Origin of the sequence: Rahnella ecdela (assembly GCF_019049625.1) — a bacterium.
Lineage (GTDB): Bacteria > Pseudomonadota > Gammaproteobacteria > Enterobacterales > Enterobacteriaceae > Rahnella > Rahnella ecdela.
The window spans coordinates 115,343-172,418 of record NZ_JAFMOY010000131.1 but is presented as its reverse complement, the minus strand read 5'-3'; the positions used below and the strand labels follow the sequence as shown (position 1 = coordinate 172,418).

At 50.4% G+C, this 57,076-nt stretch carries 62 protein-coding genes (2 of these 62 cut by a window edge); 16 read left to right on the top strand and 46 right to left on the bottom strand.

Going from position 1 to position 57,076, the window contains the following annotated elements:
* Positions 1 to 602: the 5' portion of a 3-phosphoserine/phosphohydroxythreonine transaminase gene (serC, locus tag J1784_RS19455; protein ID WP_217150557.1), read on the bottom strand. 484 nt of this gene lie to the left of the window's left edge; 602 of the gene's 1,086 nt are visible here — the first part of the coding sequence; the start codon lies at positions 600 to 602; its stop codon lies off the left edge, out of view.
* 172 nt (positions 603 to 774) lie between these two features.
* Positions 775 to 1,464: a DUF421 domain-containing protein gene (locus tag J1784_RS19450; RefSeq protein WP_217150556.1), complete on the bottom strand. Its 690-nt coding sequence runs from the start codon at positions 1,462 to 1,464 to the stop codon at positions 775 to 777.
* Between the two features lie 160 nt (positions 1,465 to 1,624).
* On the opposite strand from J1784_RS19450, the gene ycaO reads away from it, so the two are divergent.
* The 3 genes from ycaO (at position 1,625) to pflB (ending at position 7,114) form a co-directional block, all read left to right on the top strand.
* Complete coding sequence (ycaO, locus tag J1784_RS19445; protein WP_217150555.1) at positions 1,625 to 3,388, top strand: 30S ribosomal protein S12 methylthiotransferase accessory factor YcaO; 1,764 nt, start codon at positions 1,625 to 1,627, stop codon at positions 3,386 to 3,388.
* Positions 3,389 to 3,898: 510 nt separating this feature from the next.
* On the top strand, positions 3,899 to 4,756 hold the full coding sequence (gene focA, locus J1784_RS19440) for a formate transporter FocA (protein ID WP_217150554.1): 858 nt from the start codon (positions 3,899 to 3,901) through the stop codon (positions 4,754 to 4,756).
* Between the two features lie 75 nt (positions 4,757 to 4,831).
* A complete protein-coding gene (pflB, locus tag J1784_RS19435; protein ID WP_120506934.1) occupies positions 4,832 to 7,114 on the top strand; it encodes a formate C-acetyltransferase in 2,283 nt (760 codons plus the stop codon).
* Between the two features lie 417 nt (positions 7,115 to 7,531).
* Here the strand turns inward: pflB and J1784_RS19430 are convergent, their stop codons facing one another.
* The 15 genes from J1784_RS19430 to J1784_RS19355 form a co-directional block, all read right to left on the bottom strand.
* Positions 7,532 to 7,750, bottom strand: coding sequence for a DNA-binding transcriptional regulator (locus tag J1784_RS19430; protein WP_217150553.1), 219 nt, complete (start codon positions 7,748 to 7,750; stop codon positions 7,532 to 7,534).
* An 85-nt stretch (positions 7,751 to 7,835) separates the two neighbouring features.
* Positions 7,836 to 8,999 carry a phage late control D family protein gene (locus J1784_RS19425; protein ID WP_217150753.1) on the bottom strand — a complete coding sequence of 388 codons (1,164 nt, stop codon included), beginning with the start codon at positions 8,997 to 8,999 and terminating at the stop codon, positions 7,836 to 7,838.
* On the bottom strand, positions 8,996 to 9,460 hold the full coding sequence (locus tag J1784_RS19420) for a phage tail protein (protein ID WP_217150552.1): 465 nt from the start codon (positions 9,458 to 9,460) through the stop codon (positions 8,996 to 8,998). Before J1784_RS19420 ends, J1784_RS19425 begins: the two co-directional genes overlap by 4 nt.
* 12 nt (positions 9,461 to 9,472) lie before the next feature.
* Positions 9,473 to 11,938: a phage tail tape measure protein gene (locus J1784_RS19415; protein WP_217150551.1), complete on the bottom strand. Its 2,466-nt coding sequence runs from the start codon at positions 11,936 to 11,938 to the stop codon at positions 9,473 to 9,475.
* Positions 11,931 to 12,050: a GpE family phage tail protein gene (locus tag J1784_RS19410; protein ID WP_198659659.1), complete on the bottom strand. Its 120-nt coding sequence runs from the start codon at positions 12,048 to 12,050 to the stop codon at positions 11,931 to 11,933. The genes J1784_RS19415 and J1784_RS19410 overlap by 8 nt, the downstream gene beginning before the upstream one ends.
* 32 nt (positions 12,051 to 12,082) lie before the next feature.
* Positions 12,083 to 12,385: a phage tail assembly protein gene (locus J1784_RS19405; protein ID WP_217150550.1), complete on the bottom strand. Its 303-nt coding sequence runs from the start codon at positions 12,383 to 12,385 to the stop codon at positions 12,083 to 12,085.
* A gap of 57 nt (positions 12,386 to 12,442) precedes the next feature.
* The gene (locus J1784_RS19400) at positions 12,443 to 12,961 is read right to left on the bottom strand and encodes a phage major tail tube protein (protein ID WP_217150549.1); all 519 of its coding nucleotides are present in this window, start codon (positions 12,959 to 12,961) and stop codon (positions 12,443 to 12,445) included.
* Positions 12,962 to 12,972: 11 nt separating this feature from the next.
* Positions 12,973 to 14,160, bottom strand: a complete 1,188-nt coding sequence (locus J1784_RS19395; RefSeq protein WP_217150548.1) for a phage tail sheath protein — start codon at positions 14,158 to 14,160, stop codon at positions 12,973 to 12,975.
* 146 nt (positions 14,161 to 14,306) lie between these two features.
* Positions 14,307 to 14,450 carry a hypothetical protein gene (locus tag J1784_RS19390; RefSeq protein WP_217150547.1) on the bottom strand — a complete coding sequence of 48 codons (144 nt, stop codon included), beginning with the start codon at positions 14,448 to 14,450 and terminating at the stop codon, positions 14,307 to 14,309.
* Between the two features lie 120 nt (positions 14,451 to 14,570).
* The gene (locus J1784_RS19385; protein WP_217150546.1) at positions 14,571 to 15,119 is read right to left on the bottom strand and encodes a tail fiber assembly protein; all 549 of its coding nucleotides are present in this window, start codon (positions 15,117 to 15,119) and stop codon (positions 14,571 to 14,573) included.
* A gap of 1 nt (position 15,120) precedes the next feature.
* On the bottom strand, positions 15,121 to 17,268 hold the full coding sequence (locus J1784_RS26550) for a phage tail protein (protein ID WP_238485617.1): 2,148 nt from the start codon (positions 17,266 to 17,268) through the stop codon (positions 15,121 to 15,123).
* A gap of 14 nt (positions 17,269 to 17,282) precedes the next feature.
* Positions 17,283 to 17,813 (bottom strand): phage tail protein I, encoded by a 531-nt coding sequence (locus J1784_RS19370; protein ID WP_112287333.1) that lies wholly within the window; start codon positions 17,811 to 17,813, stop codon positions 17,283 to 17,285.
* Positions 17,806 to 18,714, bottom strand: a complete 909-nt coding sequence (locus tag J1784_RS19365; RefSeq protein ID WP_217150545.1) for a baseplate assembly protein — start codon at positions 18,712 to 18,714, stop codon at positions 17,806 to 17,808. The genes J1784_RS19370 and J1784_RS19365 overlap by 8 nt, the downstream gene beginning before the upstream one ends.
* A gap of 4 nt (positions 18,715 to 18,718) precedes the next feature.
* Entirely contained in the window at positions 18,719 to 19,069 is a 351-nt protein-coding gene (locus J1784_RS19360; RefSeq protein ID WP_217150544.1) for a GPW/gp25 family protein, read from the bottom strand.
* Positions 19,070 to 19,086: 17 nt separating this feature from the next.
* Positions 19,087 to 19,728 carry a phage baseplate assembly protein V gene (locus J1784_RS19355; protein ID WP_217150543.1) on the bottom strand — a complete coding sequence of 214 codons (642 nt, stop codon included), beginning with the start codon at positions 19,726 to 19,728 and terminating at the stop codon, positions 19,087 to 19,089.
* A 228-nt stretch (positions 19,729 to 19,956) separates the two neighbouring features.
* Between J1784_RS19355 and J1784_RS19350 the strand changes: the two genes are divergently transcribed.
* Positions 19,957 to 20,724: a hypothetical protein gene (locus tag J1784_RS19350; RefSeq protein ID WP_217150542.1), complete on the top strand. Its 768-nt coding sequence runs from the start codon at positions 19,957 to 19,959 to the stop codon at positions 20,722 to 20,724.
* Positions 20,725 to 20,752: 28 nt separating this feature from the next.
* Here J1784_RS19350 and J1784_RS19345 read toward each other — a convergent pair whose 3' ends face one another.
* From J1784_RS19345 to J1784_RS19300, 11 genes are all read right to left on the bottom strand, one after another.
* On the bottom strand, positions 20,753 to 21,199 hold the full coding sequence (locus J1784_RS19345; protein ID WP_217150541.1) for a phage virion morphogenesis protein: 447 nt from the start codon (positions 21,197 to 21,199) through the stop codon (positions 20,753 to 20,755).
* Entirely contained in the window at positions 21,192 to 21,659 is a 468-nt protein-coding gene (locus J1784_RS19340) for a phage tail protein (protein ID WP_217150540.1), read from the bottom strand. The genes J1784_RS19345 and J1784_RS19340 overlap by 8 nt, the downstream gene beginning before the upstream one ends.
* Positions 21,622 to 21,867 (bottom strand): Rz1-like lysis system protein LysC, encoded by a 246-nt coding sequence (gene lysC / locus J1784_RS19335; protein WP_238485616.1) that lies wholly within the window; start codon positions 21,865 to 21,867, stop codon positions 21,622 to 21,624. The genes J1784_RS19340 and lysC overlap by 38 nt, the downstream gene beginning before the upstream one ends.
* On the bottom strand, positions 21,749 to 22,171 hold the full coding sequence (gene lysB, locus J1784_RS26545) for an Rz-like lysis system protein LysB (RefSeq protein WP_238485615.1): 423 nt from the start codon (positions 22,169 to 22,171) through the stop codon (positions 21,749 to 21,751). Before lysB ends, lysC begins: the two co-directional genes overlap by 119 nt.
* A complete protein-coding gene (locus J1784_RS19330; protein ID WP_217150538.1) occupies positions 22,168 to 22,677 on the bottom strand; it encodes a lysozyme in 510 nt (169 codons plus the stop codon). Before J1784_RS19330 ends, lysB begins: the two co-directional genes overlap by 4 nt.
* Entirely contained in the window at positions 22,661 to 22,870 is a 210-nt protein-coding gene (locus tag J1784_RS19325) for an HP1 family phage holin (protein ID WP_015696635.1), read from the bottom strand. Before J1784_RS19325 ends, J1784_RS19330 begins: the two co-directional genes overlap by 17 nt.
* A gap of 2 nt (positions 22,871 to 22,872) precedes the next feature.
* The gene (locus tag J1784_RS19320) at positions 22,873 to 23,076 is read right to left on the bottom strand and encodes a tail protein X (RefSeq protein ID WP_015689595.1); all 204 of its coding nucleotides are present in this window, start codon (positions 23,074 to 23,076) and stop codon (positions 22,873 to 22,875) included.
* Positions 23,076 to 23,570, bottom strand: coding sequence for a head completion/stabilization protein (locus J1784_RS19315; protein WP_112151133.1), 495 nt, complete (start codon positions 23,568 to 23,570; stop codon positions 23,076 to 23,078). Before J1784_RS19315 ends, J1784_RS19320 begins: the two co-directional genes overlap by 1 nt.
* A gap of 95 nt (positions 23,571 to 23,665) precedes the next feature.
* Positions 23,666 to 24,415, bottom strand: coding sequence for a phage terminase small subunit (gpM, locus tag J1784_RS19310; RefSeq protein WP_217150537.1), 750 nt, complete (start codon positions 24,413 to 24,415; stop codon positions 23,666 to 23,668).
* Positions 24,416 to 24,418: 3 nt separating this feature from the next.
* Complete coding sequence (locus tag J1784_RS19305; protein ID WP_217150536.1) at positions 24,419 to 25,519, bottom strand: phage major capsid protein, P2 family; 1,101 nt, start codon at positions 25,517 to 25,519, stop codon at positions 24,419 to 24,421.
* A 43-nt stretch (positions 25,520 to 25,562) separates the two neighbouring features.
* The gene (locus J1784_RS19300) at positions 25,563 to 26,408 is read right to left on the bottom strand and encodes a GPO family capsid scaffolding protein (protein ID WP_217150535.1); all 846 of its coding nucleotides are present in this window, start codon (positions 26,406 to 26,408) and stop codon (positions 25,563 to 25,565) included.
* 164 nt (positions 26,409 to 26,572) lie between these two features.
* Here J1784_RS19300 and J1784_RS19295 point away from each other — a divergent pair, with 164 nt between their 5' ends.
* The 9 genes from J1784_RS19295 to J1784_RS19255 all read left to right on the top strand — a co-directional run bounded on the left by J1784_RS19295 (position 26,573) and on the right by J1784_RS19255 (position 34,078).
* Entirely contained in the window at positions 26,573 to 28,342 is a 1,770-nt protein-coding gene (locus J1784_RS19295; RefSeq protein ID WP_217150534.1) for a terminase ATPase subunit family protein, read from the top strand.
* A gap of 1 nt (position 28,343) precedes the next feature.
* Positions 28,344 to 29,357: a phage portal protein gene (locus tag J1784_RS19290; protein ID WP_217150533.1), complete on the top strand. Its 1,014-nt coding sequence runs from the start codon at positions 28,344 to 28,346 to the stop codon at positions 29,355 to 29,357.
* A gap of 171 nt (positions 29,358 to 29,528) precedes the next feature.
* Positions 29,529 to 30,596: a DUF8093 domain-containing protein gene (locus J1784_RS19285; protein WP_217150532.1), complete on the top strand. Its 1,068-nt coding sequence runs from the start codon at positions 29,529 to 29,531 to the stop codon at positions 30,594 to 30,596.
* Complete coding sequence (locus J1784_RS19280; RefSeq protein ID WP_120509533.1) at positions 30,593 to 30,814, top strand: hypothetical protein; 222 nt, start codon at positions 30,593 to 30,595, stop codon at positions 30,812 to 30,814. Before J1784_RS19285 ends, J1784_RS19280 begins: the two co-directional genes overlap by 4 nt.
* A 19-nt stretch (positions 30,815 to 30,833) precedes the next feature.
* Entirely contained in the window at positions 30,834 to 31,067 is a 234-nt protein-coding gene (locus tag J1784_RS19275) for a hypothetical protein (protein WP_238485614.1), read from the top strand.
* A complete protein-coding gene (locus tag J1784_RS19270) occupies positions 31,064 to 31,261 on the top strand; it encodes a DUF4926 domain-containing protein (protein ID WP_217150531.1) in 198 nt (65 codons plus the stop codon). The genes J1784_RS19275 and J1784_RS19270 overlap by 4 nt, the downstream gene beginning before the upstream one ends.
* A 514-nt stretch (positions 31,262 to 31,775) precedes the next feature.
* A complete protein-coding gene (locus J1784_RS19265; protein WP_217150530.1) occupies positions 31,776 to 32,840 on the top strand; it encodes a hypothetical protein in 1,065 nt (354 codons plus the stop codon).
* Between the two features lie 43 nt (positions 32,841 to 32,883).
* Positions 32,884 to 33,276: a hypothetical protein gene (locus J1784_RS19260; RefSeq protein ID WP_217150529.1), complete on the top strand. Its 393-nt coding sequence runs from the start codon at positions 32,884 to 32,886 to the stop codon at positions 33,274 to 33,276.
* Positions 33,266 to 34,078, top strand: a complete 813-nt coding sequence (locus J1784_RS19255) for a hypothetical protein (protein ID WP_217150528.1) — start codon at positions 33,266 to 33,268, stop codon at positions 34,076 to 34,078. The genes J1784_RS19260 and J1784_RS19255 overlap by 11 nt, the downstream gene beginning before the upstream one ends.
* 127 nt (positions 34,079 to 34,205) lie before the next feature.
* On the opposite strand, the gene J1784_RS19250 is transcribed toward J1784_RS19255, so the two are convergent.
* The 7 genes from J1784_RS19250 to J1784_RS19220 form a co-directional block, all read right to left on the bottom strand.
* Positions 34,206 to 34,979 carry an FRG domain-containing protein gene (locus J1784_RS19250; RefSeq protein WP_217150527.1) on the bottom strand — a complete coding sequence of 258 codons (774 nt, stop codon included), beginning with the start codon at positions 34,977 to 34,979 and terminating at the stop codon, positions 34,206 to 34,208.
* A gap of 407 nt (positions 34,980 to 35,386) precedes the next feature.
* The gene (locus J1784_RS19245) at positions 35,387 to 37,411 is read right to left on the bottom strand and encodes a replication endonuclease (protein ID WP_420803984.1); all 2,025 of its coding nucleotides are present in this window, start codon (positions 37,409 to 37,411) and stop codon (positions 35,387 to 35,389) included.
* Positions 37,412 to 37,418: 7 nt separating this feature from the next.
* Positions 37,419 to 37,697 (bottom strand): DUF5405 family protein, encoded by a 279-nt coding sequence (locus J1784_RS19240; protein ID WP_217150526.1) that lies wholly within the window; start codon positions 37,695 to 37,697, stop codon positions 37,419 to 37,421.
* Positions 37,698 to 37,699: 2 nt separating this feature from the next.
* A complete protein-coding gene (locus tag J1784_RS19235) occupies positions 37,700 to 37,918 on the bottom strand; it encodes a TraR/DksA family transcriptional regulator (RefSeq protein WP_217150525.1) in 219 nt (72 codons plus the stop codon).
* Complete coding sequence (locus J1784_RS19230) at positions 37,918 to 38,160, bottom strand: DUF2732 domain-containing protein (protein WP_037036054.1); 243 nt, start codon at positions 38,158 to 38,160, stop codon at positions 37,918 to 37,920. The genes J1784_RS19235 and J1784_RS19230 overlap by 1 nt, the downstream gene beginning before the upstream one ends.
* Before the next feature lie 59 nt (positions 38,161 to 38,219).
* On the bottom strand, positions 38,220 to 38,720 hold the full coding sequence (locus J1784_RS19225; RefSeq protein WP_217150524.1) for a replication protein B: 501 nt from the start codon (positions 38,718 to 38,720) through the stop codon (positions 38,220 to 38,222).
* 178 nt (positions 38,721 to 38,898) lie between these two features.
* The gene (locus J1784_RS19220; RefSeq protein ID WP_129991223.1) at positions 38,899 to 39,273 is read right to left on the bottom strand and encodes a Cox family DNA-binding protein; all 375 of its coding nucleotides are present in this window, start codon (positions 39,271 to 39,273) and stop codon (positions 38,899 to 38,901) included.
* A gap of 106 nt (positions 39,274 to 39,379) precedes the next feature.
* Here J1784_RS19220 and J1784_RS19215 point away from each other — a divergent pair, with 106 nt between their 5' ends.
* The 3 genes from J1784_RS19215 to pflA all read left to right on the top strand — a co-directional run bounded on the left by J1784_RS19215 (position 39,380) and on the right by pflA (position 41,606).
* Positions 39,380 to 39,679: a helix-turn-helix domain-containing protein gene (locus J1784_RS19215; protein WP_013574789.1), complete on the top strand. Its 300-nt coding sequence runs from the start codon at positions 39,380 to 39,382 to the stop codon at positions 39,677 to 39,679.
* Between the two features lie 102 nt (positions 39,680 to 39,781).
* On the top strand, positions 39,782 to 40,768 hold the full coding sequence (locus J1784_RS19210) for a phage integrase (RefSeq protein ID WP_015689581.1): 987 nt from the start codon (positions 39,782 to 39,784) through the stop codon (positions 40,766 to 40,768).
* Between the two features lie 97 nt (positions 40,769 to 40,865).
* A complete protein-coding gene (gene pflA, locus J1784_RS19205; RefSeq protein ID WP_120131445.1) occupies positions 40,866 to 41,606 on the top strand; it encodes a pyruvate formate lyase 1-activating protein in 741 nt (246 codons plus the stop codon).
* A 73-nt stretch (positions 41,607 to 41,679) separates the two neighbouring features.
* On the opposite strand, the gene J1784_RS19200 is transcribed toward pflA, so the two are convergent.
* The 11 genes from J1784_RS19200 to J1784_RS19150 all read right to left on the bottom strand — a co-directional run.
* Positions 41,680 to 42,825 (bottom strand): MFS transporter, encoded by a 1,146-nt coding sequence (locus J1784_RS19200; protein WP_217150523.1) that lies wholly within the window; start codon positions 42,823 to 42,825, stop codon positions 41,680 to 41,682.
* Between the two features lie 133 nt (positions 42,826 to 42,958).
* A complete protein-coding gene (locus J1784_RS19195; protein WP_217150522.1) occupies positions 42,959 to 43,531 on the bottom strand; it encodes a ferredoxin-type protein NapF in 573 nt (190 codons plus the stop codon).
* Positions 43,531 to 44,139, bottom strand: coding sequence for a Tat proofreading chaperone DmsD (gene dmsD, locus J1784_RS19190; protein ID WP_217150521.1), 609 nt, complete (start codon positions 44,137 to 44,139; stop codon positions 43,531 to 43,533). The genes J1784_RS19195 and dmsD overlap by 1 nt, the downstream gene beginning before the upstream one ends.
* Positions 44,140 to 44,209: 70 nt before the next feature.
* Positions 44,210 to 45,067 (bottom strand): dimethyl sulfoxide reductase anchor subunit family protein, encoded by an 858-nt coding sequence (locus tag J1784_RS19185; protein WP_217150520.1) that lies wholly within the window; start codon positions 45,065 to 45,067, stop codon positions 44,210 to 44,212.
* Position 45,068: 1 nt separating this feature from the next.
* Complete coding sequence (locus J1784_RS19180; RefSeq protein WP_217150519.1) at positions 45,069 to 45,686, bottom strand: DMSO/selenate family reductase complex B subunit; 618 nt, start codon at positions 45,684 to 45,686, stop codon at positions 45,069 to 45,071.
* 11 nt (positions 45,687 to 45,697) lie between these two features.
* A complete protein-coding gene (dmsA, locus tag J1784_RS19175; protein ID WP_217150518.1) occupies positions 45,698 to 48,145 on the bottom strand; it encodes a dimethylsulfoxide reductase subunit A in 2,448 nt (815 codons plus the stop codon).
* 82 nt (positions 48,146 to 48,227) lie between these two features.
* Complete coding sequence (gene ynfE / locus J1784_RS19170) at positions 48,228 to 50,684, bottom strand: selenate/tellurate reductase subunit YnfE (protein WP_217150517.1); 2,457 nt, start codon at positions 50,682 to 50,684, stop codon at positions 48,228 to 48,230.
* A 201-nt stretch (positions 50,685 to 50,885) separates the two neighbouring features.
* The gene (gene serS, locus J1784_RS19165) at positions 50,886 to 52,178 is read right to left on the bottom strand and encodes a serine--tRNA ligase (protein WP_217150516.1); all 1,293 of its coding nucleotides are present in this window, start codon (positions 52,176 to 52,178) and stop codon (positions 50,886 to 50,888) included.
* A gap of 107 nt (positions 52,179 to 52,285) precedes the next feature.
* On the bottom strand, positions 52,286 to 53,629 hold the full coding sequence (locus J1784_RS19160; protein ID WP_217150515.1) for a replication-associated recombination protein A: 1,344 nt from the start codon (positions 53,627 to 53,629) through the stop codon (positions 52,286 to 52,288).
* A gap of 7 nt (positions 53,630 to 53,636) precedes the next feature.
* Entirely contained in the window at positions 53,637 to 54,248 is a 612-nt protein-coding gene (gene lolA, locus J1784_RS19155; protein WP_217150514.1) for an outer membrane lipoprotein periplasmic chaperone LolA, read from the bottom strand.
* 196 nt (positions 54,249 to 54,444) lie between these two features.
* Positions 54,445 to 57,076: the 3' portion of a DNA translocase FtsK 4TM domain-containing protein gene (locus tag J1784_RS19150; RefSeq protein ID WP_217150513.1), read on the bottom strand. It continues 887 nt past the right edge of the window; only the last 2,632 of its 3,519 coding nucleotides appear in the window; its start codon lies beyond the right edge, outside the window; its stop codon occupies positions 54,445 to 54,447.

Here is a 57,076-nt window from a genome sequence, read left to right as displayed (position 1 = left end):
GGACCGATGTTTTTCTGCGCGCCCGCATAAATTACACCAAAGCGGCTGACATCAATCGGACGGGAAAGAATGCAGGATGAATAATCAGCCACGACGATTTTGTCACCAAAATCAGGCATTTCATCAATTGCGATACCATCGATAGTTTCATTCGGGCAGTAATGAACGTACGCGGAATCTGCATTCAGCTTCCATTCATTCATTGGCAGAATACCACGCTTACCATCGATGGTAGTTGTGACATCAATGACATTCGGTGTGCAATATTTCTTCGCTTCGGTGACTGCGCTGTGAGCCCAGTAACCGCCATCGATGTAATCAGCAGATGACTTATCACCCAGCAGGTTCATGGGCACCGCAGCAAATTGCGCGCGTGCGCCGCCGTGGCAAAAGAGCACTTTATAGTTCGAGGGAATGTTCAGCAGATCACGGATATCCTTTTCGGACTCTTCAGCAACCTGGATAAATTCCTTACTGCGGTGACTGATTTCCATCACCGAGGTACCCAGTCCGTGCCAGTTACAAAGTTCCTGTTCCGCACGACGCAACACTTCAGCCGGGATCATTGCCGGACCTGCACTAAAATTATAAACCTGAGTCATTTCCCCTCACCACTTCTCTGAGACAGCCACATAGTTGCCTTTAATTTACCGGTTTTATCATTCGAAACAAGCCATCTGCAACGGTTATTCCTTACGACCTGATAAAGCGCGTTGAGATCTGCATCACAAGGTTCATTCCTCCCTGGAAAGCTGATTTAACAGGATTATCTGTTCACACCCGCAGCGTACTCAATGCCCGTACCCAGGTGATATTCTGGCATCGCGGGCAGGTCGCTTTTTCACCGACTTTGAAGGACTTAATCAGGCTACATCGATGGCAGGCATAGAGCCCGCTGGTCATCATCAGGGTTTCGATATCAATATAATCTTCGGGTAAAACCGGAAGTCCGGGCTCCATATCTTCGTCCTGCCGGAAATAAACGCTCAGTCCGCCATTGGCTTCGAGGAATGCGAGCCGGACCTGCCCGAGATGTTCGACACCTTTTTGCCGCAGCTCCATATAAAACTCACCTTTGGTGATATTTTCCCTCGCCATGGTTTCCCATTCGAACATACCGTCGCGAATGATGATCAGCGGTTTCCCTTCCATCCAGTTCTGAAAATGACGGCTTTTATCCATCAGCCAGGTGGACAGACGGTAAAACAAAAGGATGGAGAAGAAGACCGCGAACACAGGCAGCAGAGGCACATCATCGTAAAAAGTTACGTCACCGGCCGCAGATCCCAGCGTCAGAATAATCACCACTTCAAATAAAGAAAGCTGATTGACCCCACGCCGCCCGGTGAGTTTCAGAAATATAAACACCACCACAAAGATGAAAAAACAACGGAATGTCACCTCTCCCAGATACTCCAGAGGGAACTTATCCAGTGTCATACGTTTGATATCAAAAGCCTGCATAGATGCCTCACGGGAAGTGAAAACAGCGGCTTACGAACCGCGGATTTACAGACAAGCTTAGCGCGTTACAACGCGATTACATTCTTAACACGAATACATGGAGCTAATACGCAAAACCCCGTATCATTGCGCGTTTTTAGCACGCTCAAAAGTGAACTCAATGACGCAAACTTTTATTCCTGGTAAAGACGCGGCGCTGGAAGACTCCATTTCCCGCTTCCAACAAAAACTCACCGATCTCGGCTTTAATATCGAAGAAGCTTCGTGGCTGAATCCGGTTCCCCACGTCTGGTCAGTGCATATTCGCGACCGCGACTGCCCGCTGTGCTTCACCAACGGTAAAGGCGCCAGCAAAAAAGCCGCTCTGGCTTCTGCTCTGGGTGAATATTTTGAGCGTCTGTCCACCAACTATTTCTTCGCCGATTTCTATCTGGGCAAAGACATCGCCAACAGTGACTTCGTCCATTACCCGAATGAGAAGTGGTTCCCGCTTCCGGAAGATGACAGCCTGCCAGCTGGCATTCTGGATGAACGCCTGCACGCTTTTTATGATGCCGATAAGGAACTGGTGGCCGGTGATCTGATCGACCTGCAATCCGGCAATCCTGATCGCGGTATCTGCGCCCTGCCGTTTACCCGCCAATCCGATCTGCAAACCGTTTACATCCCGATGAATATCATCGGTAACCTGTACGTTTCCAACGGAATGTCCGCCGGTAACACCGCGAATGAAGCGCGCGTTCAGGGGCTGTCAGAAGTCTTCGAGCGTTACGTCAAAAACCGCATCATTGCAGAATCCATCAGCCTGCCTGAAATTCCTGCTGAGGTTCTGGCACGCTATCCGGGCGTGGTTGAAGCTATCGCCAAACTGGAAGAAGAAGGTTTCCCGATCCTTTCTTATGACGCCTCTCTGGGCGGCAACTATCCGGTCATTTGCGTAGTGTTGTTCAACCCGGCTAACGGTACCTGTTTCGCTTCCTTCGGCGCACATCCTGATTTTGGCGTGGCACTGGAACGTACCGTCACTGAGCTGCTGCAAGGCCGCAGCCTGAAAGATCTGGATGTCTTTACTGCACCAACTTTCGACGACGAAGAAGTGGCCGAACACGCTAACCTCGAAACCCACTTCATCGATTCCAGCGGTCTTATATCCTGGGACATGTTCAAGCAGGACGCAGACTATTCGTTTGCAGACTGGAGCTTCAGCGGCACCACCGAAGAAGAGTTTGCGACTCTGATGGCTATCTTCGATAAAGAAGATGCAGAAGTGTATATCGCCGATTACGAACATCTGGACGTGTATGCCTGCCGTATCATCGTTCCTGGCATGTCCGACATCTATCCTGCGGAAGATTTACTGCTGGCAAACAACAGCATGGGCGCGCATCTGCGTGATCAACTGCTGGCGTTGCCAGATAGTGACCTGCCGAAAGAAACCTATCTTGAGATGATCACTCAGCTCGATGATGAAGGTCTGGATGATTTTACGCGCGTCCGTGAACTGCTGGGCATTGCCAGCGGCAAAGATAACGGCTGGTACACGCTTCGTGTCGGTGAACTGAAATCGATGCTGGCACTGGCCGGTGGTGATTTGGATCAAGCGCTGACCTGGGCTGAATGGGCGCACGAGTTCAACTCGTCAGTCTACACCGATGAGCGCAACAACTATTACCGTTGTCTGCAAACACTGCTGCAATTGTCTCTGGAAGAAGATCGCGAGCCTGCGCAGTACTACAACGCGTTCGTGAAAATGTACGGTCAGAAAGCGGTTGAGGATGCTTCTGCGGCTATCAGCGGTGAAGTTCGTTTCCACAGCCTGTTTGCCGTCGACCCGGAAATGAAAGCATTGCCAGCCCATCAGGCGCTGCTTGGCGCATACGAAAAACTGCAAGTTGCCAAACGTCGTTACTGGTCGAAAGCATAATCGCCCAGACGTGATGAATTGGATGAATTGATTGAAGCCAGCGGGTTTTCCTGCTGGCTTTTTTGCTTATACATACAGAAGAAGTTCTGCGCTTACGCTGCTCCTTTTATTCGCTAAGGTTTGACTCAGCCATTAAAATGACGTGTAATTCCGCGCTAAATAATGTCCGCATGTCGTTTTTAAGACCAAAATATGACACTTATTTTTATACGTTTTTTTATGCGTTAAACCAAAGTTAAATTTACAAACTAAAATTGATGATATTAATTAACATTGAAGCCTTATTATTTACCCGTAGGTGAAAATAGTTTCGCTAGCCCTCAACTTTATTTGTAAAAATTAAAATGTTTTTATGGGAGCAATTTCAAAGAGTTAGCCTCAAAACCACCCCTTCAGTAGTAGTTTAAAAACCACCAAAAACCGCCTCATATGATCCACGTCAATTTTTACGTTATACTGCTTTGCTAGTATCTCGTTGCGCAGTGCATAGCCCTGAATAAGAGAGTTAATGTGAAAGCTGACAACCCCTTCGATCTCATTTTACCCGCCGCTACAGCAAAAGTTGCTGAAGATGCTGGCGTTTATAAAGCCACCAAACAACCGTTAAAAACATTCTTTTTAGCCATTACTGCTGGCGTCTTTATTTCTATCGCCTTTGCTTTTTATATCACTGCTACTACAGGCACAGGAACCGTGCCTTATGGCCTGGCTAAACTCGTCGGGGGCATCTGCTTCTCACTAGGTTTAATGCTTGTCGTCGTGTGCGGCGCAGACCTGTTTACTTCCACTGTGCTTATCGTTATCGCGAAAGCCAGCGGGCGTATTACCTGGGGGCAATTGGCACGCAACTGGCTCAATGTCTATATTGGTAACCTGTTCGGATGCCTGTTCTTTGTGGCGCTGATTTGGTTCTCAGGTGAATACATGGCCGATAATGGCTTGTGGGGGCTTAATGTCCTGCAAACCGCTGACCATAAAATGCATCACACCTTTGTTGAAGCCGTATGTCTGGGGATCCTCGCGAACCTGATGGTTTGCCTGGCGGTCTGGATGAGTTATTCCGGACGCAGCCTGATGGACAAAATGTTCGCCATGGTATTACCGGTCGCGATGTTTGTTGCCAGCGGTTTCGAGCACAGCATAGCCAACATGTTCATGATCCCTTTAGGCATCGTAGTGAAGAATTTTGCGACGCCAGACTTCTGGCAGGCAGTCGGCACAACTCCGGCACAATTCGCAGAACTCAACGTCTCTAACTTTATCATCGACAATCTCATCCCTGTGACCCTAGGTAACATCATCGGGGGCGGTTTGCTGGTAGGGTTAACTTATTGGGTCATATATCTTCGCGATGAGAAGCACCACTGATACAACGTGGCACTCTTGTTACGACAGTTTTACACGTGATTTTTAAAGAAATCCAAATTAGAAGGTAGGTGCAAAATGTCCAAGCTCAATGAAAAATTGACCAACGCATGGCAAGGTTTTAGTGCTGGTGAATGGCAGAATGGCGTAAACGTCCGTGACTTCATTCAGAAGAACTACACACCGTATGAAGGTGATGAGTCCTTCCTGGCTGGCGCTACCCAAGCGACAACCACCCTGTGGGATAAAGTAATGGATGGTATCAAACTGGAGAACCGCACTAAGGCTCCTGTTGATTTCGATACTGACGTTGCCTCTACCATCACTTCTCACGACGCTGGTTATATCAATAAACCGCTGGAAACTATCGTTGGTCTGCAGACTGACGCGCCATTGAAACGTGCTCTGATCCCATTCGGCGGCATCAAAATGGTCGAAGGTTCATGTAAAGTTTATGGTCGTGAACTGGATCCAGCGCTGAAAAAAGTTTTCACTGATTATCGCAAAACGCACAACCAGGGCGTATTTGATGTTTACACCAAAGACATCCTGAACTGCCGTAAATCCGGTGTTCTGACCGGTCTGCCGGATGCATATGGTCGTGGTCGTATCATCGGTGACTACCGTCGCGTTGCGCTGTACGGTATCGACTTCCTGATGGCCGACAAATTCGCACAATTCCAGTCTCTGCAAGACGATCTGGAAAATGGCGTAAACCTGGAAATGACCATCCAGCTGCGTGAAGAAATCTCTGAACAACACCGTGCTCTGGGCCAAATTAAAGAAATGGCTGCTAAATACGGTTGCGACATTTCTGGTCCTGCGACCAACGCGCAAGAAGCTGTTCAGTGGACTTACTTCGGCTACCTGGCTGCGGTTAAATCTCAGAACGGCGCTGCAATGTCATTCGGCCGCGTATCTACTTTCCTTGACGTATTCATCGAACGTGATATCAAAGCAGGCAAACTTAACGAAGAACAAGCTCAGGAACTGATTGACCACCTGGTTATGAAACTGCGTATGGTTCGTTTCCTGCGTACTCCTGAATATGATGAACTGTTCTCCGGTGACCCAATCTGGGCAACTGAATCTCTGGCAGGTATGGGCGTTGATGGCCGTACTCTGGTGACCAAAAGCAGCTTCCGCTTCCTGAATACCCTGTACACCATGGGGCCTTCACCAGAGCCGAACATGACCATTCTGTGGTCTGAAAAACTGCCAATGAACTTCAAAAAGTACGCAGCGAAAGTGTCAATCGATACCTCATCTGTACAGTATGAGAACGATGACCTGATGCGTCCTGACTTCAACAACGATGACTATGCTATCGCTTGTTGTGTGAGCCCGATGGTTGTGGGTAAACAAATGCAGTTCTTCGGCGCTCGTGCAAACCTGGCGAAAACCATGTTGTACGCAATCAACGGCGGCGTTGATGAAAAAATGAAAATCCAGGTGGGTCCTAAAGAAGCGCCAATGATGGATGAAGTCCTGACCTTCGATAAAGTCATGGACCGCATGGATCACTTCATGGACTGGTTGGCTAAACAGTACGTGACTGCGCTGAACATCATTCACTACATGCATGACAAATACAGCTACGAAGCATCGCTGATGGCTCTGCATGACCGTGACGTTTATCGCACAATGGCGTGTGGTATCGCAGGTCTGTCAGTTGCTGCTGACTCACTGTCTGCTATCAAATATGCAAAAGTTAGCACCATCCGTGACGAAGACGGCCTGGCTGTAGACTTCAAAATTGAAGGCGAATATCCACAGTTCGGTAACAACGATTCTCGCGTAGATGACATCGCTTGTGATCTGGTAGAACGTTTCATGAAGAAAATTCAGAAACTACGTACCTACCGTGGCGCTGTAGCGACTCAGTCTGTTCTGACCATCACCTCTAACGTGGTATATGGTAAGAAAACAGGTAACACTCCAGACGGTCGTCGCGCTGGCGCTCCATTTGGTCCAGGTGCTAACCCAATGCACGGTCGTGACCAGAAAGGTGCGGTTGCCTCTCTGACTTCTGTTGCTAAACTGCCGTTTGCTTACGCGAAAGATGGTATTTCTTATACCTTCTCTATCGTTCCAAATGCGCTGGGTAAAGACGATGATGTGCGTAAAGCCAACCTCGCTGGCCTGATGGATGGTTACTTCCACCACGAAGCGTCCATCGAAGGTGGTCAACACCTGAACGTGAACGTAATGAACCGCGAAATGCTGTTAGATGCGATGGAACATCCTGAAAACTATCCTCAGCTGACCATCCGTGTTTCTGGTTACGCAGTGCGTTTCAACTCACTGACTAAAGAACAGCAACAAGACGTTATTACCCGTACTTTCACCAAGTCCCTGTAATAGTTCAGCCTTGTAATCTGGTCTGATAAAAAGGCTCCACACCGTGGAGCCTTTGTTTCATCTTTCCCTGCCCTGCACTGTCTGTAAGACAGTCTGTTTTGCCAGAGCGCTATACGTTGTGGACCTCTGGCAAAGCAGTACCGCCATTGCTGACAATCAACCTTATTGATTGTCTGGTATCATAAACCTGTAGTTTCCAGTTTATCTCTGCCAGGCCAGCACCCGCACATGTAGACTGCTATTCATTGGTCAATATGGAGAATAACCCGCAATGTCAGTTCAAGGTGACATGATTTAGGGTTTATTTAATTGAAATATAAGGATTTATTTCAAACCACGTCCACATATTGACCATTTCGAGATTTAACTACAAAAAAGCCCCGCATTTTAATTTGCGGGGCTTTTCTGTTTCTGCGATTACATCAGGAAGGTTTGCTGACCGTGCGAGGTTGGGTGAGGCATCACTGCGTTGATATGTCCCGGCTTCATAATTGAGCCGTCAAATGATTCCATCGTCTTAAACGTGTGGCCACAATTTATGTTCTGGCACTGGTTATATCGTTCTTTAGTGTTCTCACTCAGGTAACGGCTGGAACGGGTATGTGCAGCGTGTTTGCAGATTGGACAATGGAACATGATCACCACCTCAATGAATCACTTTAAGATGCGTTGATTTTAACCATTTAATTCTATTAAAACAAATAGTTAACCAATTAATTCATCATTCTTCCTGCGTATCAAACTCCACATCCGAAAGCCTTACCTCAAGGTCTAGGGACGTCGTGTAGCCACCATTGCTGAGTGAGTGAACCACCTTAGTGATAATCCATGACTGGTCGTCTATGACGCGCTTAAACCCTTTAACCTGCACCGGCGTTTCGGGGTATAAATCCGCGCGCCCCATAGCCAGATTAATGGAGAATTCCGCCACCCCGCGTTGCAACTTATCCCACTTTGCCGCTGCTGCGCGCATGGCCTGCGCTTTACTGGCATAGATGGTGGTCAGTGCAAACACGTTATCCGCTTCACCGGCCATGTATTCACCTTCTTTGGCTTCAGGTGTTTTGACTGCGGATGCCTTGGTTTTAATCGGTTTCGCTTTGGGGTGTTGCAGTGCGCGCAATTGTTTGAACTTTGGCTTTCGCTGGATTTTGACCTTTTGCTTTTTCGGCTTAGGGTCTTTGGTGTGTAACCATTTGGCCGTTACGCCGGTATATGCGCCCCGGTCAGCAATGGCAAACTGATGCCGGTCTCCGTCGGCGCGCTCAATCGTCATAATCGGTATGGGCTTGCCGCTGGCGGTCGTCCCGCTTCCCGCTTTCAAAAAAAGTAACTTACCGGCTTTCACCGAAACATCTGCCCCGTTGCGCGTGGCCAGACGGGTTAAAAACTTGGCGTCAGACTCCTGAGACTGATCGATGTGCGGAATACTAATGGCGTTCAGCTGCGGGGCTACGCTGGCCGTCAGCTTATTGCGCGCGGCGATTTGCTCCACCACCTGACCGAGCGTGGTGTCGTGGTAAGACATTTCACGCCGTGAGTTCAGGGTGCCGCGAAAGTCAGCACTGCGCGCCCGGATGGTCAACGTATCCGGCGCGCCACGGTGTTCAACTTCATCAACCGTAAATTGCCCCTTACCCAGCAGCGCCGCACCCTGCCAGCCCAAGAACAGGGAGAGCACCGCGCCGCGCGCAGGCATCTCGACCTGACCGTCGCTGTCATCGAGCTCAATGTCGAGCTGGTCAGCTTCAAACCCCCGGTTATCCGTGAGCGTCATAGATAACAGCCGGGCGCTGATATCTTTCGTGATGTCATTACCCGCCTGCATCAGCATAAACGCCGGTGCCAGTTTCGCCCCGGCATCAAGTGTCATACCCGTTATCATGACCATACCCCCTGCACCGCCGAGCTGGCTTTATTCAGCAATCCGTCAGCCTGCGCCTGCAAGTCACCAAACATGGAAGTCAGGGTCTCATCCACGCGGGTGAGCGTTAGCGTAAATTCAATGCTTCGCGCGCTGCCATCGGCAAAAAATTCACTACGGGTTTCACTGAGGCTTTCCACCACAAACATGCCATAAATGGTGCTGGAGCCCTCAAGCAGCGGCCACGCCTTGCCCTCATCGGCCATCTGGTTAAGTACCAGCAGTGACATGCGTCCGCCGGTGATTTCCGGCATAAGCACCCCTGACAGGGTGATTTTTTCCTCATTCACGCCGAGAAATTGCAGTGCGGGACGCTGGCCAACACGGCTGTTTGACGGCCAGCGGTAATCAACATTGCGTTGCAGGCTCTGATAAGGGACGGTCTGAAGCTGAAACACAAATAATCCGAGCGTTAACATCATACGAATATCTCCTTAGTCATAACCCAGCCGTGAGCGTAAATCTGCACGCCGCTGGCGTTCTCGGGCATCCAGCGCATCCATCACCTGACGACTGGTATCCTGTGCGCCCATACCGGCACCGACGGAAATCTGATAACTATTTTTGCTGTTGTCGGTATAAGAACGCCCACCACCCGCCGACACCGGCACGTAGCCGTAACTGAATCCAAAATTACCGCCCGGCGGCTGGTACGGTTCTGAACTTGCGGCCTCTGAATTACCGCCCTCTGATTTAGCTCGCTGCTCTGCCTTGTCTGCGGCTTTGTCGATATCCTCAGACTCACCCTTGATAAGCCCGAGCTTTTCCAGCAACCAGTCAACGCCGCGACGCAGTTTGTTGAATACCTGCAAAGGTGCAGTGAGCGCATTAGCCACGGCCTGACCAAACAGCACCCCGGCATTTTTGCAACTTTCCAGCGTTTCCTGCGTGGATTTCACCGGCGCAATTAACTCCTTGAACCACTGCCATGTTTTTTTAAGCATCTGCCCCAAGCCGTCAAATACCGGCTTAAGCGGCGCAAAAAGCTCTTTGATAGGCTCAAAGGCAACGCCCAAACCCTCAACCACGCCGGAGAAAAAGGCGCTGATAGGTTCCCAGTATTTACGGATTAGCAGAGCCGCAGCGACGAACAGCGCGCCGACGGCCAGCACTGGCCATGTTATTGCGCCCAGCGCAGTGACAATGGCCGTTCCCGCCGTGCTGAATATCACCCCGAGCGTACCGGCGACGGCGATAATCGCATTAATGCCCGCTATCACCGGCCACGCGATAAGACCAATTCCGCCCAGTACGCCGATGATGGCCAACGCACCCGAGGCCACAGCAAAAAGTGTTTTCGTCAGCTCTGGATTGGCTTTCGTCCATGCCCCGATTTTCCCTAACCACTCGGTGGCCGAGGTGGTCAGGCGGCGCAGGGTCTTATCCTGTTTCTCGAAAACCTCAATCTGTAAATCTTCCCATGCCGATGCGAGGTTTTTTAAATCCCCGTCGAGGTTGTCGGTCTGGACTTTGGCGATACGCTCCGTGGTGCCCGTAGAGTTTTTAATCGCGCCTTGCTTCTCAGCAAGGTTGCCGTTACCCGCAGCGGCCACCAGCTTGACCGCACCCTTCATGGCCTCTTCACCAAAGATAACTTTCAGGTATTCAGCCTGCTGCGCGGTGCCGAGTTTGTTCTTTTTAAAAGACCGGTCAATCGACTGGAGGATCCCTACCACCGGCAGCATGTTGCCTTTTGCGTCTCGGGTTTTAATACCCAGCTCATTAAGCGCCGCCGGAGCCTGACCAACGGGGGCTTGCAGACGGCTGAAAATAGCGCTTGCACCCGTACCGGCCATCGACCCTTTAATCCCGTTATCCGCCATCACGCCGAGCATGGCCGTCGTGTCTTCAATGCTGGCACCCGCCGCCTCAGCAATGGGCGCGACGTATTTCATCGCTTCGCCAAGCTCAATCAGCCCGGTATTTGACGAGGTAAACCCCTTGGTCATCACGTCCGCTACGCGCTGAATTTCCGTGGTCGGCAGGTTAAACGCCGATTGCATATTGGTGATAATGTCGGCGGCTTCGGCAATATCGACATCCGCCGCAAGGCTCAGGTTAACGGTGGATCCCGTTGCGGCCAGCACTGAATCGGCGTCATAGCCCGAGCGGGCAAGCGTGGTCTGCGTGCGGGCAACGTCGCCCGGAGAAAACGCCGTTGTCGCGCCGATATCACGCGCCTGCTTACGAACTTGACCGAGTTTTTCATCCCCCTTATCAAGGCCAAGAATGGCCTGCGTGCCTGACATCTGTTTATCAAAACCAATGCCCGGCGCAATAAACCGGGCTTCCCCATACAGCCCGGCAGCGGCCACACCGACCCCAGCCATGCCCGCCCCGCGCGCACCGGCGGCTAACTGCTTGCCGGAGTCATAGCGCTTTTTTACCGTACCGAGTCTGGCCTGCTGCGCGCTGACGCGGGCAAGCGCATCGCGCTGGCGATTGAGCTGTGCCGTAGTCTCACTGACTGAGGTTTTCAGGCGGCGCTCATCGGCTGACAGCGTGCGCGTATTGATCCCGGCCTGCGCCAGTTCCTGACGCTGACGCTGCACTGATTGCCGCAGTCCGTTGTATTTGATTTGCAGGTCAGACGCGGCGCGCTTGGCATCTTCCAGCGCCTTGGCCTGCGCCCGCGTCGGGTTGGTGGTGTTTTTAAACTGGACAGCCAGCGCGGCGGCTTCCTGTTTTGCAATTTTGAGAGACTGGCCGGTTACGGCAAGCTGACCGCTCGTTTTACGAAAACCCTCAATACGCCCGGCTTGGGCGTTCAGGGATTTGAGGGAGTTTTGGGTATTTCGGATATCCCCGGACAGCGATTTACTCGCTGTCTGGATGGATTTAAACGGGCGACTTGCTTGGTCAACGGCCTTGAGCAGAACCTGCAACTTAACGTTACTCATTGGCGTGTCCACTTCGTTCGATTGCCTTTGCGCGCCATTGTGCGAGCTCGGCGGGGCTCATCGGATAGAGCTCTGACGGTGGCCAGTGAAAGACCACCGCCACGTCAGCCATCAGGTCATCTACCCCAAAGCGGGGCGGGAACGTCAGAGTTCCGAATTCGGCGATAAAAAACCAATCACCTTGCCCGCCAGCGCCACAAGGTCTGGCAGTTCCAGCGCGTTACACTCTTCTTTTGTCAGGCTCGGGTAGGTGATGCGCGGCAGTACCACCAGCAGCGCATCAACTTGTGCATTAGCCACGTCAGCCAGACCGACGCCGCGCAATGCTCCGGCAGTGGGACGGATAACCGTCACCGAATCAATCAGGGTTTCGCCGCGCTTGAGGGGTTTATCCAGCGTCACGACGTTGGTGTTTTCGTCGGCGGTATTCAGGTCTTTATTGCTCATCAGATTATCTCCACGTCAGGTTGTGGGCGTGGCCAGCGTTCACCGGCCACGCGGTAATTACAGGCCGATATTGCGGCGGTGTTTTTCCAGCATGTCGGTGCCGTTAACGATTTCGACCATGTTCACGGTGTCGATTTCAATCAGCGTATTACCGTCAATCACCAGCTTGTAATACGTACACTGCGTGGTGATTTTGCTTTCGGTGTCTTCGCCCTGTTTCATGTCGCCGGTGTCGATTTCTTTGTGACGCCCCCGCATGACGATTTCCACGGCAGAAGTATCGCCGGTGTCGTCACGCTGGAATGATCCGGCAAAACGCAGCGGCACATCTGCCGCACCGGCGGCGGCATACTGCGCCCACAGGGTTGCATCCGGGAGCCCGCCCATTGACCACTCAACGGTCAGCGCGTCGTCGTCCAGCCCAAAATCCACCGGCGCGGAGCCGTTCATGCCGCCGCCGCGATAGTTCTCAAGCTTGCGGGTCAGCTTGGGCAGCGTGACTGACTGCACTACGCCCATGTAGCTCAGACCGTCGTTAAACAGATTGAGGTATTTCAGTTTGCGAGGAAGTGCCATTGCGATTGCCCTTAGCTGTTGACGGATGCGGCCAGATTAACGAGGTAGGTGTCCGTGATGCGCTGACGCAGGGTCAGGCTCTCCAGCGGCGGCACCGGCGTGTAGTCATAATCGATATAAAGTTTCCCGGCTTTCAGGGTGTCTTTATCGTTGGCCGATTCATCAAACCAGCAGGTGCCGTCAATGATGTAGCCATTCGATTTGAGCTCACGGAATTTGGCGTTGATGCCGTCGATGATGTCGCGTATAAGCGAGGCGGTCATCGGTTTATCCACCGCCCACATATGCGCTTCGGCCATCGTGTCAGCCAGCACCTGCGCGGTGCGGGTGTAGTTCTCAAACAGGAAAAGCGGGTCATCAGAACAGGTGCGGTTACCCCAAAAGCGGAAGCCGTCTTTACGCACCAGCGTCGTAACACCGGCCTCATTGAGCAGGTCAGCATCGGTGCCGGATGCCTGCAAATCCCAAAACACCGAGGCGCTGATACCGGTCACGCCATTAACGCCAACGTTTGACAGGGTTTTATGCCAGCCGGTGTTTTGGTCTATTTTGGCGCGCAGACCTAACGCGCGCGCCGTGGCGTAGGCGGTAGAGCTGGCGTTTAGTTTGGTGTCCCATGAAATAAAATCAGGCCAGATAAGCATCAGCTCACGCTGGCTGAAATTGTCACGGTACTTAATGGCATCAGAGAGGGTTTTACATTCCCACGCGCTGATATAACCGAACGCGCGCAGCGACTGACAAACCGTGGCCAGCGCCGTGGCTACTGCCTGCGAGTCCAGCCCCGGCACGCCGAGAATGCGCGGTTTTACGCCAGTGGCCGCTTCGGCGGTAAGCAAAGCTTTCATGCCCGTATACTGACCATTCTCATCAGCCCCGCCGATGATGTTAGAAAGGGTTTCGGCAGCGGCGGCTTCCTCGTCTTCGTTTTCTGACTGAGCCACGCGCACCACGACGGTGACCGGTTTGCACTGGTCGCCAATGGCTGTCAGCGCCGGTAACAGCGTGCCGGTTTTCCCCGCCTTGCCCTGCGCGGCGATCACATCGGTGATTAACACCGGTGTGTTAAGAGGAAAAACTTTTTCGTCAGCATCGTTGGCCGTGCAGACCATGCCAATAATGGCCGTGGATACGGTGGTAATGACGCGCGTTCCGTCGTTGATTTCGACGACCTGCACGCCGTGGTGAAAATCACTCATCGGCTTAACTCCGTTAAAATAGGCAAGGTCATTTTGTTGTTTAACAGAAGTCAGGGCGAGCGGTGAGCGTTGGGAGGTTCAGGGTACAACAGGCGTAAAAAAGCCCCTTACGGGGCGATGGTCAGACTCAATGGCAGAACGGATAATCAGGCACTTTCCAACCCCAGTTTTTCGGCCAGACGATGCAGGGCACATACTGACATGACCTCTTCAGCAGACTGCGAAAACGCCGCCCAGTTCTCAGCCAAAAATCCCGCAATGATTTCAGTTTCCTGCTGCGTGAGTTCCATTTAAAACCTCCGTAAAATTTTTCCGATATCCTTCGCCATTTCTGGCAAGCTATCAAATAGTTATCACAGATCGTTTAAGCGAAACCGATCGGTATCCCCGATCGATACATTAAATGCAACTCAATTAACCGTATCGGTATTTTCGATTTTTTTGCCGGGTAGCTCTGGCCAAGTGATATCAGTAGCACTGGTCAAATCCAGCCTGTTAAGAGCAACACGGCAAGTTTTCCATGCTTTAAGCTCTTGCAGTTCAGCTTCTGTTGCGTCATCGATGTCTACAGCATCCTGTAAAGGCGCAATGGCTATGGCCGCTTTGCTCAGTAAATCATTTCTTTTTTTCTCAGCCACTTCTGACGCTACCGGCTCGAACTTAATAAATGTCCCGTCCTGATAGCCGTAGGTTTGCTGGCCAATATCTGCCGGTAAATTTTTAGCTGAAACTTCATAAACACTCACACCTTCTGATAACGTTAAAAAGTTAGGGTTCTCCGACCATGTATTAATAAATCCGTCCTGACCCACGGCAATAAATGCATTTTTACCCGCCCATTTCTCATCGCGTAATGTGTACCAATCATTACCGTTTTCATCTTCGAAATAGAGAACGGGGACGGCCAAACCCTCTTCAAAAACTTGCTTTGAGATTTTGATATTTTTGAACGTAATCATATTAGTTACCCACCTGTCGCCAGCTTCCACTCGCCGTTCGTACCATTAACGCACGGTAATATTTGCCCATCATGCGGCAGTCACCCAAGTCAGGACGGATGTTTAAGCCCGTCATAAAACACCCCGTCGGTGCTTCCCAGTTTTGGTGAGCAGTCCAGCCTGCATTCACCAGCGCCTGACTGCCGCGCTGCACGTCATAAATAAAGCGAGAGTCTGACCAGTTGCGATCCGCAAGATAAACCACAGCGTCACTTGCCTCATGCCGCATATAGGGATTGGCCACGTTTCCGCTCGCAAATCCGGCAGTTTTGACGCTGTCACGCGCAATATAATGCGCATTACTTTCAGTCTTAGAATAAGCGTCAACAAAAGGCGGTTTGTTCTGCGTTGTGTAAACCTCCCCCATATCAGAGGCGTCTACCTGAATTTTTACCTTCGCCCCCGTCCAGCCGATATAGATTTTATTCGTACCCATACCGACACCGCCGCCTTGCTGAACGGCGGCAAAATTCCCGACATTCCCAAGCCCGACACTCGAGTTGGTGAGATTGATGTCTTTGGTGCCGTCAAAGGCTACACCGGCAATCTTGCGGGCGGTGGCGAGTTTAGTCGCTGCAACAGCAGTGCCGCCCGAGGGTAGTGCGTCGACGTTTCGTGCACTGATACTGATATCTTTCGTGCCGTCAAACGCCACACCGGCAATTTTTCGCGCCGTGGCTAATTTGGTTGCCGCCACGGCTGTGCCGTTAGCAGGGAGCGCACCGAGATTTTTTACTGCATCCGCTGCGGTTTTGGCACCCGTGCCGCCGCTGGAAACAGGCAGCGCCGTCGATAACGTCAGGCCATACGCACCGGCGATTTCAAGGCCGCTGTCTATCACCCAATTATCTGCGTTACCCGTTGTCAGGTTTGACGCTCTTTTTCGCAGGATCCACCTGCCGTTAGTGGTATCCCAAAAGCCGAAATTCCCCGCGCCTGAATAGTTCACCGAGATCAATGGATGTACAGCATCTGACGAGCTGAATTCACACGCACCATCATGGCGGCTGAATCTCACTAATCCTTTAAATTCGGTGTCACCCGTAAACGTCGCATTGGCGCTATCACCATCTAACGTTAAAGAGGATTTAACTACTCCCGCGTCATTTCTGGCATTGAGCACTAACCTTCCGCCGCCGGTGGTGTTGTACTGAAAACTCACCCCGGCGAGAATACGACCGTATGGATCACCCGCCGCTGTTGTAAGGCGGGCGGCAATATCGCCAACAGCGATCACTGAGCCGGGTCGCATCCCTTCCACCTGATCAAGCCGGTTATACGTTGTGTATGCTGAAAACGCATCTGCTCTGGAGATCAGTTGTCGATAACTTGCGATGTTTTCCCGTTGTGTTAGTGAGCCGGAAAATACCGCAGAGGTACCTTTGATTTCGCCAGTAACCACGCCGCCGGTTGAAGCAAGTGCCCCCACGTCCGCCGCCGTCAGGGTAATGTCAGTGCTCAGCACTTTATTGTTCACCTTGCGGGTGGACGGCACGCGGGTGTTGGCATTGTCGTTGGCCGCTTTCACCGCCTTTGGCGTCGCCGCCAGCGTTTCACTGGTACTGCTGACCGAGCTGTTAAGCTGCACAAAACCTTTTGCCGTCAGCGTACCGTCGGGATGGTTACGGGATTTTTCATGTGCGGCCAACTTATCGTCAACATAGTCTTTTGTGGCCATCACGGTAGAGCCATCAATGCTCAGCGCTACGGCATCAATTTCACTGACGATAAGCACCATGCGCAGCGTCTGTAACCGGCCTGACCCTTCGGCCAGTTGGGGTTTATAGCTTTCAGCCATATTACTGACAGCAACCAGCACGCCGTCAGCATCATATAAGCCCATTTCACGCATCCAGAAGCCGCCGACGTCGGGCTGAATCACCAGCTCGGCCACCAGATAATTACTGTTTTTGGCATCGATGCTCAGCCGGTTGAGATTGGCGCGATAAACCTCATTAACCAGCTTGGTTTGTTTTGGGTCAGGCGTCGGGAGCTTACCGCCCCCGTCACCGACGGCCATACGTGTGATGTTCACCTGAGTTCCGCCCGCCGTGGCGGCGGCGATTTTGGCCGCTCCGGCGGTAGTCAGTAATGCTTTATAAGTCGCCATGAATGCTCCTCTGCTTAGGCCGGATAAACGGTGATGACGTCGCCGTCGTAAGAAAGCGCGCCGACAAAAATATGGCCGGGGATATCCTGAATAATCGTCAGCGTCTCAAGGTGGCGACTGGCGGGTTTCGCATCCGCAATGAGCCGCTCCATCTCCTGATACATTTCTTCGGTGATGCCGCTTTCCAGTACACCGATATCGAGGCGAAACGTGCCGGGCGGGCTGTTGGTTTCCCACCACTCAGAAATATTGATGACGTACCCCAGCGGCTCAACCACCCGGCGGATTGCGCTGATGGTGCCTTTATGGGTATGAATAAAATAAGCTGACTGGATCACGCCGCGTTTTGTTGCCTCCGGCCAGCTTTCGTCCCAACGGTCAACCGAAAACGCCCATGCGAGATAAGGCAAAAACTTCGCCGGACAGGTCTGCGGGTTCCATAAATCACGCAGCGGCACCGGGACAGCGGTCAGCTCGGCGCACGCCGCAGCGGCGGCAACCTCCAGCGGAGAAGAACCCACAGGTAACAGGCGCACATTACTCATCGGTGCCCCCGATAGTGATGGAGGACTCAGTGCAATATGACGCCTGCGTGTCATCCAGTACGATATCGGCCAGCGGCTGCGTGAGCTCGACACGTTGAACACCTTCAACATGCAGCGCGGCATAGATAGCCGAGAGACGGATATCACGCCCCAGCCGGTGCTGTGCCAGCGTGTAAGCGTTAAGCTTATCGGCTGCGGCCAGCCTGACGGGCTCTAATTCAGGCCCCGGATAAACGTAGAGCTCGGCAATAATCTGATATGGCACAATCTTTGCTGACTGTACGGTCACGCGGTCAGCCACCGGGCGCACGTCTTCGGCGTTGAGCGCCGCATTCACAATCGCGATAAGCTCCGCGCTGGCCGCGCCGCCTCCCTCACGCGACAGCACAGAAATCGTCACGCTGGCAGGTTCCGGGCTAATCACTGACACGTCCGCAACCCGACCGTCAGCACTGCGGCCATGGAACTGATAAGCGCCCGTTGAACCGGCCACGCTCAGACCCTCAAAAGCCTGCTGAATACGCACACGAAAATCACTGTCACTTTCCAGCACCTCGGCAACCGGCGGCAGCACCGTATCATCAGCCTCAGTGATAACCAGCCGCGCAACGTTATAGTTTGCGCCGAGCTGGTCGAGGTCAGCGCCGGTGGCGTAGGCCAGCATATTGGCGCGCGCCGCCTCGTTGACACGCTGACGCAAAATTACCTCACGGTAGGCATTTTCCTGCAACAGCTTCACAATCGGCTCCGATTCGAGCGACAGGGTACGTGCGACGGCTTCACGTTCGCTTTCGTCATACAGGGAGAGCAACGTCGCTTTACGCTCTTCAAAGAGGGTTTCATAGTCCAACTCCTCGACCACATCCGGCGCGGGGAGCAGGCTTAAATCAATCGTGGCCATAGTGTTAACTCAGTGAGATGGAAGAAGAGAAACTGCCGGGGGAATCCGTGCGGTTGCCGGTAATATTGACCACCATCTCCCCGCTGTAAGTGGTTTCAAAGGTGATGCCGGTCAGGCTGACGCGCGGTTCCCAGCGAAGGATCGCCGAATAACACGCGGCCATGATTTGCAACCGCAGCGCCGCGTTTTGTGGCTGGTCGGTCAGCGCGGAAAGCAGCGAGCCATAATTTCGGCGCATGACCCGAGAGCCTATGGGCGTTCGCAAGATGTCACTGACTGACTGGTTGATGTGCGCCATGTCTTCAACCGAGCGCCCTGACTGGCGTGACATGCCGAGATATTTCGCGTTAGTCATTATCAAAACCTCTGCTATCAATTCGGTTTACCGGTGTTTCCGCCACCCGTCTGGACGCCGCCGTGTGTGTGGGTATCAACCTGCACACCGTTGGAGGTAAACGCGCCGCCGCTGTGCGCAATATTGCCTTTCATCGCACCGCCTTTTTTCACCTCTAATGAGCCGGTGGTCAGCTTGTTCGTACACACCACCTCCGGCGTATCAAACGTGATTTTGCTGCTGGCCGTGACGGTGACATTCGGCGCGGTGGCACTGATTGACGTTGCAGCGGAAATATCAGCGGTCTGAATACCGCTCACGGTCAGCGCGCCGGTTTCCGGCTCGTACTCCAGCACGGCACCGTCAGAAAAACTGACGTGATACGCCTGCGGTGATACCGACGGCGCGGGGAAATCATTGGAATAAATGCCCGGCAGCACGAACCCGGTATCAAGCTCACCGCCAAGTGAAAGCAGCAAAACCTGCTCACCTACGGAAGGTGCCCACCAAGTACGCGAACTACCGGCGCGAGACGTAAGCCAGTGCAGCCAGTCAGTTACAAGCTCACCAGACTGGACACGACAAAGTCCCAGCGTGGTATCCACTTCGGCAACTACGCCAATGCGGATAATGTCGCGCACGGCGCGCGCAAGTTCGGAAAGGGTTTCGAGTGTATTCATGAGGTAAAGGATGCCGCCAGAGGGATCTGTCAGCAATGCAGAATTGTTATTTGACAGGCAGCACAACAACCTTAAAAAAGCAGTCATTTAAATAAATATTATTATATATTTAATACCTCAAAAAATAATTAACGATAAATATGTATCTTTATTAATCTCATGTGCTAGCATCAAAAAACACGCAACACCAGAATGAAAATATTAATCTTAAAATCAAAGGAGCTGAACATGGCGTTTTTCAATATCGAATTCATACCACAATACATTAAAATATTACTATTTTTAGCAGTAGTATGGATTATTTGGGTGAGGGTTCCGGATATATCTTTCTTTATTCGAATATTTACTAAAATATTTAGATTGAACTTTACTGACGCGAGATTTATAAAATATGACAACGACTTACACAACCTCCATTTATTCAAATTAATACATGGTATTAATGTCAGTTCCCTTGATGATGCTCTTATAGTGAATAATGCATTAAAGGATAAAATAATAAAACGAAAGTTGTTATGGTTTTCAGGCTATTTTGGCGAAGTTGGAGTTAAACGCGAACTTCGTGGGGATACTTTTTTTACTTCGTTAATAGCCTTTGTTTTTATTATTTTTAGTTTAGGGATGCTGCTCTCACTTTCTAGTTTTAAGTATGGCTACGCTTCCTATGCAGATGCAAACACGCCAAAATTATTGATATCGACTTATAATATTCTCGATACAGGGAATCAAAAAACTTACAACAAAAAAGCCTGTACTACATTAAAAGAAAATGAATCGCAATACATAAAAGATGCTTGTAATTACCTAACAACTTCTGATGTCGATCTAAAAGAAGAGTTAAAACACTATATATCCAAAGAGGAAAGAGATCTAAAAATAGCCATAGCGTTCATTATAACTTTCCTCGTATCAGGTTTCGTCCTACTCATTGGAGCTAGAAACTTTTACAAACTTAATAATATTGTTTGCGACCTTAAAGAACGCAGTGAAGATTAGTATTTCTTTTGATTCAGATATCTAACATTTAACTCATAAGAAAGAGAATAGTGCTTTCAATAATTTGACGGTCATCAGTACTGAAACCCAACAAAGGGCGGGTTTCGTACTGCACCGGCTTACTGTGACGGTTCGGCTTATCCCGTAACCCTTCCTGATGAATACGCGCAATCCGCTGCACCCTCCCAACAAACTCAACCACTGCCGCATCGGGTGAGCCATTCGCTTTTAGGTATCGCGCCGTGCGCAGCTTGGCGAACATTTCCCGCTTTACCCTGCCCTTTTTACCTCTGACCGGCTGACGCTTTCGCTTAGCGTAGGGCGTACCGTCCGGTGCCTTTTGTTGCTTGATGCGCTGCTGCTGGCTAGCTCGCAGCTTTTTGGCTATTTCAGCGGCCATCTTACGACGGCCAGCGGGGGACAGGCTTGCCAGCAATCCGGCGAGCTTATCGTCAAAGGGCTTGAGCTCATTCATCCCATTGACTCACAAGCTCACCATGCACATACAGCTCCATTGGCCGGTGTACCGGCACCGGTAACGGGGGCTCATCCAGTGGCGTAACAGTGAGCCTGCGGTCAGCCTCTTTGACGATGGTGCGCTCGGTCAGTTGCAGGCTCATGCGCACGTCTTTGCTGTCGTCGTTATTAATATCTGCTACGTAGGTGAAGCCGCGTTTTTTCCCTTCCTCTGTGGTCATGATGTCCGGCTGATGCTCACGCAGCCACACGTTCACCGGCACAATCAGCAGGTTTAAATCCCCGGTGTAATCTGTTACGACAATATCCAGCGTGTAGCGATTCTCAAACGATAACGACGTAGCCAGCGTGGCATTAATCGTGCCGCCATCAACAAACATGTGCAGCATATCCGGGTTATCACGCAGCAACGGAACGGACTTAAAGATCGCGTTTTTCAGGCTGGCGGGCTTCAACATCGTGTGACTCCTGACATTGTTTAACGGTCTCGACTTGCAACGCACAGTTCACCAGCGCGCTCTCCAGTTGGCGATTGTCTTCGCTTAAATCACCGTTGGTTTTCGGGGTGCTTCCCGGCATCGGACAACTGCTGACTTTCGGACAGCCAACGTAAATAATCGCCGGGTTTATCGAACGCGGGGCGGGTGTGCAGCCGGATAATGTCATCAGGCAAAGGAGACTGAAACCAGCCGCGCAGCGCTTCATTTTCATTGAGTAACCTCGTAATTGTCTGATTCCGAAGCGCGGCCAGCGTACCCGCCGCATTAACCTGCTGACGGAGCACAAGCAGCGCACGCTCATTACGCTGACCGCTGGCTTTCAGCTCACTGATGGCCAGCGCGCTGGCTTCCAGCGTCGTTTTTAATTGCTGAATGTGCTGATTGGCCGCTGCTACTTTCTGATTTGCTCCCCGCCACGCAAAGAGCGCACCCGCGAGCGTGAGCACTAACACCGTCATGATGTATTTCATGGCACCCCCTTCATGCAATGTTTCAGCTCAACTGCCCGGCGGTTGTTGAGTCCCTTATTCCACACGCCATTTACATACACCCAGCGGGGGAGCTGCTGGCAGGCTTGCGACCATTCACCGTGCCTGATGAAATAGGCCAGCGTGGATTTACACGCCGCCCCCGTGCCGATGTTAAACGCCAGACTGATCACGGCGTCATACACTGGCTGCGGCATGGTCACCGGCATGCATTTATCCACGGCACGCTCCGTCATGATGATGTCAGCGATCAGATTACGGGCAGCGTCCTGCTCCGTAATGTTCTGCGCGGGCTTCACCCCCGCAGTGTGGCCGATGCCAGATGTCCAGACTCCGGCGCTGCACTGGTACGGATTTAGGCGGCACCCTTCGAGGTTGGCAATAATGGCCAGACCCTCGGCGGAGGTTTTGACAAACCGGTAATCAGGCATCAGCGCGGCCAGCGCCAACACGATGGCCACACTGCAACGTTTAACGATTGAGCTCATCGAAAACCCTCTGACTCAGGCCGTTACGCTCCAGCAATTTGTAGCTTTTGCGCCGGTAGTACCAGTTAACGAAAAACGTCCCCACGGCCACCGCAGCCCCCACCAGAAAGGCGAAATCCTGCGGCGTCAGCGCGCCGATAAAAGCCAGCAATGCCGCGAGCCCATAGGCAAACATTGAAGATATTTTTTCCATCGTCAGTCCCATAGCTGGACGGTTTCAGAAGTGGAGGCGGTATCAACGTCTGGCAAAATCACGGTGGTGCCGTGCGGCAGGACTTCGCCTAATTCAGCCAGACCGGGATTCGCGGTAAGTACCGTCTCAACGACGCCCCCGGTTCGCCCGTAGTAGCGAAAACACAGGGCGTCGAGCGTGTCGCCCTGCTGTGCGATAACTTTCATCAGAGCTGGCTCACCATGCCGCGCGCCTGCCCCTGTAACCGGGACAAATGCCAGCGCATGTCACGCCACTGGTCATCCACCGACACCTCCAGCGCATCGGCTTTTTTGTCACCCTTCGCGCTGGCGTCATAGCTGCGGTAACGCTCATAAATCACGGCGGTAGTCATTGCACAGACCGCGCTCAGGTAGTGGAAACATTTCACGCTTTCCCCGTCGAGCGCTTCAGCGGGCACATCCGCCAGCGTTTTAAATCCTGCCTCGATCTGCGCCTCCCGGAAGAGATAAAGCTCGGCGTTGACCTCGGCCATTGCGGACTTAATCGCGGCGCGCAGTCTTTCATCCGTCACGACGTGACCGAGGCGGATACGTTCGCTCACCAGTTTTGGGTCAACGTCCGGGAAAAAGAACGTATTGGTGATAACGGGAATGACCGCCTGCTCTGGGGGGATCACTACGGTGGAGCTCGCCGCTGCTGCGGTCATGACAATATCCATGTTCAAACCTCAAATAGGTGGACGGTGGACGCAGGCGTCAGACGAGGTAAAAACCTGCATCGGCCTGCGTGCCGTCCGGCGCGGGGCGCTTTCTGTTAACAACTGGCGGGCTTTGCCTTACGCGGGCGACCACGCTTAGCCGGGGCGGCTCTAGGCTTGGTTTTGCGCGGGGCGGTATCAGGCTTCGCAGTCACCGCCACTGGCCGCAGCGCCCTCTCCAGTTGCTCTATGTCTTTTTTCACACCAGCGACGCTATCAAGCTGCATCGCGCGTTTTAGCTGAATAAGCGCCTGTTCGGGCAGGCCGTTGTCGCGCAGTACCAGACCGGTAATTTTGTGCAGCTTGGCGCGCACTGGATCCGGCATGTCGTGCGGGAGGGTCATATCAATAACGGTCAGCAGGTCATCAACGCTGACGGCCTGCCCGGCACTGCGGGCGCGCATCGCGGCCAGCGCAACATCTTCGGCAAATAAATACGGCGTCGGGCGCTTGTTATTCGGCACATTGAGACCGTGTTTTAGTGCATAGCGCGCCATGTCGAACGTGCCGCGAATGTCCCCCGCATCGAGTGACCACTGCAACATCGTCATCAGGACGTCATCCTGATTTCCGGCATCGCTGGCCAGCACACCGGCAATCCACGGCGCATAGGCTGGCAACATGTCGCGCTTGCGTCGGGCTTTGTCTTCAACGGAATAAATGGATTTGAGTATCTGGCGGTCTCCGCGCAGCTTCATCAGCATCTGGCCGTATGGCAGTGCCGAACGCAGCGGATCACTGACCCGCTGCGATGAGGCTTTTTCAGCAGAGACCCGCATCATATGACGCTGTGCGGGACTCAGCATGGGTTATGCCTCGGTTTCAGGTTGGGTTTCGGTCACCGGTGATGAGGCCGGTTCGTTTTTTTCAGGGGTGAAATCGCCGAGCTCAATGTTTTCAATCATCGCCGCGCAGCCGTAGTCTTCGACCACAAAGTCAATTTTCAGGGACTCGTAGTTTTCGATGCGGTCACGGCGCGCCACTTCTTCGATATGGCGGCGGTGTGAGCTGTCCATGATGTAAATAGACAGGTTATCCAGACGGGTGATCAGCAGGGCATTGTCCGGGAAGTAAGGCACACGCACCGCAGGCAAATTACCGATGCGTTTCTGGCTGACAATAATGTCACCGGCCAGTTTTTCGCTGTTTTCCTGTGACTTGTTAATCAGCGGGAAATACTTATCGGAAAGCATTTTGCGACCGCAAATCACTACCAGTCCGGGGTCTTCTGAATGCCACGCATCCAGCAGAAAATCGGTGGCGTTCATGACAGCGGCGTCGATATTTTCGAAATCACCGTTCTTACCGATGCGCACGGTGTCGGAAACCACCGCGCCGGTGTCGTCGGTGACTTTATCCATCACACGCTCGGCGGCTTCGTTACGCAGCTTTTGCAGCCAGCCGACAGCCACGTCCTGCAACATCTGGAACTTGCTGCGGTCAGAAGTTTCCGCGCGGCTTACGCCATTGAAACCGGCCATGATGTAATCCAGTGCCTGACGTTTGGCGATTGCATCGCGCAGACGGGTCTGGAAGTCCTGATAACGCGCCCACAAATCGAGGGTGTTGTAACGGATATGGAAATCAAAATTGACCTGTTCACACTTATATTTGCGTGAAGCCAGCGCCTGAAAATCTGCGGTTTTACGCTCGCTGCCGCCGTCGGTGTCTGTGGTACTGGCAATAGAGCCGGTCACGCCAAGGCCGATTTTTTCACCTTCCTGTTCGTCCACCGGCACCATGTTGATGCGGCTCAGAAATTCTGAGGACTCCTGCACGGTGGTGATAAGGGTCTGCGTGACGGAAGGTTCAACGCTGAATTTTTTACTCAAATCCTCCACATCGACGCCGTTCAGCTCGGCCAGACGGGACAGGTAGGCATTAAATTTAAAACGGGTGTTCTTACGCATATTTCTCTCACTGTTTTTCAGGAATAAAGGGGAACGCCGCCGGTTAGCAGTTTGTCAAAAAGGTGCTTTCACCGTTGCCACCCGGAGAGACCGGGCGTTTCGGTTGTTTGAAACTTTCGGTGCTGTCGAGGGAGGTTTTTAAAGAGGTAAGCGCTTCATCGCTGGTTTTTACCTGTCCTTTAAGCGCGGTAATTTCCTGCTCCAATTCAGAGAAACGTTTTGCGGTGGTTTCACATACGGTTTGTAATTCCTCAGCCACGACAGTGATCGCGCCCTGCACGTCAGAAAAACGGGCGTCATCACTGGTCTGTTTGGTGCTGAACATCCCTTTGATCTTTTCCGTCAGGTTGGTAAGCAGGTTGTCGGGAAGGTCTTCGAAATCAAGCTCGGCAATGGTGGCCACGGAGAACAAATCATCCGGCTGGTCTTTCTTACCGGCGAATGGGTTGACCTTAGCGCGTGCGCTGAATTCGAGCATTTCCGTTCCAAGGCTGGCGGGGTCATCAGTCACGGCCAGACCGACCAGATAGGCTTTACCGGTGTTGGCGAAATTCGGGCGAATTTCCATGGAGGTATAAATTTTCTGCCCCGCTTTGACCATTGCGGCCAGCTCGTCAGTCGGGGTGATTTTGGCAAACAGCGCCCACTTACCTTTCAGAGCTGAATCATCATCAATTTTCTCGCCTTTCAGTTCGACGACATCACCGAGGCGCTTAAAGTCACCGCTGGGTAATAAGCCTCTGATGTGCTCCAGATTGATGCGGCAACCGTAGACGCGCGGATCAAACGCGGCGGCCATTTGCTGAATGTCGCTTGCCTCAATATTGCGGCCGTCGCAGGTATCACCCTCAACACCGATTCGAAACCATTTCGATACTTTCTTTGCCATTGTTCAGATGTCCTGAGTAGGAGTTAGGTTCGGGGCTAGTTTCCCGACCTGAAGCCCGCACGGCCAGCGGTGGCCGTCTGACGATCCATTACACAACAGGGGGTTAATGCGAGGGTGTGAGCGGTTGCGTAGCGTGACGCTCATCCATTCAGCGGAGCGACACAATGACCGAGAACAACGCAGGATTAATCAGCGACCCGCGCAGACAGGCGGCACTGCTTTACTGGCAGGGTTTTTCCGTCACGCAAATAGCGGAAATGCTCAGTCTGAAAAAACCCACAGTGCAGAGCTGGAAACAGCGTGAAAAATGGGACGCCGTCGCCCCGATTTCGCGCATTGAAACCAGCATCGAGGCGCGGGTCATTCAACTGGTGATGAAGAGTAAAAAAGAGGGGCAGGATTTTAAAGAAATCGACCTGCTAGGCCGACAGATTGAGCGTCTCGCAAGGGTTAACCGCTACATGTCCACCGGCAGCGAAGCGGATTTAAATCCGAACGTGGCGAACCGCAACAAAGGGGAGCGAAAAAAAGCGGAGAAAAACGTTTTCACGGATGATGCTATCGCCAAACTCAGTGACATTTTTCTGGATGATGCGTTTGAGTATCAGCGCGGCTGGTATCAGGCGGGTTTACAGCACCGTATTCGCAATATTCTCAAATCTCGCCAGATTGGCGCGACCTTCTTTTTTGCCCGCGAGGCGCTGCTTGATGCGCTGACCACCGGACGTAATCAGATATTTATCTCGGCCAGTAAATCACAGGCGCACGTCTTTAAAAATTACATCATCGACTTTGCCCGGCAGGTGGACGTAGACCTTAAAGGCGACCCGATGCAGCTTTCAAACGGGGCGCGCCTGTTCTTTCTCGGAACAAACATCCGCACCGCGCAGAGCTACACCGGCAATCTGTATCTGGATGAATATTTCTGGATCCCAAAATTTCAGGAGCTGCGCAAAGTGGCCTCCGGGATGTCACTGCATAAAAAATGGCGTACCACCTATTTCTCCACACCGTCGAGCCTTGCCCACAGTGCCTATCCGTTCTGGTCTGGTGAATTATTTAACAAAGGGCGTAGGCACAAAGACCAGCGTATTCAGCTTGACCTCAGCCACAGCCATTTAGCCGCCGGTGTGGAATGTGCCGACGGCCAATGGCGGCAGATTGTCACCGTTGAAGATGCGCTGTCCGGGGGTTGCGACCTGTTCGACATTAATCAGCTTTCGCTCGAATACAGCCCGTCCGAATATCAGAACCTGCTGATGTGTGAATTTGTCGATGATAAATCGTCGGTATTTCCGTTTGAGGAGTTGCAGGGGTGCATGGTGGACAGCCTCGAAGAGTGGCCGGACTTTAATCCCTACGTATTTCACCCGTTCGATGACAATCCGGTGTGGATTGGTTACGACCCGTCGGAAGCGAACGGCGGCGACAGTGCCGGGTGTGTGGTCATTGCCCCGCCCGCTCAGCCGGGCGGCATCTTTCGCATTTTGGAGCGTCACCAATGGCAAGGCATGGATTTTGATGCGCAGGCCAAAGCCATCGAGGCGCTGACAGAGAAATATAACGTCGAATATATTGGCATTGATGCCACTACCGTCGGTCAGGGTGTTTATCAGCTCGTCAGGCAGTTTTACCCGGCAGCGCGTGAAATCAAATACACGCCGGAAGTGAAAACGGAAATGGTGCTGAAAGCGAAAAACACCATCCATCGCGGCTGTCTGCAATACGACGCTGGCCATACCGATATTACGGCCTCATTCATGGCCATTCAGAAAACCATGACGGCCAGCGGTGCGAAATCCACCTACCGCGCGAGCCGCAGTGAAGAAGCCAGCCACGCCGATGTCGCATGGGCAACAATGCACGTACTGATTAACGAGCCGCTGACCGCCGCCTCCGGCAAACAAATAAAATCCACCTTGGTGATGTTCTGATATGACCCGTAAAAAAAACCGCATCAATAAAAAACTGACACCACAATCCGACTCCCAAAAAAGCGAAATCTTCCGCTTTGACGAACCGGCCACCGTAATGGATCGCCGCGATATTCTTAATTATCTGGAATGCCTCAGCAACGGGAAATGGTACGAGCCACCGGTCACTTTCTCCGGGTTGGCTAAAAGCTTCCGCGCCGCCGTTCACCACAGTTCGCCGATGTACGTTAAGCGTAATATTCTGGCAAGTACGTTCATCCCTCACCCACTGCTTTCTCAGCAGCAATTCAGCCGATACGCGCTGGACTACATTGTTTTTGGTAATGCGTTCATCGAAAAACGCCTGAGCGTGACCGGCCAGCTTCTCAAACTGGAGGCATCACCTGCCAAGTATACGCGCCGAGGTGTTGAGGAAAATGTTTACTGGTTCGTGGAGAATTACATAAGCCCCCACGCCTTTGGTCAGGGGGACGTTTTTCATTTGCAAGAGCCGGACATTAATCAGGAATTGTACGGCCTGCCGGAATACCTCAGCGCATTAAATAGCGCATGGCTCAATGAGTCAGCGACGCTGTACCGTCGGAAATATTTTCTCAACGGCGCACACGCGGGCTATGTCATGTACGTGACCGACCCGGCGCAAAACTCGCAGGACGTGACCGCACTACGCGACATGATGACGAAATCCAAAGGGTCTGGGAATTTTAAAAATATTTTCTACCACGCCCCCGGCGGAAAATCAGATGCGATCAAAATCATTCCCCTCAGCGAAGTGGCGACCAAAGATGATTTCTTTAACATCAAGAACGCAACGCGCGACGATCTGCTTAGCGCGCACCGGGTGCCACCGCAGATGATGGGCATTATCCCGAATAACACCGGCGGCTTTGGTGACGTTGAAAAAGCGGCAAAAGTATTTGTGCGTAACGAGTTGGTTCCGTTGCAGGAGCGCATGAAGGAGTTAAATGAGTGGGTAGGAAATGAGGTGGTGCGGTTTACTGATTATGCGCTTTAAGCATTGTTGATACTGAATAAACCGCCATATTTTTGGCGGTTTTAATGCAGGCATTTACTTCACTAACTAAATGTTATTTAGGCATATAAATACAATAATTTTGGTTAAGTCAAAAAAAGTAATATGATGAAAATCTGATCAATCAAAACTGCAAGGATTAGCAGGTGCATCATGTTTACACTCTACAAAGGCCGTGAAATTGAATGGGAACTCCGCCCAGAAGACTTCGCCTATATCTGCTCACCCGAGCACGCTTTAGAACAATCTAAAACCCACTATGATCTGGATCAGCGAAATTACCGCAGCAGATTCAGCCCCTTTAGTGTTCCTGAGCGCCTTTACTCACGACAGCCCACATGGCGACGGGCACAGACCGGATATGTGGATCCCATTTACGACTCAATAAAAGAGCATCTTCAGTTAGGCTGGCTGATTGGTGTGGATACCACTGAGCAATGGAATTGGGTCGAAAACCCATTTTACGTTGATGAAAATGGTGACCTGATTTGTGACAGAGCCTACCTGTACCACGAATGGTTTATTCGACAGGCTATGGATGCTTATGAATTCGCCGTAGCTGAAAGACAAGGTGTAAAAGCCCTTCCAACTCAGAAATATGATTACGGGGGTTGGGGTTCAGCACCTGTTCAACACGCCCAGTCAACTAAGACAATCAATAGTAAAGCTGCCGGGCGGTTATTAGCTGCTGGTGGAGTTTACAATGGCAACATTGCAGATTATGCCAAAACTGCGCAACAGCTCGGCGGTGAAGCTCCGGCAGGTTATGATCAGATGCTGAATGAGACAACCGCAGGTTCGGCGATTGCTATTGTCTCTGCGGCAGCGGGATTAGGTCTTGGTCGAATGGGTGCCGCGGGTGAGATTAGTCAGTTAGAGAAATTGACGCAGCCGCAGAACATTAATGGCTTTACACTCGAGCAGTTATCCGATGGTGCAAAACTATTAGATAAGGGAGATTTAACTCAAGCAGGACGTGCCCTGCAAAAGCATGGGGGACGTATTGGAAGTGCATTTCCACCCGTTAAGGGAAATACTGCCGCAATAAATGAACAGGGGCAAAGTATCGTTGATGGCATTTTAAACGACGAAAGCAAAAAAGTCCTATTCAGCAACACTGGTCGATTTGGTCAAGTAACTGATATTATTGCAACAGACGGTCGGGGTCTGAGGTATGACCCCCAAGGGAAGTTAATAGGATTTCTGGAGCCACCAAAATGAGTAAATTAACCGCACAACTGGCCAGTTTGCCAGACAGAGAAAACGTTGTTTATGAAATCTACTCTGATTCCGATCAGGTGGCTGAAGTGTCCAACGAGCCAGATAATGGCATCCGAATTGAAATTTTCCCATGTCCCCATACAGGGAAAATTTGGAATTTTGATTTCAATGAATTCTATACACTCATAGAACAAGCCAAGCAGAACATTGACGCTTAGGGTATAGATTATTGATTTTATGAAACTAAACGTGGGGAATGCACACCTATTAGAAATTGTCATAGCCAGCGATATAGACTATGAAAATTTGATTGCTGAGATCTATTGCAATGACCAATATGTAGCGCTTTTACAGCAAGAAGATGGCAAAGAAGAGCTGAAGGAAGTGCTTGGAAACGGCTTAAAAACAATAAACCTTGATTGGTTTCAGCATGCTTTATCAGGAGCTAAAGAACGGCTTTTAAATGAATGATACCTTCTCCCTATGACGTTGTCGTTTTAGTCAATGATATGCCAGATAAAGGACTAACCAGAGGTATGATCGGTACAATTGTTGATGTTTACAGCACACCTTCACTGGCTTATGAAGTTGAATTCTGCGATCAACAAGGTCGAACAATTGTTTCTATCGCATTAGCTCCAGAACGATTACAGAATAAACCCTGATTCATCAGACAAGACAAGGCTACTCGGATATTCGGGTGGCCATTTTGCCTTAGACCTTCGTAGCTCGTCAAAGGCGTCAGACACAGCGCTGCTCTGGGAACTGATCGGTTTTAGGGTGAAACCAGATAACCCCCTTACGACGTGCTGAGACGCTAGAATAAATGTACGTCAACACGCTCCGCGCGCAATGCTATCCCCGCCACGCCTGCCCGCTTTGCAGATCGATTATAATGCATCGAGATACTCTGGTATAAGCCTTACCAGCCATAGCGATGGACAAAGTTACATTGTCCCTAAAGTGATGCAAACTAACGCAGAAAAATGCATGGGGAGTATAGTAAGCCAAAGTTGTTCATGGGCCTAAATTGCATAAAGACTACAAACCTTATTGACGAAAATGCTGGATAGTTGTGTAATCGCATAAAATGTAACAAAAGGTATGCAAAGGCACTTGTTACACATACTCGGCTACTCCAAAACAGCCGATATGAATATATAAAAAATTGGAGAGAAAATGAGTACACAGCAAGTTTTGAATTTGAATCCCCAAATATCGATTACAGCTTTAGACAATGTACTCAAGGGGTTGGAGCAAACAACCGAATTGGCTTACCTACGACGTGTCGCAGGGCGCCATGGTTTTGATGTTACAACTCGATGGAATAGCACTGTCGATAATATCAAAAATATTATTGTTAATCCGTCACCTCAAAAACCGTATGCTAGCTTTTCCAATCTAAAATTGATTACCTTGAAAATAATCACGAGCATAAACCATTACTACAGTATCGATTACATTAAAGGCGGAGATACAACAAAAATACCGTCTATGATTTCATTCAAAAATTTCGATCAAGCTTTTAGCTCAGTATTCCCTTCAAAACTAGAAGATGGTAATGGTTTGCCTAAAATAGCAGGTAATTATATTACTGCGATTGAAGACATGGGGGATGGCATTGCTTTTATTTTTTCTTGTGTAATTCTAAAAAAAATAAACGGTAAAAGTAAAATGCGCAGCAACGAATATGCTGAACAATACTTTAATACTGTATTCATTCCTAATGATCTGAGCCGAATAGAGTATAGAGTAGATAAAAATCTTGGCCGAAGAATTGCGGAAAAAGAGTTAGTTAATCTCAGAAATGAATTCATCAACTTTATGGCCGGATTGAGAGTTAATTTAGTCTTGGAAACCGTTAACTTCTTTAATGCCATCGCTAAAATTTATAGTGATAAGCAATATGGTCGTCTTGTTCAGGTAGATTTTTTAGACCCAAACGGAGATGAAGATGCAGTGTTACGTTGTCGCACGGATCCAAAATATGATGCTCGCTATCGTCAAGTTGTAGCAACATCGCAGGGGAACACTGCACAACAGATAAATTTGAAAGTTTCCGGGGTTGCAGTTAGATTGGATAGTAAGTTAAATAATGAAACAATATCTAACGAAATTGGTTTTCAGCCAAGTAAGTCTGACTGGGCAAATAACCAATTTTGTGGAACATTCTATTTTACTCAAGCTGCCGATCATTCAGTGCATTATGGTGTGATAAATGACATCCTTAAGCGTGCGAAATAAGCATAAGAAAATGCTTAAAATAATTTACGACCAAAGGAAGAGATTGAATGATATTAGCAACTCATCGGTTTTTATATCTGAGAGTAGCAGATATCATTATTTTAACCTTCTTGACTATATGGAAAGAAATATAAACTCTTGTAGAGAGTTGTATACTGTACCTTTATTATACAAGATTTTAAAAACCAATGACAACAATGAACTTTTAAAAGTCATTCAGTATTTCAGCGGAGGCGGGTCTAATTTACTAAATGTGAAGTATTGTTATGAAAAAGATGATGGTGAGTATTTAAACATCCCCTTCGAAGAGTACAACAACTATATTCTCGAAGGACAAATCCCAGTGGATGAAAATGGAAGGGAAATTGATGACTTCAATTCAAAGTATCTTTCTTTTTACTGCTTATTGAATATGAGCAGCATATATGAAAATTGAAGAAGTAACTCGCAACATACATATTAGCCAACATTTTCTTAATGAAAGAGATTTCATAGAAAAGTTGTACAGAGATATTGCCTCAATTATTACGCTAATGGAGGCATCCAGTGATAAATATTATTGTGATGACGAAGATAAACTCAGTCATACAATCGTTTCATCTCTGGTTAATTTAGGCTATATAGCAACAGAGCAGACCAAGAAAAATGGTAGTGTAGATATTACTGTTTATAGCAAAAATAATAAATACCATTGGATTGCCGAGGCAAAAATAGGATATGGCAATCAAAAAATTTTTGAGGGTGTACTTCAACTTTTAACTAGATATGTTAAAAGAGATAATCATGCCGGAGTGATTATCTATTATCAAAAAGATAAATCAGCAACTCTATTTAGTAAATGGGTTGAATACATGTATAATTACGGATGGGTAGATTATTGTAAAAACCAAAACACACTTAATAAAATCCAGCCTTTACTTGGCCATTTAATAAAAACGAATCAACCATTCATATCGGATGACTGTTGCTATGCTGATATAACCCTAAAAAAACCTATGGGGACTTTTTTAGATGTACGATTCTTCTATATTGATGTTCATCACGAACCATTAGATAACAGTGGTGTAAACAATAATTCTATAAAACGTGGCCAAGCTAAAAATACTATACGAGACATGTATAATGCTTGGAAGAGCGGTGAATATTCAATTGCCATGACAGGTAGACTATTCGAAGCTTTAGAGATTGTCTACAGCGAAGATTTAGACGACACGGTGAAAAAAAATAAAAAAAAATAACGCCCTTAATCCCTCTCTATCCTTATGCCCTTAAAAACAGAAAAGACATAAGGAAGTGAATTATTTATATGTTTAAACCACGCACTCCCCCATAGTGAACATGATTCATTCAAGTTAAGCATAAGCATTATTTTTTAACAAACTTGCGCTTATCAGTTAGCAACTCAAGCGTGTGATTACAGTATTTAGCAGCTCCTTCCACATCAGGAAATAATGTCCCATGGTGTATGTTCATTAAGCGGAGATGTCTTAATATAGACAGTCGCTCAGACTCAGGAATATTAATTTTTATTAAATATGGAGCATCAGGAGGTAGATTTTCCTTCACCCACTCTACAATACTAAATTTTAATGGTTGCCTACTAAAAATTCCAGTTTGCGCAATGAGTCGCATATTTTCATCTGAAATAGGATCTATTATCTTAAAATGTTGCTTCTCTTCCTTTTGCTTATTGAACTCCGTTATCGCCTCCCTGACGAAGGGACAGAGGTTAAGTGCCCATATAGAACGGAATGATTTTTTTGAGGGTTCATGATTCTCGAAAGCAAAAAAAAGAGCAACGTAAAGTGATTTTGACCAATCAAGCAATGGAGTAGCTAAGCCATAATGCTGACCTAGTGACCAAATTTCGCTATCATTTAGTAACTCATCCTTTTTGACTCCTGAACGTGAGCGAATTGAATGAATAAATTCTTTTAGCAAAAAATCGTATGTGCTATCTAAATCAATGCCTTGAGGTGATAGTCTCGACAACAATCTATCCAAAGATGTTTCAAGTATCCATTCTGAACAACCATGCCCTCGAAAGACAAACCCCATATCATCTGCAAAATACTGATTATCCCCCAGAAAGGCTTGCCAAGTTTCATACGTGTGAGTCACAAACGGATTTTTATTCATACTTCCCTTCTGATTATACGAATAACAAATTAAGTTATTTCAAAAATGCACGAGAAACTGTAGTTCAAAGACACCCCGGGAAATGCAACAAGGAACTAACCTTTAAAGGGCAAACCTTTAATTATTCCGACTTGGAAAAAGATAGCGAACTCCAATTTTATATAAGCCCCCCATAAATCTATCACAGGATAATAGAAAAATTTAGATTCGAATGTCAACTTAGCACCACGGGCTAGGATAGTGAGTTCCGTATAGTTCGGGTTAATGCCATGCTTAACTAAATCATGATGAATTAACACCATTCTTGCTCGTTCGTTCACCGTCAAACGCGCTGATGGAGCGATAAAGTAAGTTCTCGATGGTTTAAAACAAGGTCGCTGATAGTAAAGTATTGGAGTTTCCATACTTTAAAAGAATCTGAACATATTGGCAGCATCTAGCTGATCACCTCCACGATTTCCACTTAAAGCAAATTTCATCGGCTCAGTGCCATCCTCTAAATGTATAGGGAATAGTGCTTGCTCTTCCTTCGCATCCCCACAGTTATTGACAGGACTCCGAGGCGCGCCGGAGGCGCTTATTAAATTCAAAGGATGAACGGCAACTTCAACAGCCTTGGCGACAATGCGCCATTTTGTTGTGCGTGTTTCGTGGATGAGGTCAGTGCCAAGATGAGGGGCATAAACGCCGATGATTTTCTGGATCTCTTCGTCGTACTCGTTTAACTCATCAATCACTTGGCGAGCAGTTCTTACCGTTTGCTCATCGCGTGGGACATTCGCCCCACCCTGCGCAGAAATATATGCGGCGAAATCACCACCGTCTGCCGCTGCTCTTGCAGCTTCGACAAGTTCGTCAAACTCGCTAGCGATACTCACGCCACGCGGCAATCTGCGCAGCTCACGATAGGCTCCCATTGTTGGTACACCGATAGATTTAAATTGCGGTATACGCCATGTAGAAGCCCATGCAGTAACGGCTGCGGCAGTCTCTGACAATGATCGGCCAGTCTCATGGTCTATCTCACCTTCCAGAGCATAACCATCAATATTCTTGGCTATGTATTTAGCGATATAGCCTGCCGCCCCGCCTTTATTTAAATGCTTACACTCAAAACGCTGAGCTTGTGCCCCACGTTCATCTCCATCTTCTTGGAGTGCATAGCGACGCATGATGTCAACGGCAGGCTGACGGTGAGCTTTATCGCAAAACAACATCATATGCCAGTGAGGTGTAGCGTCGTGGTGAGGCTCAACTACGCGCATTCCGTATACCTTGATGCCGTTATCTTTGAATGCTGTACGCATCTTGCCCCAGATTTTCACCAGATAGCGCTGGCCATCCTTTGGTGAAAACGCCTCTTCATCCCACTTATGATTGAAATTAACGCGGCGATCAGTCTTTTTCCCGACCATGCGTGTTGGATGGTATTTTGACGGAGTAGTTATCGTGAGGAACATGCCAACATGACCAACTTCTGAAGCATATTTTTCAATACCTGCAATAGTGCTCATCAACTCCATACGACGGATTTCAGGGTTAGAAATACTCCCCATAACCTTATCGATGAGATCTATACGTTCCCCTGTTTCGATGTTTTCTAAATCGCAGGATTTAAGATATTCCATGTTTGCTAAACGGCGCGCCCGAACATCCCGGATAGCCTGTTTGCTGGCATAGCCAGACTTTTGCAGACTAACCTCGCCAACAGCAATCAGGAGAGATTCGCGCCACTGCGTGCGCTGCGCTTTTAACTGTCGAATCCACCACTCATCATTTACCAATCGCGCGATGCTGGAGAACGCTGAGCGCATATCCAGTTTGCGTTTACAGTATTTTTGCCAGTGCATTGGAGTGATATTAAAAACGCGGGCAGCACCGGCAACCTCACAATAAATTTTTTGCTGTGCGCTGTCGGTGAATAACTTGGCTTGAACCCCGTTGTGCTGACTAAGAAGCCGATCGCTCTGCTCTTCATATTCTGTGAACAGCCGGGATGAAATTTGCATAGCGAGACGTTTCAGCGCTTTATCATTCATTCCAGCTAACTGGCGATAACTCTCAGCCTCATCAGTAAAAATTTCATTAGCTCTGCCACTTAAGGCCAACGCATATTTAGCCTGTACAACCTCGATGCGAGGCCAAATCCGTGGCATAAAAACATTGATGAGGTAACGATGTGCAGCCAGCAGCCCTGAGCTTTCTTTAAGATATTCATACCTGCCAGAGAAGATGCCACTTAGAAAAAATGGCAGCACGTGGATCTTGCGTAAGGCATCTTGCCCCTGATGGAATTCATCAAGGGTAAGAGGTCTTTCTTTTGAGATTGCAGGACGGGGAGCATTCCAAGGGTATGCGCCGACAAAAGGAACCTTGCCGGCTTTTATAAGTTTAGGCGGTGGCGAGGGCGCGATACGCCCTCTCGCATTCATCAGCACGTTATTTACCGGACTGCGTCACGTTAAAAGCAACCCGGCAAAGATCTCCAATCTTAGCTATCTCATCAGCCAGTTCCGCGAGGGTACGGACATTAGAATCTCTGATATGAAAGTGCAGTAATCCTTTCACCAACTGGTCAATCTTGGCGTAGTAAGCCGTGGCTTCTAAATATTCCTGCCCTTTCTTATCGCCAGAAAGAACAGTTTTCTTTTTGTTGAGAATGAACTGGTAGCAGTCGCTCGTCACAACCCAATTGTCACCTACAGAAATTCGAATCATGCTTAGCTCCTGAAATGTTTTTTCTGTTGTTCGGTGATTTCTTGGCATGGCACACAACGCACGACGCCGGGAAATGCAGCGCGCCGTGCCGCAGGGATTGGCTGGTCGCAGTCTTCACAGACTGATGCCGATACCCGATTGCTATGAATACGATGTGCAGCGACCTGATGAGTCAAAATTTCGAGATTTCTTTCCTGCACTGAGTCCATTAAATCTGGCATTACATCACCCCTTTATTTTCTAAACCTTCGTTGTGAAAACGGATGGATTCTTGTCCAAGTAATTCAAGGATTTGAACCCTGTCTAATTGCTCTTGAATCGCGTGACTAATTAGCGAATCCAGATGCGAGGAAAAGGTGATTGCTGCATCAGCCTTAGCCTGATTTCGCGCCTGATTTAACATCCAATTCGTTGCTTCGCTGTCTGCTTTATTTCTCATTTCTTGACCAACGGTTAAGCTCATCTCTGGCTCCGGACAAAAGGATCCCCTACGCAATCAAGCGCAGAATTAAAAATGGTTAATTAGTGGAGGTAAGTTTCGGGGCGAACCGACGTTAATACAGTCGGCGCATTTTCGAACAAGCTAAATAATTCCCGTAGAGCCCGGAATAAAGCCTCTCTCCATGAGCAGGTTTCGTCCTCGATTCGCCAATATGGCTGGCTGAATTCTTCTTCCGTTAATCCTGCATGAAAATATAAAGTGCGGCGTTCGCTAATATTTAAACGTCCGATAAAACATGACTTGGTAATCCTGAAACTACGGTACTTTGCAAAAGCAGCCCGGAGCTCATCAATTGCACAGACAATACGCTCACGATCGCAATCGTTCATTTCCTGCAATTTCATAACTGAATGCCGTTGTCTTAATTGAGCATGAAAACAGATGGTCAGACGTTCACGTTCGCTCATCTTGTTATAGAAATCACAAGAGGTTTGCCAGCGAGCTGGCGCAAGGCGCTCACCAACAGCAGCGCGAAGCCCGGCAGGCTGATTCATTACAATAGCCGCAGTGATTACTGTCATTTCTTCCCCCATGATAAAAACCGTTTTACTGCTACCGCGCGCATAGAACGGCGTGAGCAGATAATGATTCCTTTGCGGCCTTTCCCATGTGTAATTGAATTATTCATGGGACGTGCGGTTTGATGATTCCAGAGCAGTGGTGCTAAAGAGATTGGGTTTTGCATATCACTGGCCTCTTCTATGCTGCGCGGCCGCGTCCACGGCAAGGCTTACTTGCACTAATACGGTCCTTCCATCCGTGCCATTCTGCCGGTGCATCTTCAACAAGCTGATCAGCAAACTTGTCCCACTCTTTACGGCTAATCCATAACTCTGCATGCCCTCCGGGCTTTAGTGGATCAGCCATGTAAAAAGCTGGGAGTTTTCCGGCCTTGGCCATGGCTACTATTGCGGCTGGGGTTTTACCCACGTAAAGCGCAAAGCCTTCCTTTGAAAGTAGGTTGCCGGGCTTTTCCGACAAATTGATTGGCTTCCGCTTTGCCCCAGCCTCTGGATTGATGGTGGCATTTTCATCTGAGCTCTCAGATTCAATGGTTTTCGCTTCTACTGTCATTTGCTATTCTCCGACTTGGCTCCGTATCACGTTCTGGCACCATTTAGGCTGCTTTGAGTGTGATTGCGGTTTTTAGTTTTCAATATAATTACGAGAACTCGATATTATGTCAACATCTCAAGGCGAAAAACTTAAACTTATCCGTGACTCCGAAAGGCTAAGCATTCGGGAACTAACTGATATCGTTGGAATTAGTTACACCACCTATCACGGCTATGAAAATGACAAATCAAAGATGACCTTTGAATCTGGCGTCAAGCTGTTCAAGCTTCCTCGTTTTCGCAAATATCAGAACTGGTTCATGTTCGATGAGACCGATCCCGCATCCGGCCAAATAGCGCCGGCACTCGCACACTCTGGGCAAGAAAATCCAACCTCGTCCCACTCAGACCAAAAGACTGGCTGACCATATACGCCGCACAAATATGTGATTTTTGTACAGTGGCCGACTGTTACAGCCACAAACAGACAGTACCGAACAAAGTTGTAACCATTGGAGGGCTTCGCTATGTCAATTAAGAAGCTCGATGATGGTCGATATGAAGTGGATGTAAGGCCGCAGGGTTCCGAGGGAAGAAGAATCCGGCGTAAATTTAATACGAAAGGTGAGGCTCAGATTTATGAGCGTCATGTGCTGGTTAACTACCATAATAAAGAGTGGTTAGAGAAACCGGCAGACCGCCGCAAACTGACTGATTTGCTGGAATTGTGGTGGCTATACCACGGTAAGCACCATAACCGTGGTCTGATAGAAAAAGGCAGGCTTTCAGCAATCATGATTAAGTTTGCTGAAATCGGGGTGACCAGAGCTGACCAGATAACCAAGAAAGCTATAACGGATTATCGGGTCAAGATGATGAATGAAGGCTTGAAACCAGCCAGTGTGAACCGTCATCAGGCTATATTCAGCGGCATGTTTACCAAGCTGATTGATGCCAATGAATATCACAGCGAGCATCCTTTCAGAGGCGTGAAAAAGCTTAAAGAGGCTGAGCCAGAAATGGCGTTTCTTTCCACGGAAGAAATCACGCAGTTGCTCGATATGCTGGAAGGAGACAACCGCAACGCTGTGCTGCTTTGTCTGGCCACCGGTGGTCGCTGGAGTGAAGTTGCAGATCTTAAAGCTGAGCACATTATTAACTGCATGCTGACATTCATGAAAACGAAGAATGGTAGACGCAGAACAATACCGCTGTCTGAGGGCTTGGTTAAAATGGTGAAAAAACGTAGTACCGGGAAACTGTTTACGCCCAATTACGACACGGTGCGAAACACACTGCGAACTATGAAGCCAGACCTACCCGCCGGACAGGCTGTACATGTTCTGCGGCACACATTCGCCACGCATTTTATGATGAATGGAGGTAATATTATTACACTACAGCGAATTTTAGGGCATTCCACCGTACAACAGACCATGGTTTATGCGCACTTTGCACCGGACTTTTTGCAGGATGCAGTCTCATTAAACCCACTTAACGGAGTGTCCATATAATGTCCACGAATCTGCACTATTTAGGACTAAGTGAAACTTTATGAGTAACTTAACTGATTGTATTTCCACGGAAAGCACCACTGAGTCAGGGGGACATATGTCCGTTCAAGGTCGCATCCACTCATATGAATCCTGTGGCACCGTTGACGGCCCAGGTATCCGTTTCATTGTTTTCTTCCAGGGTTGCCTGATGCGTTGCATGTATTGCCATAATCGCGATACCTGGGACACGCACGGCGGGAAAGAGATCAATGTCGATGATTTAATGAAAGAAGTCGTGACCTATCGCCACTTTATGAATGCTTCAGGCGGTGGTGTAACAGCGTCAGGGGGTGAAGCCATCCTTCAGGCGGAATTTGTGCGTGACTGGTTCCGCGCCTGCCAGAAGGAAGGGATTAACACTTGCCTCGACACCAACGGTTTTGTCCGCCGTTATGATCCGGTAATCGACGAATTACTGGATGTCTCGGATCTGGTTATGCTCGACCTCAAGCAGATGAACGACGATATTCACCAGAATCTGGTGGGTGTGTCTAACCACCGTACGCTGGACTTTGCCCGCTATCTGGCAAAACGTAATCAGCGCACCTGGATCCGTTATGTGGTTGTACCGGGCTGGTCAGACGATGACGAATCCGCGCATAAACTGGGCGAGTTCACCAAGGATATGACCAACATCGAGAAGATCGAATTGCTGCCGTATCATGAACTCGGCAAACATAAATGGACGGCAATGGGGGAGAAATACGGACTGGACGGCGTTAATCCGCCAACCAAAGAGATCATGGAAAGAGTGAAAAACATTCTCGCCAGCTACGGTCATAAAGTGATTTATTAATCACCCGGTTATGCCATAAAAAAGACGCCATCTGGCGTCTTTTTTGCTTTTGCAGCCTCAGGTATAAAAGGTATTACGCAGTAGCAACCGGATTATGCGTATGATCTGCTTTGCGCATTAGCATCACCAGATAGACCAGCGAAACCACCGCAATCATCACGAACAGCAGGCGGTCGGAATAACTCTGCATCAGCATCGCGGTCATGGTCGGTCCGGCGAGGCTGCCGATGGTATAACTCATCAACAGAGCCTGATTCATCGCCACCAGCTCATCTGCGCTCACTTTCTCACAAGCCCATGACATCGCGACCGGATACAACGTGAAGCCCGCGCATCCGAGAATAAACAGGGTCGGAGCCATCGCATAACCACTGAGCATCGCAATGCTGCCAAGAATGACGCAAAAAATCTGGATGCGTAAAACCATCAACCGGCCATAGCGATCGGCCAGACGCCCTACCGGCCACTGCCCGATAATTCCCGCGCTGACCAGTAATGCCATCCAGTAACCTACATTCGCATCACTCATTCCCTGATGCGTCAGGAACAACGGCATCAGACCGTAGAGTGAACCCAGGACAATACCGGAAATAATGCAGCCGTTTATCCCCAGACGGGCATTACGGCGTCTGAACATCGGCATCACCGCATGGCGCGGTTGCTCGCTGTCCTGATTTTCAATATGCGTTAACAACAACGGAAGCATCGCAATCACAATTAGTGCGGTTACCCACGGCAGGACGCTGAAGATTGCTGTTGGCACTGTCCCGACCAGCAACTGCCCTGCCACCGTTCCGATGTAGTACATGATCATATACGCCGCCAGCAACTGGCCACGGTTTTTGACCGTCCCGCTACGCAACAACGCGCTTTCCACTACCACCCAGATCAACGCACAGCCAATACCCGCCACGAAACGCGCCGATACCCACGTCCAGAAGCTCATGGAAAGCGCCAGCCCTGCGGTAGCGACTGCGAATATTACGCAGGAAAGATAGTAGCTACGGTTGAAACCAATGCGCTTAATCAGCCCGCCTGCGAGCAAAGTCCCCAGCAGGTTACCGGTAAAATACGAGGAACTGACCAGCCCGACCTGCCAGGTCGGCAGCTGTTCATGGCTGAGCCACAAAGGTACCAGCGTGTTTAAAACGGCGATAGAAATCGTCAGCAGAAGGAGTCCGCACAACAGCAGAGAAACGGGGCGAGAATAGGCGGACATAAGACGTTGATGACCACAAAGAGGAAGAAATTGCGCGCATCATGCCACTGGCGGATTAAAAGTCAATCCGGCAAAAACGAGCCGGAGCACAAACGGAAGACGGATGATTGAAATTGTTAATCAAGCATGGGTATCAGGAATCATGATGCTTTAATGACAAGACGATATCGCCATGATAACAAACGAGTTTACATTTACCGCAACCGTCACATTTGTCACTATCGACGGCAGGTTGATTTTGTTGATTAAAAAATATTGCCGTGCGCGGACACGTAATTTCGCACATCCTGCACAAGTCGTCTATGCGCCCCAGACATTGCGGCAAAATTACCGGACGCAAACCGGTATCCATTACGACTCCGGCATCCAGCGCACCACTCTCGCAGGATGATGTGCAGGCCCCACAAGCATCGCATTCTGCGTACTCAATGGACAGTGCTGGCTTTCCTTTATCGATACTCAGAATCCCCACCGGACAGGCCTCTGCACAGCGGCCGCAACCATCGCATTTTTGTATAAAGAGCGGCTCCGCCACTGCTTGCGGAGGACGCGGACACTGACGAACCAGCAATGTTTGCTCCGGACTGGCTGCCTGTTCAACGGCCTTTTTTGCCGGTGACAACAAACCGCGGAATAATCCGCGGCGGCTGACCGTTCGGCTGCTCATCCAGGAGCGATAATAACTGGCGTCGCGTGAGTCGCTCATCAGAAATACAGATCCACTGCGTTCACTTCCAGGCTCTGCTGCTGTTTCCAGCCACAAAGTGTGGACTCAGCCAGCACAGCCACACCCACATAAAACGGATGCTCAGCTTTTTGTCGCAGCAATTCCAGATAACGCCCCGCCCACGGCAGTAAATGCATCGTCAGAAATTCATTCAGCAATGCCGGAGAGTTTTCAGCCAGCCACGCAGCCATCATCAGCAGTAGACCGATATGATCTTCCGGTTCAGCCTGAGTCAGGTGCGGTTCTATACCGTTTTCACGCATCCACTGACGAAGGACCAGGGTTGAATCGCCAAACACAACGGATTCTTTATCCAGATAGACAGAACCCCACGGCGGCGCTGGCAGCGCGTAAGGACCTACAAAGAGGCGCTGAAAGGCGTCTCCAAAACTTTCTTCCGACTGATGAATCTGACCGAAGTGCTCAATGGCCAGCTCTTTGGCCTCCTCACCGGCACATGGCCACAAAGATGCCCAGTTGCCGGTTTGCAGTAACGAAACTAATGGCTGAACTTCCGGGGAATCTGGTGGATAAAATAATATCGCGCCTAAAATTTTACCGGTTAAACTGATTGATTCTGCTGACATAATTTACTCTGTTTTGAGAGAACGCATCACAGCTAGCGACGCGTTCCCGGATGAACCTGACTGCCGTACATTAGCCGCTAACGGCCATCCCAACGGTCATATGCAAACCGTAGAAAATGGCACGGCCAATCAACTCACCGGCAAAGACCAGCACGAAGGCCAGAATCAATGATGCCAGTGCCGGACGCTTACGCATAATCAGCGGACAGAACCAGCAACCCAGGCCGAGAACCACCAGCACCAGACGCCAGACAGACAGCGAGCCGTATTGCGGGATAAGGGCAGAGGCAGCCTGAACAGAACTGTTAATGCCTGCCAGACTGGCACTTTGCAGCACAACCACCGCCATACTTACCACAAGCGCAACAAGGCTAATGACCGGCAACAGGCGCAGCCCGCAACCATTGATATCCGCACCACGCAGCAGCAAATAGCCCAGAACCGGACCGCCGATCAGCACTGTCAGGCCGAAATGGAAGAAGGTAAACGCATTATCCCAGGTCGGCACGGTATCAATTTCATAAACGCGGCACATCGCGTAAACAAAACCGATACCTGCCACCATGGTAACGATTAACCAGATTTTGCCCAGTGCGCGCGGCATTTTATTAATCATCGCCAGCAGCCAGTAAATTCCGCCTAAAGCAAAGAATAACGACCCGCTGCCGATTTCGTTGCTAAGAGGTGAAGCCCCCAGCCGGTTCAGCGAGTTAAATGCGCGCAGCGGAGAACCCAGGTGCAAAACCGAAGCAATAAAAGCGATCGCCATCAGCGCCCAAAGGAAGAACATCGAAAGATGGATCCTGCGGGTTTCTTCCTTGCTGCGTTGCGTCAGTAATGCGATAGCAAGCACGATAAATGCGCCAACCACACATTGCCCCAGAACCGTAAAGACCATTAACGGCCATTCATGCCATCCGTTTCCCATCTCAAACCTCCTTCGGGTTAGCCAGATAACCCGTGGTATCGCCTACAGGACGGCAATTCGCATTGGGTTTGATGACGATATTTGGGTGCGTGAAGTGGGAAGCTGGCAGTGGAGCTACTTCAGCCAGATCACCGTATTTCGCACGCAGTTCTTCAATGGGTGCCATATCCAGCGCACGCAGCGGGCAGGATTCCACGCAAATCGGTTTTTTGCCTTCCGCAACGCGCTCATAGCAGCCGTCACATTTGGTCATGTGGCCTTTGGCTTCGTTGTATTGCGGCGCGCCGTAAGGACATGCCATGTGGCAATAACGGCAACCGATGCAAACGTCCTCATTCACCACTACAAAGCCATCTTCGCGCTTATGCATTGCGCCGCTCGGGCACACTTTGGTACAGGCCGGATCCGCGCAGTGGTTACATGAAATCGACAGATAATACGCGAAGACATTCTGATGCCAGCCGTCACCGTCTTTTTGCCAGTCACCGCCGGCATATTCATAAATGCGGCGGAAACTGACGTCCGGCGTTAAGTTTTTGAAATCTTTACAGGCCAGCTCACAAGTTTTGCATCCTGTGCAGCGGCTTGAGTCAATATAAAAACCATATTGAGTTGTCATGTTTTACTCCGTTAAACCTTAGCCACTTGCACAAGGTTGGTATGAGAGGGGTTGCCTTTCGCCAGCGGTGAAGGTCTTTGAGAAGTCAGGACGTTGATGCTGCCCGCCCGGTCGATTTTTTTGCTGTCAGGGGAATACCAGGCACCTTCGCCGAGCGCCACCACACCCGGCATCATGCGCGGCGTCACTTTGGCGGCAATCTGCACTTCGCCACGATCGTTGAAGATGCGGATCATGTCGCCGTTGGTAATGCCACGCTGCGCGGCATCCATCGGGTTGATCCACATTTCCTGACGGCATGCAGCTTTGAGCACATCAACGTTGCCGTAAGTGGAGTGGGCGCGCGCCTTGTAGTGGAAACCGGTCATCTGTAACGGATATTTGCTGGCCAGCGGATCGTCATAGTTTTCGAAACCGGCGGCATAAACCGGTAACGGATCGATGACATCTTCTTTGGAAAGTTCCCATTCAGAGGCAATTTTGGCCAGTTCAGCCGAGTAGATTTCGATTTTGCCCGAAGGCGTGCTCAGCGGGTTGGCGGCAGGATCTTCTCGGAATGCTTTGTAAGCCACATGGTGTTGGTCAGGGTCGCGTTTTTTGAACATGCCCTGTTTGCGGAAAGTGTCGAAGTCTGGCAGTTCCGGCAATGCTTCACGGGATTGCTGATACAAATGACGTAACCACTCTTCCTGCGTGCGGCCTTCAGTGAACTGTTGTTCAACTCCCATGCGACGGGACAATTCACTGGTCATCTCATAAATATTTTTGCACTGGAAGCGCGGCGTGATCGCCTGGTCGGCAAAAATGATGTAATCCATGTTGCCGCATGACGCGTCAAGGCAGAAGTCCATCTGCTCAGAGGCAGTACAGTCTGGCAGGATAATGTCCGCGTATTTCGCCGAAGACGTCATGTGGTTATCAATCACCACAATCATTTCGCATTGCTGGTCATCCTGCAGAATGTCGTGGGTGCGGTTGATATCGGAATGCTGGTTAATCAGACAGTTACCGGCATAGTTCCAGATAAATTTGATCGGCACATCCAATTTGGATTTTCCGCGCACGCCATCTTTGGTCGCCGTCATTTCCGGCCCGCGCACAATCGCGTCCGTCCACATGAACATGGAAATACTGGTCTCAACCGGATTTTCCAGCGTTGGCATACGGACAAACGGGATTTCGTAGGAGCCTTCACGGGCACCGGAATTACCACCATGAACGCCAACGTTACCGGTCAAAATAGCCAGCATCGCAATCGCACGTGTTGCAATTTCACCGTTAGCATGGCGCTGCGGACCCCAGCCCTGAGTGATAAATGCTGGTTTCGCCTGACCGATTTCACGCCCGAGCTTAATTATTTTCTCGATTGAGATCCCGGTGATTTTTGACGCCCATTCCGGTGTTTTCGCTACGCCATCAGGCCCGGTTCCAAGAATATAGGCTTTATAATGCGCGTTCTGCGCAACGCCCGCCGGTAAGGTTTTTTCATCATAACCGACGCAATATTTGTCGAGAAACGGCTGATCCACCAGATTCTCGGTGATCATGACATGTGCCAGCGCCGCGGCCAGAGCGCCATCCGTACCCGGACGGATCGGCACCCATTCGTCTTCACGACCTGCACCGGTATCGGTATAACGCGGATCAACAATGATCATTCGGGCATTCGAACGCTGACGAGCCTGCTCGAGGTAATAGGTCACACCGCCGCCGCTCATGCGGGTTTCACCGGGGTTATTCCCGAATAACACCACCAGTTTACTGTTTTCAATATCAGACGGGCTGTTGCCATCCGCCCAGCCACCGTAGGTATAATTCAGACCTGCAGCAATTTGCGCCGAACTGTAATCGCCATAATGATTCAGATAACCGCCGCAGCAGTTCATCAGGCGGGCAATCAGCGTTTTGCCCGGCGGCCATGAACGGGTCATGGTGCCGCCCAGCGTGCCGGTGCCATAATTGAGATAGATGGCTTCATTGCCATAACGATGGATAATGTCTTTCAGGCTGCCGGCCAGCGTGTCGAAGGCTTCGTCCCAGCTGATTTGTTTGAATTTACCTTCACCACGTTTGCCGACGCGTTTCATCGGATATTTCAGACGGTCAGGATTATAAACACGGCGACGCATGGAACGTCCGCGCAGACAGGCGCGAACCTGATGCAATCCCTCATAATCGTCATCACCGGTGTTATCGGTTTCGACATAACGTATCTCGTCATCAATGACATGCATTCTCAGCGGACAACGGCTGCCGCAGTTAACGGTACAGGCGCTCCAGACGATTTTCTCATCCGTAGCCGGAGACGGAGCCTGACGCGTTTCAGCGCGTATTGATTTAAATGGCAGTGATATGCCCCCGACGGCGGCTGCCATACCGGCGAGTGTAGTTCCCTTGACCAGGTCACGGCGGCTGAACCCGCCGCCTGAACTCGTTTTATTACTGTTTGAATCCGACATTGCTTACTCCGTAACGTCCCTGACTGCAGGACGAAAATTTAACAACCATGTCATCGAGCCAGGCTCTTTGTCCGTAGCTTCTTTAGACTTTTTCTATTTGAATCAAATTAGTGTGCTGAGGATTCCCCTTCGCCAGCGGGGACGGGCGTTGGGTGGTCAGCGTGTTCATACAAGCGCCGTGGTCAATACGATCACCTTTCATATTGGCCTGATGCCATGCGCCCTGCCCCATTGCCACCACGCCGGGCATGATGCGTGGCGTGACTTTCGCCGCCACACGCACTTCGCCGCGGTCGTTAAACACTTTCACTTTGTCGCCGTTCTCAATACCACGGGTTTTGGCATCCAACGGATTGATCCACACTTCCTGACGGCAGGCCGCCTGCAACACGTCGATATTGCCGTAAGTGGAATGGGTGCGGGCTTTGTAGTGGAACCCGAACATCTGTAGCGGAAACTGGCTGCGTTTCGGGTCATCCCAACCTTCGAAAGTCGAGGCATAAACCGGCAGCGGGCTGATGGTTTCGTCTTTTTTCAGTTCCCATTCGCTGGCTATTTTCGCCAGTGCGGAAGAATAAATTTCGATTTTTCCGGAAGGCGTTTTCAGCGGATTGGCGGCCGGATCCTGGCGGAATTTTTTATACGCTACGAAATGCCCAGCCGGGTCTTTGCGTTTATAGATTCCCATCTCGCGCAGTTCTTCATACGCAGGTAAAGCCGGGTCCTTCGCCAGCATTTTGGCGTACAGATACTGCAACCATTCGCGCTGGGTGCGGCCTTCGGTGAATTTGTTATAAACATCCGGTCCAAGACGACGCGCCACTTCGCTCATCATCTCGTAAATACCTTTGCGCTCGAATTTGGCAGAGGTCGCGGGCTGGATAAAAATCAGGTAACCCATATTCCCGGCGTAATCGTTGGGGATAATGTCTTCCTGTTCGACGGTCATGAGGTCCGGCAGAAGGATATCGGCGTATTTCGCCGATGAGGTCATGAAGTTTTCCAGCACCACAATCATTTCGCACTGTGAGTCATCCTGCAGAATGTCGTGGGTTTTATTGATATCGGAATGCTGGTTGGTGATGGTGTTACCGGCATAGTTCCAGATGAACTTGATCGGCACATCCAGCTTGTCTTTACCGCGAACGCCGTCAGCTTTGGCGGTCATTTCCGGGCCGCGCGCAATGGCATCGGTCCAGCTGAAACAGGAAATCTGCGTTTCCACGGGATTTTCCAGCACCGGCACACGTTCGATAGTAATGGTGTACGTCGATTCACGCGCGCCACTGTTACCGCCGTTAATCCCGACGTTACCGGTCAGAATGGGCAGCATGGCGATGGCGCGGGACGTCAGTTCACCATTGGCCTGACGTTGCGGACCCCAGTCCTGAGAAATATAAGCAGGTTTTGCCTGCCCGATTTCCCGCGCCAGTTTGATGATGCGATCCACGGGAATTCCGGTAATACGCGATGCCCATTCCGGCGTTTTAGCCGTGGCATCTGCACTCTGTCCGAGAATGTACGCTTTGTAATGGCTGTTGGCAGGCGCATCCGCTGGCAATGTTTTCTCGTCATAACCCACGCAATACGCGTCGAGGAAAGGCTGATCGACCATGTTTTCGGTGATCAGCACATGCGCAAGACCTGCCACCAGTGCGGCATCCGTTCCAGGACGGATCGGGATCCACTCATCTTCACGGCCTGCGGCAGTATCGGTGTAACGCGGGTCGATCACGATCATTCGCGCATTGGACCGCTCGCGTGCCTGTTCGAGGTAATAAGTGATCCCACCACCGCTCATACGCGTTTCAGCCGGATTGTTACCGAAAAGAACCACCAGCTTGCTGTTTTCAATATCTGACGTGCTGTTCCCGTCATTGCTGCCATAGGTGTAAGGCATCGCGCAGGAAATTTGCGCCGTACTGTAGGTACCATAATGACTGAGGAAACCGCCGTAGCAGTTCATCAGACGGGCGACCAGCGAGGCGTAAGGGGAAGAACGGGTAATGTTGCCGCCGACGACGCCGGAGGTGTAATTAATGTAAACCGCTTCATTGCCGTATTTGGCGACAATACGCTTCAGGTTATTGGCGATTTCATCAAAGGCCTCTTCCCAGCTGATGCGTTTGAATTTACCTTCACCACGCTTTCCGACGCGCTTCATCGGGTAGTTCAGACGCTCCGGGTGGTTCATCCGGCGACGCATTGAGCGACCACGCAGACAAGCGCGAACCTGGTGATCACCGTAAATATCCTGTCCGGTATTATCCGTCTCAACCCAATAAACTTCATCATCACGTACATGCAAACGCAGGGCGCATCGGCTGCCGCAGTTGACCGAGCAGGCGCCCCAGACCACTTTGTCTTCAGGTGCCAGGTTTTTCGCATCCCCCACAGCCTGCGCCAGTGCTTTACGGCTAAATGGCAGCGATACGCCACCCGCAGCAATAGCCAGCCCTGCCAGCGTTGATGTTTTCATCAGCGTCCGGCGGCTGATACCACTTTTTATCGTGATGACTTCTGGTTCTGTTTGCGACATTTTCCCGCTCCGGTCATGAAGTAGTTACCCACTCAGAATGCAGGGATACTACTAATAAGGAGGTAGGAAACTTTGTCTGCTATCAAAAAAGGAGGGGTTGAGTGGGGGCAAATGAGGAATACTTAACGCAACGCACGATTTTATGCATAAAAAAAGCGCCATCAGGCGCCTTTTCGCTATATTACTGCATATATAACGGGGTTAGCCGATATATTCTAAACCGCCCATGTATGGACGTAATACTTCCGGCACTTCGATACGACCGTCAGCTTGCTGATAGTTTTCCAGCACAGCCACCAGCGTACGACCGACAGCCAGACCAGAACCGTTCAGGGTATGAACCAGACGCGGTTTTTTGTCGGTTTTGCTGCGACAACGCGCCTGCATACGGCGAGCCTGGAAATCACCCATGTTTGAACATGAGGAAATTTCGCGGTAAGTATCCTGCGCTGGCAGCCAGACTTCCAGATCGTAGGTTTTGCATGAACCAAAGCCCATGTCGCCGGTACACAGCAGAACTTTGCGATATGGCAGATTCAGCAACTGAAGCACTTTTTCTGCATGACCGGTCAGTTCTTCCAGTGCGTCCATCGATTCTTCAGGACGAACGATTTGTACCATCTCAACTTTGTCGAACTGGTGCATACGGATCAGACCACGGGTATCACGACCATAAGAACCGGCTTCTGACCGGAAGCAAGGCGTGTGCGCCGTCATCTTCAGTGGCAGAGATTCTTCTTCAAGAATTTCGTCACGTGTCAGGTTAGTCAGCGGCACTTCAGCCGTCGGGATCAGCGCATAGTTGCTGCTGCCCGCTTCTTCATCCAGCGGTTTGGTATGGAACAGGTCTTCGCCAAACTTAGGCAACTGACCGGTACCGTACAGCGTTTCCTGGTTGACCAGATACGGAACGTAAGTTTCCAGATAGCCGTGCTGCTCGGTGTGCAAGTCCAGCATGAACTGTGACAGCGCGCGGTGCATACGGGCGATTTGCCCTTTCATCACCACAAAACGCGCACCGGTCAGCTTAACAGCCGCGGCAAAATCAAGACCACCGGCCATTTCGCCCAGCGACACGTGATCACGTACAGTGAAATCGTACTGACGCGGCGTGCCCCAACGACTTACTTCCTGGTTGTCGTTTTCGTCTTTACCAGCAGGTACGGAATCGTCAGGCAGGTTCGGAATAGCAGAAGCGATATCACGGATATCGTTTTGCAATGCATCCAGTTCAGCCTTCGCGGCATCCAGCTTCTCACCCAGCGAATTCACTTCCAGACGCAGGGGTTCGATGTCTTCGCCACGGGCTTTTGCCTGACCGATAGTTTTCGATCGTGCGTTACGTTCAGCCTGGAGAGTTTCCGTTTCTACCTGCAAGACTTTGCGACGTTCTTCCTGAGAACGCAGCGTTTCCACATCGAGTTTAAAACCTCTGCGAGCGAGTTTTTCTGCAACTGCGTCTAGCTCATTACGCAGCATATTGGGATCGAGCATGCTAATCCTGTACGTGTCATTATTGAATGTTATTTTGACGATGCACGCTGACTGAAACGGCAGCGTGTCAAAGAGTTATCACGGGTAACCTTACCGCAACGATAAAGTTAGCGGTAGCGTTTTGTCGGGCTATTTTGATCTTGTTCTGCAAGCCAGGCCAGCTTTTCGCCGATCTTACCTTCAAGCCCGCGTGACGTCGGGTAATAATATTGCGTACGGGCCATCTCAGGCGGGAAATAATCTTCGCCAGCAGCATAGGCATTCGGTTCGTCATGCGCGTAACGGTACTCCGCACCCAGGCCCATTTCTTTCATCAGCTTGGTCGGTGCATTGCGCAGATGTTCCGGTACATCAAAATCCGCCATTTCTCGCGCATCGCGCATGGCCGATTTGAAGGCGGTATAGACAGCATTACTTTTCGGCGCACAAGCCAGATACACAATCGCCTGTGCTATGGCGCGCTCACCTTCCGCCGGACCGACACGGGTAAAACAATCCCAGGCAGCAAGCGCCACCTGCATACCGCGCGGATCCGCATTGCCGACATCTTCGGAGGCAATAGCCAGCAAACGGCGCGCAACATAAAGCGGATCGCCACCGGCGGTGATAATTCTGGCGTACCAGTAAAGTGCTGCATCAGGCGAAGAACCGCGTACCGATTTATGCAACGCAGAAATTAAATCGTAGAAACGGTCGCCTTTATTATCGAAACGCGCGCTGCGCTCACCGGCAATTTCTGTGAGCAATTCCGGCGTTAACGTCCGGTAACCTTTGGCGTCGATTTCCGCCATATCAGCCATCATTTCAATACTGTTCAGCGCACGACGGGCGTCACCGTTCACCAGCTCTGACAGCATGCGGCGGGTTTCTGGCGGAACACGAATTTTTTCATTGGCATAACCGCGCTCAGCGTTGGTCAGTGCCTGATCAATCACTTTCTCGATATCTTCCGCTGTCAGTGATTTCAGCAGATAAACACGGGCGCGGGAAAGCAATGCAGAATTGAGTTCAAACGAGGGGTTTTCAGTCGTCGCACCAATAAACGTGATAGTGCCGTCTTCGATATGCGGCAGGAAAGCATCCTGCTGACTTTTGTTGAAACGATGGACTTCATCGACGAAGAGGATCGTACGACGCCCGGCATCACGATTCTGGCGGGCACGCTCAATCGCTTCACGAATATCTTTCACGCCTGATGTGACCGCCGAAATACGTTCGACATCGGCATTAGCATAGCGGCCAATCAGTTCTGCCAGCGTTGTTTTCCCGGTGCCCGGCGGCCCCCACAAAATCATCGAATGCAACTGCCCTGCTTCTATCGCCCGCGGCAAAGGTTTGCCCGGTGCTAACAGATGCTGTTGCCCGATATATTCTGCAAGAGTTACTGGCCGCATACGGGCGGCCAGTGGCTGGAATTCGTTTTGGGAAAAATCGAGTGACAGATTACTCAAACTAACCTCACTGACGCTGGTCGTCCACCGTCACACCCTTAGGTGGAGTAAATTTAAATTTAGCATCATCTACAGCCGCGTTTTGCTCACCCTTCAGGGTGTAAGCACTTTTCTGGCCGTCCTGCTCAACCGCAGTAAAGCTTTTGATGGTACCGGTTGGCGTGACAGTGATCGCGAATTGCTTCAGATTTCCGGTTGAAGTTTTCGGCGTTAACTCAAAATCATCGCCTTTCTGCTTCACGTTATATTTCGCCCAGTCGCTGCTGTCATTACGTGTGATCAGCATGAACGGCGTGTTGCCGGTCGCGTTTTTCAGCCAGGTCGCGGTGACCTGCTCAACGAACGGGTTGTAGAACCACAACGTTTTTCCGTCAGAAACCAAAATGCTTTCATCTGGCGTCGTCATATGCCAGTTAAACAGGTTAGGACGTTTTACCCACAGCTGGCCTTCGCCCTGCTGAACGGCTGCGCCGTCATCGCTGGTCACAGTCTGAGTGAAGCTGGCGTGAAAAGTATTGAGTTTACCCAGACGGGATTTGAGATCACTGCTGGCGTCCGCCAATACGGAAGCGGAGGTAAATGCGGTCAGTAAACACCCTACCATTAACAATTTTTTCATTCTTATCATTACCTCAGAAATCCATAAACTTCAGACGATGCCTTTTACACAGGCAAAAGACGTATGGTGCGAACTCTATCCGAGGCAGCGCTCCGGTGGTAGCTCAATCATCTGAAAAACATGTGTTTTACGCATCTTTGCACAAGGGCCGCATTCGCGACCCTTCTTAACAAAATACAGGCAGTTCAGTCCCGTTTTATTCGTGAGAAGGCGGTGCCAGTACTTCACGGTTACCGTTATGGCCAGGTGTGCTGACAATGCCCTGCGCTTCCATTTGCTCAACGATTCGCGCAGCGCGGTTGTAACCGATACGGAACTGACGCTGAACACCTGAAATCGAAGCACGACGTTTGTCGACCACGAATGCAACGGCCTGATCAAACAGCGCATCAAGCTCTTCATCGCCATCCAGACCTAAACCGCCACCTTCACCGTCGTCACTACCGGAAACAATGCTTTCGATATATTTCGGACGACCGCGCGCTTTCCAGTCCTGAACTACCGCATGGACTTCCTGGTCACGGACAAAAGCACCGTGAACACGCACCGGTATCGAGGAGTTAGGCGCCATATACAACATGTCACCCATCCCCAACAGCGATTCAGCTCCGCCCTGATCCAGAATGGTACGGGAGTCGATTTTGCTTGAAACCGTAAAGGCAATACGGGTCGGGATGTTAGCTTTAATCAAACCGGTAATAACGTCGACGGATGGACGCTGTGTCGCCAGAACCAGATGAATACCAGCTGCACGGGCTTTCTGTGCCAGACGCGCAATCAGTTCTTCGACTTTTTTACCGACGGTCATCATCAGGTCGGCAAATTCATCGACCATCACCACGATAAACGGTTCTTTTTGCAGATACGGCGGCTCCGCGGCCATGCCATCCCCCGGCTTCCAGAATGGGTCAGGGATTGGACGTCCCATCGCTTCCGCTTCCAGAACTCGTTCGTTATAGCCTGCCAGATTACGCACGCCCAACGCCGACATCAGTTTATAGCGACGTTCCATCTCGCCGACACACCAGCGCAGTGCATTCGCCGCATCTTTCATGTCAGTGACGACTTCAGTCAGCAGATGTGGAATACCTTCATACACCGAAAGCTCGAGCATTTTCGGGTCGATCATAATGAAGCGAACATCTTCCGGTTTGGACTTGTAAAGCATACTCAAGATCATGGCGTTAACGCCGACAGACTTACCGGAACCGGTCGTACCGGCCACCAGCAAGTGCGGCATTTTCGCCAGATCGGCGATAACTGGCTCACCCGAAATATCTTTACCCAATACAATCGTCAGCGGGGATGTACTTTCTTTAAATTTTGCACAGTCCAGCACTTCCCGCAGATACACGGTCTGACGCTTCTTGTTTGGTAATTCCAGACCGACATAAGGCTTGCCCGGAATAACTTCCACAACACGTACAGCAACAGCTGACAGTGAACGAGCAAGGTCACGCGAAAGGTTAGAAATACGCGCGGCTTTAACGCCCGGCGCCAGATCCAGTTCGAAACGCGTGATGACCGGACCAGGCAGTTTTCCGACGACATCCGCTTTAATACGGTAATCGTTCAGGCGGGCTTCGATCAGGTTACCCATCTGCTCAAGCGCGAATTCATCCACAGGCTCAGCTTCAGCCGGAGGCGAAGTCAGCAAATCCAGCGATGGCAGTGGCGTAGTCGGTTTCACCAGCGGCTGTTCGTTACGCATCAGGAACGGGTGGATCAGGCTTTCCATATCAGGCTGCGCCGATGGCGATGACTGACACGGTGCTTCATATTCCTGCGCATGTTGCACCGGCTCTGAAGCCACAGCGCGCTGATAAGGTTGCTGTGCAAATGCCGCAGGTTGTGGCTCTTCTTCTGCTTGCGCTGGCAGCGTGAACAATGGCTCTGACGGCGTATCGTCCACCAGATCAGCCATTGGCGAGAAGCTGAAAGCATCGTGCTGACTGAGTTTCATCGCGGCAGCAGCAAAATCATCGGCAGCAGAATGGGTAATTTCTTCCTGGTTTTCCTGCGAATGATGATGCTGAACCAGACCGCTCTGCGGTTCAACCTCTTGCTGATAACGCGCCTGCTCGCGGGCAGCGAACGCATTGCGTAATTCAGCTTCCTGTAAGGCAGCTTCTGCATCCGGTTCATTTACAGTCGCGGCATCGCCGTAGCGCTCTTGCTGCTGGGCGGCAAACGCCTGCTGCAATGCGGCTTCCTGCATAGCTTCTTCGTCAGCCTGAGCCAAAGGATCGTTATGCCAGGTTTCCTGTTCGACATTTTGCTGTGCCGTTGCCTGCGCATTTTCCTGCTGTTCAGCCATACGCTGAGACGGCAGTTTAATACCATACGACGCCAGTTCACGACGCGTCGGTATACGCACCGGATTTGGACGCGGCAATTCAGGGCCAAAACCTTTTTTCACCTGCGGATTTTCATCACTCACCGCGCTGAAAGCTGGCATGAAAGTATTGGCAGCAGAAGATGTCGCAGACTGCCCTGCCTGAGCCAGACCGGTAGCGAGTGCGGCCGTGGCGGCGACGCTGGCGGCCTGCGCGGCGTCAGGTACCGGTGAACTGAAATCAAACGGTGAACGGCTTGGTTCGACCGCTGTTTGCCAGTTTCCGAGGCTTGGGCCATCTTCCTGATTACGCTCAACCGGCGCAGGAGAAGGAGATTGCTGCACCGGCTGCGGATGACGCGGTACCGGCGTGTCTTCCGGGATTTCGAAATTATACAGCGGCGGCGCAGTTGAAACCGGCGTGGACGGGTAAGGTGAAATCTCGGCCACCGGCGGTTGTGCTGCGTAAGGGTCTGCTGCTGGCGCCGGACTC

Coding starts and splice junctions, on each gene's coding strand:
- J1784_RS19350 (WP_217150542.1), top strand. CDS start 19,957: ATGGCGTTTTTCAATATCGAATTCATACCACAATACATTAAAATATTA.
- J1784_RS19230 (WP_037036054.1), bottom strand. CDS start 38,160: ATGAGCTTAACCGTTGGTCAAGAAATGAGAAATAAAGCAGACAGCGAA.
- J1784_RS19225 (WP_217150524.1), bottom strand. CDS start 38,720: ATGACAGTAATCACTGCGGCTATTGTAATGAATCAGCCTGCCGGGCTT.
- J1784_RS19355 (WP_217150543.1), bottom strand. CDS start 19,728: ATGAATACACTCGAAACCCTTTCCGAACTTGCGCGCGCCGTGCGCGAC.
- serS (WP_217150516.1), bottom strand. CDS start 52,178: ATGCTCGATCCCAATATGCTGCGTAATGAGCTAGACGCAGTTGCAGAA.
- J1784_RS19360 (WP_217150544.1), bottom strand. CDS start 19,069: ATGACTAACGCGAAATATCTCGGCATGTCACGCCAGTCAGGGCGCTCG.
- J1784_RS19270 (WP_217150531.1), top strand. CDS start 31,064: ATGATACCTTCTCCCTATGACGTTGTCGTTTTAGTCAATGATATGCCA.
- J1784_RS19285 (WP_217150532.1), top strand. CDS start 29,529: ATGTTTACACTCTACAAAGGCCGTGAAATTGAATGGGAACTCCGCCCA.
- ynfE (WP_217150517.1), bottom strand. CDS start 50,684: ATGTCGCAAACAGAACCAGAAGTCATCACGATAAAAAGTGGTATCAGC.
- lysB (WP_238485615.1), bottom strand. CDS start 22,171: ATGAAATACATCATGACGGTGTTAGTGCTCACGCTCGCGGGTGCGCTC.
- J1784_RS19305 (WP_217150536.1), bottom strand. CDS start 25,519: ATGCGTAAGAACACCCGTTTTAAATTTAATGCCTACCTGTCCCGTCTG.
- J1784_RS19395 (WP_217150548.1), bottom strand. CDS start 14,160: ATGAGTGATTTTCACCACGGCGTGCAGGTCGTCGAAATCAACGACGGA.
- J1784_RS19315 (WP_112151133.1), bottom strand. CDS start 23,570: ATGGATATTGTCATGACCGCAGCAGCGGCGAGCTCCACCGTAGTGATC.
- J1784_RS19215 (WP_013574789.1), top strand. CDS start 39,380: ATGTCAACATCTCAAGGCGAAAAACTTAAACTTATCCGTGACTCCGAA.
- J1784_RS26550 (WP_238485617.1), bottom strand. CDS start 17,268: ATGGCGACTTATAAAGCATTACTGACTACCGCCGGAGCGGCCAAAATC.
- J1784_RS19250 (WP_217150527.1), bottom strand. CDS start 34,979: ATGAATAAAAATCCGTTTGTGACTCACACGTATGAAACTTGGCAAGCC.
- J1784_RS19325 (WP_015696635.1), bottom strand. CDS start 22,870: ATGGAAAAAATATCTTCAATGTTTGCCTATGGGCTCGCGGCATTGCTG.
- dmsD (WP_217150521.1), bottom strand. CDS start 44,139: ATGTCAGCAGAATCAATCAGTTTAACCGGTAAAATTTTAGGCGCGATA.
- J1784_RS19185 (WP_217150520.1), bottom strand. CDS start 45,067: ATGGGAAACGGATGGCATGAATGGCCGTTAATGGTCTTTACGGTTCTG.
- J1784_RS19200 (WP_217150523.1), bottom strand. CDS start 42,825: ATGTCCGCCTATTCTCGCCCCGTTTCTCTGCTGTTGTGCGGACTCCTT.
- J1784_RS19275 (WP_238485614.1), top strand. CDS start 30,834: ATGAAACTAAACGTGGGGAATGCACACCTATTAGAAATTGTCATAGCC.
- J1784_RS19400 (WP_217150549.1), bottom strand. CDS start 12,961: ATGGCACTTCCTCGCAAACTGAAATACCTCAATCTGTTTAACGACGGT.
- gpM (WP_217150537.1), bottom strand. CDS start 24,415: ATGCTGAGTCCCGCACAGCGTCATATGATGCGGGTCTCTGCTGAAAAA.
- J1784_RS19410 (WP_198659659.1), bottom strand. CDS start 12,050: ATGGCTGACGTGGCGGTGGTCTTTCACTGGCCACCGTCAGAGCTCTAT.
- J1784_RS19240 (WP_217150526.1), bottom strand. CDS start 37,697: ATGATTCGAATTTCTGTAGGTGACAATTGGGTTGTGACGAGCGACTGC.
- J1784_RS19295 (WP_217150534.1), top strand. CDS start 26,573: ATGACCGAGAACAACGCAGGATTAATCAGCGACCCGCGCAGACAGGCG.
- pflA (WP_120131445.1), top strand. CDS start 40,866: ATGTCCGTTCAAGGTCGCATCCACTCATATGAATCCTGTGGCACCGTT.
- J1784_RS19180 (WP_217150519.1), bottom strand. CDS start 45,686: ATGACAACTCAATATGGTTTTTATATTGACTCAAGCCGCTGCACAGGA.
- J1784_RS19255 (WP_217150528.1), top strand. CDS start 33,266: ATGAAAATTGAAGAAGTAACTCGCAACATACATATTAGCCAACATTTT.
- J1784_RS19345 (WP_217150541.1), bottom strand. CDS start 21,199: ATGAATGAGCTCAAGCCCTTTGACGATAAGCTCGCCGGATTGCTGGCA.
- J1784_RS19385 (WP_217150546.1), bottom strand. CDS start 15,119: ATGATTACGTTCAAAAATATCAAAATCTCAAAGCAAGTTTTTGAAGAG.
- J1784_RS19245 (WP_420803984.1), bottom strand. CDS start 37,411: ATGAATGCGAGAGGGCGTATCGCGCCCTCGCCACCGCCTAAACTTATA.
- J1784_RS19430 (WP_217150553.1), bottom strand. CDS start 7,750: ATGTTCCATTGTCCAATCTGCAAACACGCTGCACATACCCGTTCCAGC.
- J1784_RS19340 (WP_217150540.1), bottom strand. CDS start 21,659: ATGTTGAAGCCCGCCAGCCTGAAAAACGCGATCTTTAAGTCCGTTCCG.
- J1784_RS19415 (WP_217150551.1), bottom strand. CDS start 11,938: ATGAGTAACGTTAAGTTGCAGGTTCTGCTCAAGGCCGTTGACCAAGCA.
- dmsA (WP_217150518.1), bottom strand. CDS start 48,145: ATGTCGGATTCAAACAGTAATAAAACGAGTTCAGGCGGCGGGTTCAGC.
- J1784_RS19320 (WP_015689595.1), bottom strand. CDS start 23,076: ATGAAAGTTATCGCACAGCAGGGCGACACGCTCGACGCCCTGTGTTTT.
- ycaO (WP_217150555.1), top strand. CDS start 1,625: ATGACGCAAACTTTTATTCCTGGTAAAGACGCGGCGCTGGAAGACTCC.
- J1784_RS19370 (WP_112287333.1), bottom strand. CDS start 17,813: ATGAGTAATGTGCGCCTGTTACCTGTGGGTTCTTCTCCGCTGGAGGTT.
- J1784_RS19420 (WP_217150552.1), bottom strand. CDS start 9,460: ATGATGTTAACGCTCGGATTATTTGTGTTTCAGCTTCAGACCGTCCCT.
- J1784_RS19450 (WP_217150556.1), bottom strand. CDS start 1,464: ATGCAGGCTTTTGATATCAAACGTATGACACTGGATAAGTTCCCTCTG.
- J1784_RS19280 (WP_120509533.1), top strand. CDS start 30,593: ATGAGTAAATTAACCGCACAACTGGCCAGTTTGCCAGACAGAGAAAAC.
- lysC (WP_238485616.1), bottom strand. CDS start 21,867: ATGACATTATCCGGCTGCACACCCGCCCCGCGTTCGATAAACCCGGCG.
- J1784_RS19220 (WP_129991223.1), bottom strand. CDS start 39,273: ATGACAGTAGAAGCGAAAACCATTGAATCTGAGAGCTCAGATGAAAAT.
- lolA (WP_217150514.1), bottom strand. CDS start 54,248: ATGAAAAAATTGTTAATGGTAGGGTGTTTACTGACCGCATTTACCTCC.
- J1784_RS19265 (WP_217150530.1), top strand. CDS start 31,776: ATGAGTACACAGCAAGTTTTGAATTTGAATCCCCAAATATCGATTACA.
- J1784_RS19235 (WP_217150525.1), bottom strand. CDS start 37,918: ATGCCAGATTTAATGGACTCAGTGCAGGAAAGAAATCTCGAAATTTTG.
- J1784_RS19290 (WP_217150533.1), top strand. CDS start 28,344: ATGACCCGTAAAAAAAACCGCATCAATAAAAAACTGACACCACAATCC.
- J1784_RS19365 (WP_217150545.1), bottom strand. CDS start 18,714: ATGGCCACGATTGATTTAAGCCTGCTCCCCGCGCCGGATGTGGTCGAG.
- J1784_RS19390 (WP_217150547.1), bottom strand. CDS start 14,450: ATGGAACTCACGCAGCAGGAAACTGAAATCATTGCGGGATTTTTGGCT.
- J1784_RS19300 (WP_217150535.1), bottom strand. CDS start 26,408: ATGGCAAAGAAAGTATCGAAATGGTTTCGAATCGGTGTTGAGGGTGAT.
- J1784_RS19425 (WP_217150753.1), bottom strand. CDS start 8,999: ATGATAACGGGTATGACACTTGATGCCGGGGCGAAACTGGCACCGGCG.
- J1784_RS19405 (WP_217150550.1), bottom strand. CDS start 12,385: ATGAGCAATAAAGACCTGAATACCGCCGACGAAAACACCAACGTCGTG.
- J1784_RS19210 (WP_015689581.1), top strand. CDS start 39,782: ATGTCAATTAAGAAGCTCGATGATGGTCGATATGAAGTGGATGTAAGG.
- J1784_RS19195 (WP_217150522.1), bottom strand. CDS start 43,531: ATGAGCGACTCACGCGACGCCAGTTATTATCGCTCCTGGATGAGCAGC.
- J1784_RS19330 (WP_217150538.1), bottom strand. CDS start 22,677: ATGAGCTCAATCGTTAAACGTTGCAGTGTGGCCATCGTGTTGGCGCTG.
- pflB (WP_120506934.1), top strand. CDS start 4,832: ATGTCCAAGCTCAATGAAAAATTGACCAACGCATGGCAAGGTTTTAGT.